We start from the raw sequence: 56,961 nt of genomic DNA, 5'->3' as shown, positions 1-56,961 counted from the left end.
CCATGTCGCGCGCATTCGGGCTGGTGTAGCGCGCCACGTACCAGCTCGACTCCATGAAAGTGTCGAAAGTGTCGGTCTCGCGTTCGGCCGGACCGCCGCAATCGGGGCAGGTGGTCTGGCGCCAGCTCGGATCGGTCTTGATCGGCGAACCGGTGCCGGAGAATTCCACGTTCTCCGGCAGCACCACCGGCAACTGGTCCTCGGGCACCGGCACCGCGCCGCACTTGCCGCAGTAGATCACCGGAATCGGGCAACCCCAGTAACGCTGGCGGCTCACGCCCCAGTCGCGCAGGCGGTAGTTGACCCGGCGCTGGCCCTGGCCCTTGCGCTCGAAGCGCTCGGCCAGCGCTTCGAAGGCGCCCTGGTAGTCCAGCCCGTCGAACTCGGCCGAATGGATCAGTTCCAGTTCGCGGCTCTTGTCGGTGTACCAGTCGCGCCACTGGCTGGCGTCCCAGGTCCGCTCTTCGTCGTTGCGCGGTTCGCGCAGCTTGACCACCTGCACGATCGGCAGGCCGTACTTGTTGGCGAATTCGAAATCGCGCTGGTCATGACCGGGCACCGCCATCACCGCGCCGGTGCCGTAGCCCATCAGCACGAAGTTGGCCACCCACACCGGCACCTGCTCGCCGCTGATCGGGTGCACCGCGGTCAGGCCGGTGGCCATGCCGCGCTTTTCCTGGGTTTCCAGCTCGGCTTCGGACACGCCGCCGTGCTTGAGTTCTTCCAGCAGCCGCGCCAGCTCCGGATTGGACTTGGCCGCGTGCAGCGCCAGCGGATGTTCGGCGGCGATCGACACGAAGGTCACGCCCATCAGCGTATCGGGGCGGGTGGTGAACACGCGCAGCGGGTCCAGCACGGCGCCATCGGTGTCGCGCACGTCGAACTGGATCTCCAGCCCTTCCGAGCGCCCGATCCAGTTGCGCTGCATGGTCTTGACCGAGTCCGGCCAGCCTTCCAGCTGATCCAGGCCGTCCAGCAGCTCCTGGGCGTAATCGGTGATGCGCAGGAACCACTGCGGAATCTCGCGCTTTTCCACCAGCGCGCCGGAGCGCCAGCCGCGGCCATCGATGACCTGCTCGTTGGCCAGCACGGTCTGATCGATCGGGTCCCAGTTCACCACCGCGTTGCGGCGATAGGCCAGGCCCTTGCGCATCAGCCGGGTGAACATGCGCTGCTCGTGCACGTAGTAGTCCGGCGTGCAGGTGGCGAACTCGCGCGACCAGTCGATCGCATAGCCCAGCGACTTCAGCTGCCCGCGCATGTGCGCGATGTTGGCGTAGGTCCACTTGGCTGGCGCGGTCTTGTTCTTGATCGCGGCATTCTCTGCCGGCAGGCCGAACGCATCCCAGCCCATCGGCTGCATCACGTTGTGGCCGGTCATGCGCTTGTAGCGGCTGACCACGTCGGAGATGGTGTAGTTGCGCACATGCCCCATGTGCAGCGCACCGGAGGGGTACGGCAGCATCGACAGGCAATAGAACTTGGGTTTCTCCGAGTTCTCGTCGACCTGGAAGGCGCGGGTGGCATCCCAGAACTGCTGGGCGGAAGATTCGACCTGCTGCGGGTCGTAGGCGTTCGGTTCGACGGTGGACATTGGGAGCGGATGCTCGGGCGGTGCAAAGCGGTACAGGGTACCGCAGTGCAGCAGGTGCACCAAACCGTTACCGCAGCGCCGCCGACTTCAGCGGCCAGATCCAGGCAGCCACCGCCAGCCAGCCGACCCAGGCCAGGAACGCCAGACGCTGGGCGATGGCCTGCCGCAGCAGGCCGGGCGGGCCAAATGCCAGCACCGCCACCAGCAGGCCGGCGGCCAGGCTCAGCCAGGCCAGGCCACGGGTGCCGGGGGCATTGAGCAGGCCCGCGGCGATCAGCAGCATGGCCGGCACGAAGGCCACCGCCCACAGCAGCCAGGCCGTGGCATGCGCCTGGCTGGCGCGGCCATCCAGGTCGGCCGGATCCAGCGGCAGCATGCCCATGCCGACGAAGGCCAGGCCGGCCAGCACGACCAGTTGGCCACCCACGCGCAGGCCCCAACCGGCCTTGAGCGGCATGCGCGCCAGCAGGCTGACCCCGGTGACCATGCCCAGCGCACCGACCAGCACGAAGGCCAGCAGGTTGAAGGCCAGGGCACGCGGCACGCCGGCCGCGCCCAGCAGTGCGACCGGGTGGCTGGCCTGCAGATAGCCCGGCAGCGTGGCGCCGAAACCGGCCAGCGCCAGCACGAACACGCTTGCCGCGATCAGGCCCAGGTAGCGCTGCGCGCCGTCGGTACTTCCCATTGTGGTGCTCCGGTTCGGGGCGCAGCGCGCCACCAGGACGCGGCATTGTCGGGCCGGGCGGCAGCGGCGTGAACCCCTGCCGCCCCCTGCCCCGGCCTTGTGTCGGCCGGGTTTGCCACCATTACGGTCCACTGTTGCCGTCCTTAACTTCCAGGAAACCCATGTCCGACAAAGCGCATGTATTCGATGTCACCACCGACACCTTCGAGACCGAGGTCCTGCAGAAATCGTTGACGACACCGGTGCTGGTGGACTTCTGGGCCACCTGGTGCGGGCCGTGCAAGACGCTGACCCCGATCCTGGAGAAGCTGGCGGCCGACTATCACGGCGCCTTCGAGCTGGCCAAGGTCGACGTGGACAAGGAGCAGCAGATCGCCGCGGCGTTCCAGATCCGCTCGGTACCGACGGTGTTCCTGGTCAAGGGCGGCGAGTTGGTGGACGGCTTCCCCGGCGCGATGCCCGAAGGCCAGATCCGCGAATTTCTGACGCAACATGGCGTGCTGCCGGCCGAGCCGCAGGTGGCCGAAGAACTTCCCGCCGCCCCCCTAGACCCGCAGGCACAGGCCGCGGCGTTGCGCGAGGCGATCGCCGCCGAGCCGGACAAGGACGAACTCAAGCTGGATCTGGCGCTGGCACTGCTCAAGACCGGCGACAGCGCCGAGGCCGAACAGTTGATCGACGCACTGCCCGCCAACCTGGCCACCGACGACCGCGCGGTACGCGCCAAGGCACGGCTGGGCTTTGCCAACGTGCTCAAGGACGCCCCGGACGTGGCGGCGTTGCAGGCCAGCGTGGCCGCCGACGGCGCCGACCTGCGCGCACGCCATCTGCTGGGCGTGCGCCACCTGCTCGACGGTGACGACGAAGCGGCGCTGGAGCAGTTCCTGGAAATGCTGCGGCAGGACCGTGCCTTCGACGACAACCTGCCGCGTCGCAGCCTGATCGACGCGTTCCGCGTCATCGAAAACGAAGACCTGGTCGGGCGCTATCGCCGCAAGATGTCGGCGCTGGTGTTCTGACAGCCGGTGGCGCTGCGGCGCCACATGGAGACACAGGAGCGGACCTAGCCGCGGCGGGGCATTGCCCGCCAGTTGCTGGTGACGCATCCCTGATAACGCGCCGCCGCGGCCGGGGCCGCTCCCACCGAGGTGCGTTGCTGCGCGACTGCGCGACAAGAAATGACGCGCCGCCTGATCCGGCGCGCAGCACGGGCACGAACACTGCGATGCCGGCCCTGTGGCATCGCTGCCATACGCATGCGAATGTTATGCTGCATCTCCACTTCGCCAGGGAATCCGGCCCGCATGCGTGCCCCATTGTTCAAGCTCGGCCTCAACGTGTGGCCACCGTATCTGTTCTCAGGCATCCACATCACCGTGCTGTCGTCGGACTACCGCTATGCCCGGGTGGAATTGCGGCAGCGTCCGTGGAATCGCAACTACGTCGGCACCCATTTCGGCGGCAGCCTGTTCGCAATGACGGACCCGTTCTGGATGTTGCTGATGATGCAGAATCTCGGCCGCGACTATTACGTCTGGGACAAGGCCGGCAGCATCGACTTCGTCAAGCCCGGGCGTGGCACGGTGAGCGCGGATTTCGTGATCGACACTGCGGTGCTGGCCGAAGTGCGCGAGGCTACCGACGGTGGTCAGAAGCATCTGCGCTGGTTCGAGAACGAGGTGCACGACAGCGCTGGCGAAGTGGTCGCGCGCGTGCGCAAGCAGCTCTACGTCAAGCGCAAACCCGGCCGCTGACGGTTGCGGCCTCGGCCGCCATGCGTGCATGGATGCGTCTGCATAAGTGTCCCTGCCATGTGACGCGCACGTCCCTGGCGCGCCAACGCCATGCGGCATAGCCTCACCCTACATTTCGGTGGTGCAGTAAACCCTGTGGTCTCCAATCCCACTACGGACTGCCCCATGAAAACGATCAATGTCATCACCCTGGTGCTTCTCATCGTTGGCGGAGTGAACTGGGGGCTGGTTGGCCTGTTCCAGTTCGATCTGGTCGCCGCCTTGTTCGGTGGTCAGGATGCGTTGCTGGCGCGCGCGGTGTACGTGCTGGTCGGCGTGTCCGCACTGTGGCAACTGGTCCCGTTGTTCCGCAACAGCCATGCGCCGGCGCAGCATCACACCTCGCCGCATGTTCGCAGCCATTGAGCGCATTGCCCGGGTATTGCGCACGATGCAGGCGCGAACGCATCGACACGCTGAGGCAATCGCGGAAGGACAGGCAAGACCACCCGACCGGCGGCAGCTCTCGGCAAAGATGCAATGTCGAGCGTAATGCTCGCACTGCAACCACGTTATCCAAGCGCCAACAGGACGATCCGGACGCCGGCTGCACACTGTCGGCGTCCGGATTTTGCGTTGTGGCGATGAGTCGGCAAGAATCGGCCATCCCTGCCGCCGGCCGTCTTCATGCGTCTACGTTCTCTCGCTCTTGCCTGCCTGTTCGCCCTGCCGCCGTTGACCGCCAGCGCCGCGTATCGGAGTCCGCAACAGATACTCGATGCCTCGCCGGCGTCTGCGTGGCGCGTGCTGGACCCTGCGCGCACCCTGTATCTAGAGCTGGACACCGGTCGAGCGATCATCGAACTGGCGCCGGAGTTCGCTCCCGCACATGTCGCCAATATCCGCGTCCTGGCGCACGAGCGCTTCTGGGACGGGTTGAGCATCTACCGCTCGCAGGACAATTTTGTCGTGCAGTTCGGCGACCCGGAGGGTGAAACTCCTGGCAAGGCCAAGTCCTTGGGATCGGCCAAGACGCATCTGCCTGCCGAATTCGAACGCGCATCGCAAGGCCTGCAGTTCCAGCGTCTGCCCGACAGCGATGGATGGGCACCGCAGGTCGGCTTCGTCGACGGTTTTCCGGTCGGCCGCGACCCGGCCAGCGGCAAGACCTGGCTGGCGCATTGCTACGGCACCCTGGGCGCGGGCCGCAACAACGACGAAGACAGCAGCATCGGCGCCGAGCTGTACGTCGTCACCGGGCAATCGCCGCGTCAGCTGGACCGCAACATCACTGTGGTCGGCCGCGTGGTCAAGGGCATGGAATTGCTCAGCGTGATCCCACGCGGACCTGACCCGATGGGCTTCTACAAGGAAGCAGCGCAACGCTCGCCGATCCGTGCGATCCGCCTGGCCAGCGAAGTGCCGGAACCCGAGCGTACGCCGCTGCAGCTACTGCGCACCGACAGCCAGACCTTCCGCGAGGTGGTCGAGGCCCGTCGCAATCGCAAGGACGATTTCTACAAGCGCCCGGCCGGGCATATCGACCTGTGCAATGTGCCGTTGCCGGTGCGGGCACCGCCGGGTGGCTAGTTCGGGATTCGGGATTCGGGATTCGGGATTTATAAAGCGGGCGCGCTTGCTCAGCGCGCGCGCTGGCTGAAGGCCACGCTACCGAGGATGAGGACGCCGGCCAGCAGCATGGTCCAGGTCAGCGGCTCGCCCAGCAGCGACCAGGCCAGTAACGCACCGAACACAGGCACGAGGTAGGTCACGGTGGATGCACGCGCCGGGCCGATGCGCTGGATCAGGCGGTAATACATCAGGAACGCCAACCCGGTGCAGACCACGCCCAGGGCCGTTGCGCAGGCCCAGGCCGCCGCAGGCACCGGTGTGGTGGGCCATTGCCACCAGGCCAGAGGAGCGAGCAGCACGGCGCTGCAGCCCAGCGTGGACGCTGCCGATGCCGCCGGTGGCAGGTCGCCCATGTGGCGCTTCACCAGGTTGTAGCCGATGCCGTACAGCAGCGAGGCGGTGGCGCCGGCCAATGCGGCCGGGCCCACGCTCAATCCTGCCGACTTGCCGGTCGCCAGCACCAGCACGCCAATGAATCCGACCAGCAAGGCCAGCGCGCGGCGCGTGCCGATCTTCTCGCCGAAGAACAGGAAGGCGACCAGTGCAGTGAACAGCACCGTCATCGCATTGCAGATCGCCCCGACGGCGGCCGGTGCGTGCTGGGCACCCCAGGCGAACAGCAGAAAGGGCAACGCAGAGTTCAGCACGCCGATCGCCGCCAGCATCGGCCAGCGATGCAGCGGAAAACGCGCGCGTGCCAGCCACAGGAACGGCAGCAACACCAACGCACCCAGCGCAAGGCGGATCTCCACCAACGCCGCCGTGCCGAAGACAGGCGCCGCCACGCGCATGAACAGGAACGAGCAGCCCCAGACCACGCCAAGGAAACCCAGCTCGAGCGGGGTGCGCCAGTCGCGCGTGGTCACGGCCTGCTGCAGCGACGGTTGCGCGCTCATGGGCATGCCCCCTCCGCCGGCCTCGATGCACCTGAAACAGAGGAAACGGCGCTGGATGGAAGGCTGGACATGGCACGATCATTGCGATGGGAGACCGCAGCATCCGCCGCCGCTCAAGCCACGACAAGCGCGTAGTATCGCGGTCAGCCACAAATCTGACTCATGCCTCGATGAACTTCCGCCCGACCCTGTTGCCCGCGCTGGGCGTGTTCGTCGCTGCCGCCCGCCACCAGAATTTCGCGCACGCGGCCGAGGAACTGCATCTGACCGCCAGCGCAGTGAGCCACCACGTGCGCAAGCTCGAGGCGCTGCTGGGGACGACCCTGTTCCAGCGGTTGCCGCGCGGGGTCAAGCTCACTGCCGAAGGGCGCCAGCTGGCCGATGCCGCCACCACCGCGCTGGCCGAGATCGCCGCAGTGGCAGGCAACCTGCATCCGCGCGAAGACGCCATTCCGTTGCGCGTGACCACCCTGCGCTCGCTGTCCTACTGCTGGCTGCTGCCGCGCTTGCCGCGCTTCTGCCAGACGTATCCGCATATCCGCCTGGACCTGCAAACCGACTCGGCGTTCTCGCGTTTCGAGGAGGGCGGCCCGGAGCTGGGCATCCGCTACGGACAGGGCGCATGGCCGGGGCTTACCTCGCATCACCTGATGGACGACGAACTGTTCCCGGTGGCATCGCCGTCGTTGCCGGAAGTGGCTGCGCTGCGCACGCCTGCGCAGATTGCGCAACTGCCGCTGCTGGCCGACATGTCCCCGCAGGGCTGGCGAGACTGGTTCCGCGCCGCCCAGGTGCGCGCCACGATGCTGCCACCGATGCACACCTTTAACGACAGCACCGATGCCATGCGCGCCGCTGTCTACGGGCTGGGCGCCGTGCTGGCGCGCAAGCACATCGCCCAGCCCTACCTGCAGCGCTATGAGCTGGTGCGCCTGCCCGGCCCCACTCTCAGGGCCCGCTACGCCTACTACATCGTGCACCCCAGCCATCGCGAGCCCAGTCCCGCCGCCGCCGCCTTCATCGACTGGCTCAAGCGCGAAGCGCTGGACGAGCGCACACCGATGCCGGCGCTGCCGGCCGAGCTGCTGACCCTGCCGGCACATCCAATGCCCGGCACGCTGCAGCCAAAGCGGCCGCCGCGCGAGAAACCGGCGACGCGGTGAAACCCGCGCATGCGACGTCCGCTGCCATCTGCCGTGGCGTCGCCTACGTCCTGCCATGCTCCTGCCGTCCGGGCGACAGGAAGCGCAGCGGGAGCACGACCGGATCCCATCGCGATGGCCGCGCCGCCGGCCCATGCAACGTCGCCACCGGTCGTTCGACTCCAGGGCTACGAAGTGCCGGGCCGCGGATGTGCGCAGCGCCTGCGCGTCCCGGGCGCTGCGCTCCAGCCCGGCAAACGCCCTATCGCTTGACAATGGCGCTCACTTTATCATTAATTAGCTAATTCGTTAATTAGCTAAGCCAAATCATGTCCGCCGACCGCATCTTCGAAGCCCTCGCCTCGCGCCCGCGCCGGGAGATCCTGGCCTATCTGTCGGCGCAGGAGCTGACCGCCGGCCAGATCGGCGAACGTTTCGCGATGAGCGCGCCCGCCATCTCGCGCCACCTGTCGGTGCTGTCGGCCGCCGGCCTGGTCAGCAGCGAGCGGCGCGGGCAGTTCGTGGTCTATCGGCTGACCCCGGACAACTTGGTCAATACGCTGAGCGGGTTCGCCTTCGAGGTTTGCCCGGTCGCCGGCCCACTGCAGCGCGAGTCGCGTCGATTGGCCAAGAAATCCAGCTGACTGTCCGCCTTCCAACGCAAGGAGTTGCCATGGACTACCAACGGATTGTTTCCGACCACAGTTTCCCGCGCGTTGCGCTGCCCTCGTACAGCGGCGGCCGGCCAGTGGAAGTGATGCTGATCGCCCAGCTCGACCCCGGCGCCGGCGACAGCCTGATCGCGCAGACGGTGGAACGGCAGCGCCAGCATCCGGCGCATCACGATGCGCTGGACGAACCGTCCGCGCAGTTGTCGGCACCGGATCTGCGCCATGGCGATCCCACCTCGTTGTTCTCGTTCTCGGTAGGCCCGCAAGGCCACCCATTCCATTGCCACGCCGGCAATCGCGTGTTCACGGCCATCACCGGAAGCGGCGGCGCGCAACTGCGTTTTTCCACCGCCTCGCTGCAGCAGATCGAAGCCGACCCGCAGGCGTTCGTCTGCGCGCTGCACTACGTCAACCTGCCCGGCGACAGCCTGTTCACCGTTCGCTTCGGCGGCGGCACCTGGCACCAGTTCGCACCGGCGCAGGGTGACGCTGCGCATTCGGCCTTCTTTGCATTGTCCTGCCATCCGGACGAAGCCGGCGGCGCGCTGAACGAGGCGCAGCAGGCGCTGGTCCATCAGGGCCAGGCCACCATCGCCAGCCTGACCGAGCTGCTGCCGGCATCGGTCACCGCCTTGCTGCAGGCAATGCCACCGGCCGCCACCGACGTGCCCACCGTCTCGCTGTCGCTGCATGTCAGGCCGGAGAGCTGGAAGCAGCGCGCCTGCAGCCGCGTGCGGCGCTGGAGCGGCCGGCTGCGGCAAGCGCTGCCGCGCGTGCGTCAGCCCGGTTTCGTGGCCACCCGCCTGGGCGTGCCGCAGATCCGTCCGCTGCGCAGCCTGCCGGCCGACGCGTTGCTGCGCGGCCAACTGGGCGAAGCGGTGCATTTCGAAGACAGCCACCAGCTGGAACTGGACACGCGCCAATTGCGCACTGATCGCCTGCAGGGCGTGCTCTGCGATCTGCTGCAGGCCTTCGTGGATCAGCCGCCGGGCGGGGTGAGCGGCTTGATGCGGCTGCGCAATCTGATGGTCAAACCGCTGGGCTTGCGCACCTCGCCCCTGGGCTGCCCGGTCTCGTCCCTGCTCGATCCTTCCGCAACGCAGCTGTATGCCGGGCGTTTCCCGGTGCTGGCGCAACGCAGCGATGCCGATGGGCAGCAGGTCCAGATCGTCCTCGGCGCCGATGACAGACATCTGCGTTTTCGTTCCTCGATCGCACTGCGCCGCATCGGCGACCACCGCATCGTGCTGACCATGGCCACGCAAGTCAGCTGCCGTAACTGGCTGGGCCGCGTGTACATGGCCTGCATCCACCACGTGCATCACCACTACATCGTGCCAAGCATGCTGCGCGCCGCGGTGTCGCGCCTGCTGCATGCCGAGCAGGCAGGAAACACCGCCGGGCTGGCGCATTCGCTGTGAACCGATGCACCGGCGCCATCACCTCGTTTTGTCTTCGCGCTGCCTAGGCTTGGGATCCCCAACCCCAGGACACGTCCATGCCCACTCTTCGCCTGCGTATCACCGGCACCGACGACGACGCCCGCGCCATCGCCAACCTGCTGCAGAGCATCGAAGGTATCGAGCACGTGGAAGAAGTCGACGATCTGATGCCACATCTGGACGATGAGGATTCCAGCTCGGCCGGCCTGTCCGATGACGAGGGCCCGGGCAGCCACGAATTCGAAGTGGATGCCGGCAACGAGGCCACCGCACAGAAGGTACGCGACGCAGTGCAGGAGCTGGCATTGCAGTTGGATGTCTTTGTCGAATACGAATACGACGAAGGCTGAGCATCGGTTCAACACTGTCTGCCGCATGCGCGCGTGGGTGCGGTGCCTCGGGCTGCAACCTCTGATCGCGCTTGCCATGCGCCGCCTGCAAGATGCGGACGGCGCATGACTCCGGAGCATTGTTTCATCGCGACAGGCCTGCACGACACCGCCTGCACGCGCCACCTCCGCAGCTGATTCAGGGCATCCTGCGACGCCGTTGACGCCAGCGCCAGGCCAGCAGCGCCAGCCAGCCGATCGCTGCAGCGACCACGCCAACCGGCAGCAGCGCCGCCACCGCGCGAATCACGAAGGCGACGCTGGCTGCGAACACCTGTCCGAATTCGGCAGCCGCCGCGGCGATGTCGCCCCTGCCCTGTTCGCCGCCGGTACTGCTGAAACGCAGCGTCAACAGCTGGGTGCGCACGCGACGTTGCTGCTGCGCCGCCTCCTGCTGGGTCTGCTGCGCCTCGGCTTCGATTTCGGCCAGCCGCTTGGATACTGCCAACAGGTCGGCGACGGCCAGATCGCGGCGTTGCTGCAGTTCCAGCAGCCGTGCGTGTTCTTTCTGCAATCGCGCCTGCGCCAGCCCGGTATCGGCGATCTGCTGGGCCAGATCTTCGGCACGTGTGCTGCGTGCGGCCACATCGCCGTCCTGGCCGGCCAGTTGCACCATCGGCTCGACGCCCTCGGGCACCAGCCGCACGCTGACGCTGCCGCCCGGATCGCGCCCGCCGTTCTGCTCCACCGTCAGCAATGCGCAGGTGCCGTACTGCGCGCTCTGGCAGGCGCTGCGCACCGCCGCAATGCGCTCGCCGATCTGACCGGCAGGCAGTTCGATGCGGACATCGTGTTCGTAGGCCAGTGCCGCACCGGATGCAACCGGCGCCGGCGGTGCCGCGGAGGCGCCGTCTGCAGCCATCTCGCCCTGCGGCCGCGCGCACCCCGCCAACATCCACCCGATCAGCAAGACCACCGCATGCCGCGACACGCCGGGCTTCACAAGCTGGCCCCGTCGACCTTCTGCACGCTGAACGCGGCCAGGTCCAGATCGGGAATGCAGCGCACGTTGACGGCGACACTGGCTTGGCCGGTCTCGGGATTGGCGCCCTCGCTGAACGGGGCAATGCCGCAGTCCGTGCAGTAATGATGCGCGATATGCTGCCGATTGAAGCGATAGCTTCCCATCACCGGCGTGCCCGCCCGCAGCCGCAGTTGCGATCGGGTACCGAACCAGAGCAGTCCGCCGCGACGTCGGCAGAGCGAGCAGTTGCAGTCGTAGACTTCGGTGATCGGCGTATCGGTCTCGAGCTCGAACGCGATGCGTCCGCAATGACAGCTGCCGGCGTACTGCATGGGTCGTCCTCCTTGGAGACAGTGCGTGCTTGTAGACAGTGCGTGAGGCGTGAACGGAACACCATGGACAACTGCCGGAGCGCCGCCGGCGGTGCATGACGCCGGTTGGGTAAACCCTGGCCCGCCCTGCGCTTACGGTTGCGCTCGCCTGACAGGTCGCCCTGCGGCCCGGCAGCCACTCTAAACCAATGGCGGATGCGGACGGGCGCACGGATGCCTATCCTGGTGGTTTGCCCTCATCAGGATCCATGATGCGTCAACGCCTGCTCGTCCTTGCCCTGCTCGCCGGCCTCGGTGCCTGCCAGCAGCAGCCCGAATCCCCGCGTGCCGATGCCGGTTCCGCTGCCGACGCGCAGAGTGCGCAAACCCCGGATGCGCGGTTTGCCGCGCTGTCCAAGCGCGCGCTCGACACCTGGATGCAGCTGTCGCCGGTCACTGCCACGCAGACTGGCGACCACCGCTTCGATGCGCAGATCGACGACCTCAGCGACGGCGGCCGCCAGCGCAGCCTGGAAGCCAACAAGACCTTGCTGGCCGAACTGGACGCGGTCGATGTGGCCAAGCTCTCTCGCGAGAACCAGGTGGACGCCGCCATCCTGCGCAATCAGCTGCAATCGGAGATCTGGAATACCGAAGTGCTACAGAGCTGGGCCTGGGACCCGCAGGTCTATAACAGCCTGGCCGGCAGCGCCCTGTACGGCCTGATGGCGCGCGAATTCGCACCGCTGCCCGAGCGCCTGAGCGCGGCTACCCAGCGCATGGAAAAGATTCCCGGCATCTTTGCGCAGGCGCGTGCCAACCTGGACCCGGCACGCGTGCCGAAGATCCATGCAGAGACGGTGGCCAAGCAGAACAAGGGCATCCTCAGCATCGTCGACACCTTCATCGCGCCCAACATCAGCCAGCTGGGCCCGATCGAGGCGGCGCGCGCGCAGGCAGCCATCGACAACCTGAAGAAGGCGGTCGCCGAGCAGCAGACCTGGCTGGACACCGTGCTGGTGCCCAATGCCAAGGGCGACTTCCGCGTCGGTGCGGAAAAATACGACCAGAAGCTGAAATTCGCGCTGCTGTCGTCGCTGTCGCGTGCCGACATCAAGCAGCGCGCCGAATCCGAGCTCAAGCGCGTGCGCAGCGAAATGTACGGTATTGCGCGCAGCGTGCTCAAGGACAAGCCCGGAGCCCCGAAGCTGCCGGAGTCTCCGACCGACGACCAGCAACAGGCTGCGATCGAGGCTGCATTGGAACTGGCTTATGCCGACAAGCCTGCACGCGACAAGGTGGTGGAGCAGGCCAAGGCGGCGCTGGCGCAATCCACCGAGTTCGTACGCCAGAAGGATTTGATGACGCTGCCCGATGCGCCGGTGGACATCATCCTGATGCCCGAATTCCAGCGTGGCGTGGCGGTCGCGTACTGCGATTCGCCCGGCCCGCTCGACAAGAATCTCAAGACCTTCTACGCGGTATCGCCGATTCCCGACGACTGGAACGACAAGCAGGTCGACTCGTTCCTGCGCGAATACAACACCCGCATGATCCACCTGCTCAGCATCCACGAAGGCACCCCGGGCCACTACCTGGAAGGCTGGCACTCGGCGAAGTTCCCGTCCACGTTGCGTGCCGTGCTGCGCTCGGGCATGTTCGCCGAAGGCTGGGCGGTGTACACCGAGCGCATGATGCAGGAACAGGGTTATCTGGATAACGACCCGTTGTTCCATCTGGTGCAGCTGAAGTTCTATCTGCGCACGATTGCCAACGCCATCCTCGACCAGGGCGTGCATGTGGACGGCTGGGATCGCGACAAGGCGATGCACCTGATGACCCACGACACCTTCCAGCAGGAGAGCGAAGCGGCGGGCAAGTGGGTGCGTGCGCAGTTGTCGTCAGCGCAGTTGCCGACCTACTTCGTCGGCGTGCAGGAACATCTGGATACGCGCAAGGCGGTGCAGGAGAAGCTCGGCGACACGTTCGAGCTGAAGGCCTACCACGACAAGGTGCTGTCCTACGGCGCCCCGCCGGTGCGCTTCGCGCGCGAGTTGATGCTGGATCAGCCGATCGAGTGATTGATCCGTCTCGCGCACGCGAAAGAGAAGCTCCTGCGAAGCTTCTGCGGATTCGATCCATCCCCTTCTCCCGCATGCGGGAGAAGGTGCCCCGCAGGGGCGGATGAGGGGCGCCGCAGAAGTTTACGCGTCTCTGCAATGACAAACGCGTCGCCACGCGCCTTTGAAGGTGACGCACCCATTGCTCCGCCCCGTACCCTCACCCCAACCCCTCTCCCGCAGGAGAGGGGCGTGTTGCTGCGGTGGTTGCACATGCACGCTACCCCAGGAAAGCTCCCTCACCCATCCACCGCAACGAACCCACCCGTCTGCCGCGCCCATAGCCTGGCATACAGCCCGCCATGCGCGATCAACTCGGCGTGGGTGCCGGTCTCGACGATGCGCCCGCCATCCATCACCACCAGCCGGTCCATGCGCGCAATGGTCGACAGCCGGTGCGCGATCGCGATGACGGTCTTGTTACCCATCAAGGCGTCCAGGCTGTCCTGGATCGCCGCCTCCACCTCCGAATCCAGTGCAGAGGTGGCCTCGTCCAGGATCAGGATCGGTGCGTCCTTGAGCAGCACGCGCGCGATGGCGATGCGCTGGCGCTGACCGCCGGAGAGCTTGACTCCGCGCTCGCCCACATGCGCATCGAAGCCGCGGCGGCCTTCGCCATCCACCAGCGTGTCGATGAAGTCTTCCGCGCGCGCCTTGCGCACCGCCTCCAGCAGCTGCTCCTCGCTGGCCTGCGGGCGACCGTATAACAGGTTGTCGCGGATCGAACGATGCAGCAGCGAGGTGTCCTGGGTCACCAATCCGATCTGTCCGCGCAGGCTTTCCTGCGTGACCTGCGCGATGTCCTGACCATCGATCAGGATGCGCCCCTGTTCCAAGTCGTAGAGCCGCAGCAACACGTTGACCAGGGTGGACTTGCCCGCACCGGACGGCCCGACCAGACCGATCTTCTCGCCGGCGCGCACCTGCAGGTCCAGCCCGGCGATCACGCCGCCACGCTTGCCGTAGTGGAAGTGGATTTGCTCGAACTGTACCTGCCCCTGGGTCACCTGCAGCGGCACCGCATCGGGCGCATCCTGTACCTGCGCCGGTTGCGAGATGGTCTGCATGCCGTCCTGCACGGTGCCGATATCTTCGAAGATGCCGTTGACCGTCCACATGATCCAGCCGGACATGTTGTGGATGCGAATCACCAGGCCGGTGGCCAGGGTGATCGCACCCACGCTGATCTGGCCGCGACTCCACAGCCATAGCGCCAGCGCGCAGGTGCCTACGATCAGGAAGCCGTTGGCCATGGCGATGGCGGTGTCCATCGCGGTGGTCACCCGCGTCTGCCGCCGGTGCTTGACCGCCAGTTCGTCGATGGCATCGCGCACATAGGCCTGCTCGCGGCCGGCATGCGCGAACAGCTTGAGCGTGGAGATGTTGGTGTATCCATCGACGATGCGGCCGGTCGCCTTGGAGCGCGCATCCGAGGCGACCCAGGCGCGCGCCTTCATGCGCGGCACGAAGAACGCCATCAGCGCCACATAGACCACCAGCCAGAGCAACAGCGGCGCCATCAGCCACGGATCGGCCTGGGCGAACAGCCACAATGCACTGCCGGTATAGACCACGATGTACCAGAGGGCATCGACCATCTGCACCGCCGATTCGCGCAACGAGGTGCCGGTCTGCATCACCCGGTTGGCGATGCGGCCGGCGAAATCGTTGTTGAAGAAACCCAGGCTCTGCCGCACCACGTAGTTGTGCATCAGCCAGCGCGACCGATTGCTCAGGCCCGGCACGATGGCCTGATTGACCAGCAGGTTGTGCAGACCGGTGAACAATGGCCGCGCGATCAGGGTGATGCCCGCCATCCACGCCAGCTCGCCGGCATGGCGCCGGAAGAAGTCCGGCCCTGGCCGCTCGGCCAGCATGTCCACGATGCGCCCCAGGAAGTCGAACATCGCCACTTCCACCAGCGCCAGCAGCAATCCCGCCAGCAGCGTAGCGAGCAGGATCGGCCACAGCGGCCGCAGGTAATGCAGATAGAACCGCCACACGCTGCGCGGCGGCATGTCCCGCTCGATGGGCGGGAAAATATCGATCAGGGATTCGAACCAGCGGAACATTGCAGCCACATCGCCGACAGCGGGCGCCCAGGCTAGCCGATCGAAGGTCGGCGTGCAGTGGTGGATCGGTGCGGCCGGCAGTGGGGGCAGCGCCACAGCGTGCGCGACGCCGGCTCGCAGAGACTGCCGTGCCTGCGGAGCCAGCCATGGCGGCGCCACGGCATCAAATCGGTGCCGGGCGACAGCCACGCCCGTCGATAGCTGTTCTGAACGGCTGACGCAGTCGTTCTGTCAGCCGCTCGTAGCCGCCCGTTCCGCGGCTGACGGCGGATCACCGCGATTGCAGGCTCGGCACCGCGTCGGTCACGTTGGCGTGCCGGCGCATGATCCAGTTGAACAACGGCGTGGCCATCAGCGTGGACAGGATCGCCATCAGCACCAATACCGAGAACAGGCCCTGCTCGATCACTCCGGCCTGCAAGCCGATATTGATGATGATCAGCTCCATCAGCCCGCGTGCATTCATCAGCGAGCCGATCGCCATCGCGTCGCGATTGTTCTCGCCGGTGGCGCGCGCCGCGGCCCAGCAGGCCAGGCCCTTGCCGGCGAACGAGGCGGCCAGGATCACGACACCGGCCAGCATGATCTGCGGCTGCAGCAACACGCTGAGCTGGGTCTTCAGACCCGAGTAGGTGAAGAACAAGGGCAGCAGCAAGACCACCACGAACGGCTGCATCATCTCGCGCAGTTTTTCGGTCAAGGGGCCCTTGGGCAGGCAGACGCCGAGCAGGAAGCCGCCGAACACCGCATGGATGCCGATCGCGTCCATCGCCCAGGCGCTGACGCAGAACAGCATCAGCACCACCGCCAGCACGCCGTTTCCAAGCGGTTGACCGGGCACCACATGGTCGGCCAACCGGCGCAGCAGACGACGCCCGACGAAGATCATGAACACCGCATAGCCGATCCCTCCGCCGATGGCCAGGTACGCACTGCCCCAACTGCCGCCGAAGCTCGCCAGTACCACCGCCAGGATGCACCAGGCTGCAGCGTCGTCGAATGCGCCTGCAGTCAGCGCCAGCGTGCCCAGGGGGCTGTTGGTCAGGCCACGCTCGTGGATGATGCGGGCCAGCATCGGGAATGCGGTGATGGCGATGGCCGCGCCCAGGAACAACGACGCTTCCAGCAGCTTGGCCTTCTCCGAAAACAGCCCACCCACCGTCAGCAGCCACGGGCACAACGCGAACGCCAGAGCGAACGGTACCGCAATGCCGGCCAGCGAGACGCTCATCGCGCTGCGGTAGCGCGCACGGAAGTGATCGCCACGGAAGTCGGTGCCCACCAGGAACATGTACAGACCCACGCCGAACTGCGCGAATACGTACAGCACGTCCATGGTCTGCTTGGGAAACAACGCCGCCTGCCACTGCGGCAGCAGCAGGCCGAACAACGACGGCCCCAGCATCACGCCGGCGATCATCTCGCCCACCACCTGTGGCTGCCCCAGCCGTTTGGCCAGCAAGCCCACGAACCGGCAGACCAGCAGGATCGCGGCGGCCTGCAGGAAGAAATACACCGACATCTGCGGAGTGGTCATGCGCCAGGCGACATCCTTGAGAAGTGCGCGGATCATAACCAGCCTTGTCGGCTGGCGGTAGCGCGACGGTCACTGGCGCGCGCCCGGCCTGCGCGTCTTGCTTCGGCATCACGCGACGCCGCGCATCGCTCAGCCGGCGCGTGCGACCACGTGCGTGCCAGCGTGGGCCGGTGGCCGCGGCGGCATGCGCGGCGGCCGCAAGCGCGTCATTGCTGCGACGCGGACTCCGCCGTCACCGGCGTCAGCACCAGGTCCTGGAAATCGAAGCTGAAATCGGTCAGCGGCGACACCGCCTCCATCCGCAGCTCGCGCACCGCGCCGTCTGCGGTCAGCGCAAAATTGACGAAGGCGTCGGCATTCAAGGAGCGATCGTCCCAGCGCACGATGAAACTGTCGTGCTGCCAGTGCTCCAGCGTGCCGAGCAATTGCGCGGTCTTGGCGAACTGCATGCGCAGTCGTTTTCCGTCCTGGCGGATCACCACATCGCCGTACCAGGGGTCGCGATAGGTCGCCGCATAAGCGCTCAGCGGCAGCGATGGTGTCGAGCGTGCGGCGCGTGCCTGCCGATGCCGCGCCCAGCCGGCATCGGCGTCGGCGCCGGTCTTTTCCACCGCCTTGGCATAGGCCGTGGTCCAATCGGTTGGCGGCAAGTGCAGATAGGCGTCAAGCACCTGCAGGGTCAGCGCACCGAAGGCGGCCCCTACCTCCTGATTGGTCAGCACCACCACACCCAGCTTCTGCTCCGGCAACAGCGTCACCCGCGACACCATGCCGGGCCAGCCGCCGGTATGCCACACCATGCGATGGCCACGGTAATCGCTCAGGCTCCAGCCCTCGCCATAGCCGGCGAAGTTCGGCATCGCGCCGGCCAGCTCGGGGACCGGTGCGTCGCCAACGGTGATCGGCGTGATCATCGACCACATCTCGCGCTGACGCTTGGCACTGAACAATGGCGTGCCATCCGGCAACTGGCCACCAGCCAGCTGAACCTTCATCCACAATGCCATGTCATGCGCGCTGGCGTAGATGCCGCCGGCGCCGGAGTTGTTGGACCAGGTCAACGGCGCGACGGTGCGCAAGTCGGTGAAGTCGTATTTGGCGTGCCCGACGGCAGCGTTGTCGCCAGGCTGCAGATGATCGGCATTGAAGCGCGCGCCGCGCATGCCGACCGGAGCGAAGATGCGCTGCTGCAGGAACTGCGCGTAGGATTGCCCGGAAACCTGCTCGATCACCTTCTGCGCGACCGCGTAGAGAATGTTGTCGTAGGCGTAGCGATCGCGGAAGCCGCCTTTCAACGGCACCTTGGACAGCCGCTGCACGACCTCTTCGGTGGTATAGCTGGTGGTGGGCCAGAACAACAGATCGCCCGCACCCAGGCTCAGGCCGCTGCGGTGCGCCAGCAGATCGCGCAGGCGCATCTCGTTGCCGACGTACGGGTCGGACATGCGAAACCACGGCAAATGTTCGATGACCCTGTCGTCGAGCGAGAGCTTGCCCTCGTCGGCCAGGATCGACAGCGATGCGGCGGTGAAGGCCTTGGTGTTGGAAGCGATCGCGAACAGCGTATCGGCCTGCACCGGTTCCGGCTTGCCGGTCTCGCGCACGCCATAGCCGCGTTCCAGCACGATCTCGCCGTCCTTGACGATGGCCACCGCGATTCCGGGCACATCGAACTGCTTGCGCACGCGCTCGACCTGCGCATCGAATTGCTGCATCCCGTCCGGCAACTGCGCCGCCTGCGTCGTGGTCAAGGTCGCCAGCATCAGCACTCCCCCCGTCAACCAGTGATTCAAAGTCATTGCCAGCCCCTCATTGTCGATCAGACCACACCGGCGCCGCCGTCCAGCGGCAGCGGCAACGTCGAAACCAGAACTCCGTCGACATCGGCGTATAGCCAGTGCCCCGGCACGAACGCCACGCCAGCGAAGTTGACCGGTACATCGGTCTCGCCCAGATCGCGCCGTTCGGTGCGGCGCGGGCAGGCGGCCAGCGCCAGCACGCCCAGCGGCAGCGTCGCCAGGCTCGCCACATCGCGCACGCACCCGTGGATCAGTACGCCGGCCCAGCCGTTGGCCACCGCCTGTGCGGCGATCCGGTCGCCGAGCAGCGCGTGCTTCGACGAACCCTGCCCGTCCACCACCAACACACGCCCATGGCCGGGCATGGACGCCAGCTCGCGCACGCGCGAATTGTCCTCGAAGCAGCGCACCGTGGCGATCGAGCCGGCGAACGCCGTGCGGCCGCCGAAGTGCCGGAACAGCGGCTCGGCAACGATCACCTCGGGAAAGCTGTCACACAGATCGGACGTGGTCCAGGTCATCGATGCGGTCTCATGCGGACGAGTGGGCATGGTAGCCGTCCGCGTCGATACCCGGGTGGCTGTGAATGAAAAAGCGCGCGCTGGCGCGCAGGCAGACAGCCTGATGCTGGCGCGCGCAGTCCGCCGCATGGCGCGCTCACGGCCGTACTGCGCCAGCGTGCAGCCGCCGGTCCGGCAGGACAGATACGCGCCATCCGCCCCTGTCACGTGCCATCGCAGCGACAGGTGCCAGACTGAAGCGGCTGACGGAAACGTAGCAAACAGTCGTCGGGCAGGGATGGACGGCGCGCTCGAAACCGGACTGTACGAACGGAATATGGGGAATCGAGCACCGGCCGCGCCCGCCTGCCGGCTGCATGCTAGTTTCGTTGGCTGCGCTGCACGGCGGCCTCCACTTCCCGAGCGGACAGCGCCACCGTCCCTGTCCCTTCAACGAGTTCCTGCCATGACCGATCTGTTCGCGGCTGCGCCGCCCTCGCTGGAAGGCATCCACATCGGCATCGGTGGCTGGGTCTATGCGCCATGGCGTGCCGGCATGTTCTATCCCGAAGGGCTGGTGCAGCGCCGCGAGCTGGAATACGCCAGCCGTCATGTCACTGCCATCGAGATCAACGGCACCTACTACGGCGCGCAGAAGCCGGCGACCTATGCGAAGTGGCGCGATCAAGTGCCGGCAGGGTTCGTCTTCTCGGCCAAGGCGCCGCGCCGGATCACCCAGTCGCGCAGGTTGGCCGGTACCCGTACCCAGATCGAAGACTTCGTCGGCGGCATCGTCGAACTGGGCGATACGCTGGGCCCGTTGGTGTGGCAGTTCGAACAGGGGCATCGGCTGGCACACGATGATCTGGCCGGATTTCTGGCCCTGCTGCCCAGGCAGGTGGGCAAGCGCCGCATGCGGCACGTGCTGGAAATCCGCGACCCGGCGGCCGTGGACGCAGCATTGCTGGCGCTGGTACGCCAGCACGACGTGGCCACGGTGTTCACCGATTCGGACGAGCATCCCTCGTTCGCGGACCTGTCCACCGATTTCGTCTATGCGCGCCTGATGCGCAGCCAGGCCCGCCTGCATGCCGGCTATCCGGCCCCGGCCCTGCAGCGTTGGGCGGCACGCATCCAGGCCTGGCGACACGGCGAGGACCCGGCGGATCTGCCGCATGTGGCAACTGCCTCGCCGGCCACCAACGCGCCACGCGAGGTGTTCGTGTTCTTCATCAGCGCGGCGAAGGAGCGCAACCCGGCAGCAGCGATGGCACTGCTGCAGGAACTCACGGCCCGCTAGCGATGGCGATGGCGTAGCGCGAGCGGCGCGCAGGCCAGGCGCTGCGGCCATGCTCAGGCGTGTGGGGCGAGAGGCACTGCACGGCACCAGGGCAGCGCATTTCGGCGACAATGGCGCATGCCCAAGACCGACCTGCGCAAGGCGCAACTGCAAATTCATTTCTGCGTCCTGCTCTGGGGCATCACCGCAATCCTCGGCAAGCTGATCACCCTGCAGGCGCTGCCGCTGGTGTGGTGGCGCATGCTGATCGTGGTGGCGGCGTTGGCATTGTGGCCGCGTGTGTGGCGCGGACTGCGCGGCCTGTCCAGGCGGGTGGTGCTGGGCTATTGCGGCATCGGTGCGTTGGTCGCCCTGCACTGGTTGACCTTCTACGGTGCGATCAAACTGGCCAACGCCTCGGTGGCGGCTACCTGCATCGCGCTGGCACCGGTGTTCACCGCAGTGATCGAGCCATGGGTGACGCAGCGACCGTTCCGCCCACGCGAATTGCTGTTCGGGCTGGCCGTCCTGCCGGGCGTGGCACTGGTGGTCGGCGGCGTCCCGGACGGCATGCGCGCCGGCGTGGTGGTGGGCGCGATCTCGGCGATCTTCGTCGGGCTGTTCGGCTCGCTCAACAAGCGCATGGTGACGCATGCCGACCCGCTCACCGTCACCGCGCTGGAGCTGGGCGCCGGCACGCTGACCTTGACGCTGCTGGCACCGGCCATGCCGATGCTGCTGCCATTGCTGCATGGCGATCTGCTGGTCGTCCCCGGCCTGCACGACGGCCTGCTGCTGCTGGCCTTGTCGCTGGCCTGCACCTTGCTGCCGTTTGCGCTGGCGCTGGTGGCATTGCGCCATCTCAGCGCCTATTCGGTGCAACTGGTGACCAACCTCGAACCGGTCTACGCCATCGTGCTGGCGATCGCCCTGCTGGGCGAACAACGCGAACTCACACTGCAGTTCTATCTCGGGGTGGCGATCATTCTCGGCGCGGTGTTCCTGCACCCGATCCTGGAACGTCGGCACCGGGTAGTCCATCCAGAAGTGCTGGGCACCGCCGAAGCCAAGAACATCGTGGACTGAGAGTGTTGCGGGCCGGCGAACGCGCCGCTACTCCAGCGCCACCACCCGATCGCGCCCGCCCCGCTTGGCCGCATACAGGGCCTCGTCGGCGCGCTTGATCACCGATTCGGCAGTGTCGTGCGCCGACAGCATGGCCACGCCGATGCTGACCGTCACCGGCAATGCGCTCGTCATCGCGGCCACGCCTTGCCGCAGATACTCGCATTGCAGCCGCGCCTGCTGCAGATCCAGATCCGGCAGCAGCAGCACGAACTCTTCGCCGCCGTAGCGCGCAATGGTGCCGGCGCCCGCGACATGCGCCCGCAACAGCGAGGACAGCTCACGCAACACCCGATCGCCCTCGTCGTGCCCATGCACATCGTTGACCACCTTGAAGTGATCCACGTCCAGCAGCGCCACCGACAGTGGCCGGTTCGCAAGACGCGTCTGTTGCGTCGCCGCGGCAAGCGCAGCGGCGAATGCGCGGCGATTGGGCAGTCCGGTCAGCGGGTCGGTACGGGTCTGCTCCACCAGATCGGCATTGAGCGCCTCAATGGCCGCGTAGTACTGCGCCATCTGCTGCTCGTACCAGTCGCGCTCGCGCAGCTGTTGGCGCAACTGCCTGCCGGCCAGGCGCAGCTCCAGCAGCTGCGCAGCCTGCCGCGACAACGCCTGCAAGGCGGCGCGTTGATCCTCGCGCAGATGCGCAGGCGCCTGGTCGAACACGCACAACGAGCCCAGCGCCATGCCTTCGCTGGTGACCAGCGGCGCGCCGGCGTAGAAGCGCACCGCGCCTTCGCCGGTGACCATCGGGTTATCGAAAAAGCGCGGGTCCAGCAAGGTGTCTTCGACCGTCATCACCTCGTCCGGACGCAGGATGGCATGCGCGCAGAAGGAGATGTCGCGCGAGGCTTCGCTGCGCGGCACGCCGTGTGCGGACTTGAACCATTGACGGTGTTCGTCCACCAGCACCACGGCGGCCATCTGTGTCTCGCACACGGTCGAGGCCACCAGCGTGAGGTCGTCGAAGGCGCGCTCGGGCGGTGAATCCAGCACGTCGTACTGCCGCAGCGCGATCAGCCGCTGCGCTTCGTTCCCGGGCAGTTGCGGTTTGATCACGCGGCCAGCCCCCCTGTTGCGTGGTTATCGCCGGCAGTATGCAGGAGCCCGCCTCGCCGAGCCATCCGCGCGGCCGGCAGGCGGCCACGCAGCTGTCCTGCGGTTCATCCCGCCGGCCGGCTCACCAGTCGGTCCGTTGCGGCAGCAGCCCGCGCAGTTCGGCGTCGCTGAGATTGCGCCATTGCCCTGGCTTGAGCGCGGCCAGCTTGATGTTGTCGATGCGCACCCGGCGCAACTGCGTCACCCGGTACCCGAACGCGGCGGCCATCAAGCGGATCTGTCGGTTCAAGCCCTGCTCCAGCACGATGCGGAAGCCGAATTTGGCGATCCGCGCGGTGCGGCACGGCAGGGTGGTCTGGTCGTGGATGCGCACGCCGCGCGCCATGCCGCGCAGGAAGTCGTCGGTGACTGCCTTGTTGACAGCTACCAGGTATTCCTTCTGGTGGCGGTTTTCGGCGCGCAGGATCTCGTTAACGATGTTGCCGTTGCTGGTCATCAGGATCAGTCCTTCGGAGTCCTTGTCCAGACGTCCGATCGGAAAGATGCGTTGTTCGTGGCCGACGAAGTCGACGATGTTGCCCTTGACCGAACTCTCGGTGGTGCAGGTCACGCCCACCGGCTTGTTGAGCGCGATGTACACGTGCTTGCGGCCGCCGGGCGTTTTCGCCTCGCGTGCGCGCAGCGGTTGGCCGTCCACCAGCACGGTATCGTCCTCGCCCACCACCGCACCGGTGCCGGCCACCACGCCATTGACGGTGACGCGGCGCTCGCCGATCAGGCGATCGGCCTCGCGGCGCGAGCAGAAGCCGGTTTCGGCGATGTGTTTGTTGAGTCGGGTCGTCATCGGCAGATTATCGGCGATTTAGAGCAGCTAACAGAACTACTGCGCAGCCGCCAGGCGGGCGCGGCCGGTGCTCGGAATCGGCATGTACCACTCGTACATTCCGGTTCCTCCGCGCCGTCCACACCCACCTGACGACCGCTCGCTACGTCCTGTGAGCCGCTCTTGACCGAACGTGCGCCGCGACATGTCGGGCGGGCCGCTATCGCTCCGGTCGGCGGCGACGCGCGCGCACGACGCAGTCGCGCGCATCGCTCACGCGCACGCTCAGCCAGATACCGCCAATCGCGGCTGCGGCAGGTACAGCTCTTCCAGCGGACACGGGCGATGCAGGCTGAATCCCTGCACCTGGCCCACACCGGCCTGGCGCAGGCCGGGAATATCGGCTTCCGACTCCACGCCTTCGGCCACCACCTCGATACCCAACGCCAGCCCCACCTGGGCGATCGAATGCACCGCGGCGCGGTCCACCGCATCGTGCGCATAGTTGCGCACGAAGCCGCAGTCGATCTTCAGCACGTCGACGGTGAACTGCTTGAGGTAGGCGAACGAGGCCAGCCCGCTGCCGAAGTCGTCCAGCGCCACATGGCAGCCGCGCGAGCGCACGCTCTGCACGAAACGCTGTGCGTGCTCCAGATCGCCGATGACCGCGGTCTCGGTGATCTCCATGCACAACTTGGACACCAGGGTGGGATAACGCTCGAACAGGGCGCATACGAAGTCGAGGAAATCCGGCTGCGCGATCGACTGCGCCGACAGGTTGACGTGGCACAGGTCCAGGCTCGCCACATGCAGCGGGTTGGCCGACAGTTGCGCGCACAGAGTTTCCAGCACATGCGCATCGACCATGCGCCCCAGCCCGTAGCGCTCCACCGCAGGCAGGAATTCGCCCGGGTTCAGCACGCGCCCGTCGCGCGCGCGCATGCGCACCAGCACCTCGTACTGCAGTCGCGTGGGGTCGCTCAGCACCTGGATCTTCTGTGCATACAGCAGTAGCCGGTCCTCGGCGATGGCCTGCTGCACCGCGCTGATCCAGCCGCCATCGTGGCGGCGCCGCGCCAGCGCCAGATCGCTTTCGCCGAAACAACGGATGCGGTTGCGCCCTTCTTCCTTGGCCGCGAAGCAGGCCAGATCGGCGGCGGTCATCAAGGCGTTGACGTCGCTGGCGCCATCGCGGATCTCCACCACGCCGAAGCTGCAACTCGGCGTCAGCGGGCGCCCGCCCTGGTGGCTCCACGGCTGCCCGAGCACGCCGTGCATGCGCTCCAGCAGCGACTGCGCCTGGGCCAGATCGGTGTTGGCCAGCAGGATCGCAAACTCGTCCCCGCCCAGCCGTCCCAGCCAGTCGCCGGGCCGCAGCTGCATGGTGATGACATCGGCGAAGTGGCACAGGAATTTGTCGCCGACCGCATGGCCGAAGGTGTCGTTCACCAGTTTGAAGTGGTCCAGATCGACGAAGCACAACGCATGGCAGGTCTGCGGCGGATGCGGCCCCTCGATCAGGCGCAGCAGCCGTCGCTCGATCTCGCGCCGGTTGATCAGGCCGGTCAGGGCATCGTGCCGCGCATGGAACGCGACCTCCTCGGCCAGCTCGTGCGCGTGCGAGACGTCCTCGATCACCGCCAGCACCAGCGTCGGTTCCTCCGGACCCGGCTCCACCAGCGAAGCGCTCCAGCGCCCCCACATCACCCCGCCATCGGCGCGCAGAAACCGCAGCTCGGCCGATTGCAGCAGCCGCGGCCAGTCGATCATGCCGCGGCTGTCCAGCACGATATCGTCCGGGTGCATCACCTGGGCCAGCGTGCAGGCCTGCAATTCCTCCGGGCGATAACGCAGGATGTTGGCCATCGATGCATTGGCATCCAGCACATGGCCGCGCAGATCGAATTTCACCATGCCCAGCGCGGCCTGCTGAAATGCAGTGCGAAAACGCCCTTCGTGCGACAGCAGATAATCGCGGATGCGGCGGGTGGCCAGCACGCAGGTGGTCACCACCAGCAGCAGGGTGGCCAGACTGCAGATCGCCATCACATCGCGCAGCAGCCGCACCGAGCGGGTCAGCAGCGTCAGGAACTGGGCCGCATTGTGGCGCATGCGCCCATCGAGCAGGTGCAGCTCCTCGCGCAGGGCCTTCAGGATGTGCGGATCCGGCTGGCCGGTGGCCTGCGCCGAGGCCGCGCGATCGGCCAGCGAACTGAGCTGCAGGATGTCGGCATCGGTCTGCTTCCACAGCGCGATCGCATCGCCCAGATAGGGAAAGCCCTGGCCGTAGCGATACAGCCGCACCATTTGCGGCATGTCCTCTGGGGCATTGCGGCCGGCGCTCAGGCCGGCATTGACCAGCTCCCAATCGATCGTCGGCTGTTCGACCGCGATACGCGCCGTGCGGTCGCCCAGCGGCACCGCCAGCGCGCGACAGGCGGCCTGCAGGTCGGCCGGATCGCCACTGCCCAGATACCGTTCCAGCCAATAGACCGATTCCTGCTGGGCCTTGGACCAATGGCTCTCGCCAACGATCCAGGCGGTCGCACCGGACTGGGTCTCGATCGCCAGCGCCGACACCACGGCCATGACCACGGCAGCGCCGAGCAGCAGCGCCAAAGGCAGCGTCAGCCAGCCGCGCACCAGGTGCATGGTCTGACCATTGCCGTTGCCGCGTGCCGCCTGCGCCATTGTCATCGCCCCTTCGCCGCCTCGGTACGCTTCAGGCAGCCAGTGGGCGCCTGAAGCCAGTAGCGGCCGCAACGGCCCAAGCTGTATGGCCGCGTTCGCTCGCCATGGCGGATGCCGCGGCAGACCGCTCGGACACAACCGGCGCAGTTGCCGGCCGCTGTGGAGTGCCCCGAGGCGTCAGCGGCGTCATGCACCCCCATGCATAGCAATCTCGACTGGCGCGGCGCCGCCGGCGCCCTGCCCCGCCTCCGAACGAGAGACGCCATGGCATAGCCACGCGCAGTGCGCAATCGCTGGACACGCGCGGACGTTCTGCACCCACCGCGCCTACCCGGTGAAGACGCGACCGGCGCGCCCCCGGCAACGGCCCCGCTTGACCGCGCTTACTCGCCGCGCGGCTTGGGCGGCCCCTTGCGATGCGGCGCGCCGAAGCGGTCCGTCGGCCGCGCCGGACCGTTCGGACGGCCCGAGGGCTTGGCCCCGCGCGGGAAGCGCGGCTTGGACGCGGCGGCGGCGGCCTCGCCATCTTCCAGCTTGCGCATGTTGAGCTGCTGGCCGGACACCCACACTTTCTTCAGGTGCTGCAGCAGTTCGCGCGGCATGTCCGCCGGCAGGTCCAGGATCGAGTAGTCGTGCTGGATGTCGATGCGGCCGATGTAGCGGCTCTCCAGACCGGCCTCGTTGGCGATCGCGCCGACGATGTTGGCCGGCTTCACGCCATGGCTGTGGCCCACTTCGATGCGGTAGCTCTCCATGCCGAACTCCGGCTCGCCACGTGGGGCCGGCTCACGACGCGGACGCTCGCCGGCATCCTCGCCACGCGGCGGACGCGGAGCGCGCTCGCTGTCGGCACGCGGGCCGCGCTCGAACTTCGGCTCGAAGCGCGGGCGCTCGCCGCGCTCGCCGCGATCGGCACGCTCGTGGCGCTCGCGCGGCGCGGCATCCTCGCGGGCGCCGCGCACCGGCGGGGTCAGCAGAAACGGCGCATCGCCCTGCAGCAGCCTGGCAAGCGCTGCGGCGATATCGATCGCCGGCACGTTGTTCTCGCTCTCGAAACGCTGCAGCAGGTCCCGATACAACTCGATCTGCCCACCCGCCAGGGTTTCGCTGATGCGGCTCATGAAGCGCGCCACGCGGGTGTCGTTGACCGCATCCACGCTGGGCAATTGCATCTCTTCGATCGGCTGGCGGGTGGCGCGTTCGATCGAACGCAGCATGCCCTTCTCGCGCGGGGTGACGAACAGGATCGCCTCGCCGCTGCGACCGGCACGCCCGGTGCGACCGATGCGGTGCACATAGCTTTCGGTGTCGTAGGGGATGTCGTAATTCAGCACATGGCTGATGCGCTCCACATCCAGGCCGCGCGCGGCCACGTCGGTGGCGACCAGGATGTCCAGCTTGCCGTCCTTGAGCTGGGCGATGGTCTTCTCGCGTGCGGCCTGCTGCATGTCGCCGTTGATGGCGGCCGCGGCCATGCCGCGCGCCTGCAGCTTCTGCGCCAGTTCCTCGGTCGCCGCCTTGGTGCGCGCGAAGATGATCATGCCGTCGAACGGCTCGACCTCGAGAATGCGGGTCAGCGCGTCCAGCTTGTGCAGGCCGCTCACCCACCAGTAACGCTGGCGGATGTTGGCCGAGGTGGTGGTCTTGGCCGCGATGGTGACTTCGGCCGGCTCCTGCAGGTAGGTCTGCGCGATACGGCGGATCGCCGGTGGCATGGTGGCCGAGAACAGCGCCACCTGGCGCTGCTCGGGCAGCTTCTTCAGTACGGCCTCGACATCGTCGATGAAGCCCATGCGCAGCATTTCGTCGGCTTCGTCCAGCACCAGCGTCTTGAGCTGGGACAGGTCCAGGGTGCCGCGATCCAGGTGATCGATCACACGGCCCGGGGTTCCGACCACCACGTGCACGCCGCGCTTGAGCGCGCTGAGTTGCTGGGCATACGGTTGGCCGCCATAGACCGGCAGCACACGGAAGCCAGGAATGGCTTCGGCATACTTCTGGAACGCCTCGGCGACCTGGATGGCCAGCTCGCGCGTGGGCGCCAGCACCAGCGCCTGCGGCTTGACCTGGTGCAGATCGGCGTTGGACAGCACCGGCAGCGCAAACGCGGCGGTCTTGCCGGTACCGGTCTGGGCCTGGCCGAGCACGTCGCGGCCGGCCAGCAGCGCCGGAATGGTGGCGGCCTGGATCGGCGACGGCGACTCGTAGCCGACGGCGGCAACGGCCTTCATCACAGCGTCCGAGAGGCCGAGGTCTGCAAACAGCAGCGGCGCGGAAGATTCTTGGGTCATGGGTAACTCCGGAGGCGCCGCACGGAGCCGGCAGGCGCAAAGCAGCATAGTGTGCGCCCTTACCCCCCTCGCTGTCGAAGGGCCGTGACAGTCCGTTCAGGTTGTGAGGATTCGCCCGGTCCGGCGAATCACCCTCCCAAGCCTGCCTGCCTCCCCTCTCCGCGCCTGCCTCATGCCCTCGGAAACAGACCTCCACGCCCGATTCAACAGCCTGTTGCGACAGCATCACGGCATCGTGCTGAAGGTGGCGGCCAGCGATTGCCGCGACCGCGACGACCGCGACGAGCAGGCCCAGGAAATCGCCGCCCAGCTGTGGCAGGCGTTCCCCCGCTACGAACCGGGCGCGCACGCCATCCCTGGCTGGATCGCCTGGACGAGGCGCATGCAGGGCGCAGCATCACCCGCGCAAGCGGACTGCTGGAGGAGATCGCGCGTTTCCGGCGCGAGTGAGCGCAAGCGGTGGTGTCCAATCCCGCAGCCCTGCACGCGCAACGTCCCATGGCCACTGCGCCTCATCGCGGCGCCCGCTCATGGTGGTATTGCCGGCTGCCGCAGGCGGATAATCGCCCTCCTTTGTCAGCGAGCGCAGCATGCAGATCCTGGAATTCGACATCGACGGCGACTACATCGAGCTCCACCAGCTGCTCAAGCTGGCCGGCCTTGCCGACAGCGGCGGCCAGGGCAAGGCCATCGTCGCCAGCGGAGCGGTCAACGTCGACGGTGCGCAGGAACTGCGCAAGACCGCCAAGATCCGTCCCGGCCAGGTCGTGCAGCTGGAGGATGTGGAGATCCGCGTGATGGCCATGGATCTCGACGCTGCCGCCGCCGACTGAACGCACCAGCGTTGCGCCCGTGCCCGCTGCAACCGCAGGCGCGAATGGATTCGCCTGGCCGGCTCAGGCAGTGCGTTGGATCAGGTGCGCGGCAATCGCCCGCTTGAACGGTGCCTTCACGTGCGCGGCCCGCAGCGTAGGTTCCAGCGCGAACGGCGACCGCCCCTCCATGACCCACGCATCGCGCAATGGCGAGATCGCCTCAGCCGGAAACCGCTGCCAGATGTCCGACTGTTCCAGCAAGGCGCGCGAGGCATGGATCAACGCGATCTCGCGCCCATCGAAGGCAGGCTCGGCCAGCTGCGCCTGCGGCTGTTGACCAACCAGCACCATCGACAGGCCGGTGCCGGCCAATGCGCGCGCAAGACTCAGGCCTACCGGCCCTGCGCCAATGGTGGCGATATCCACCTTCTGCCTGCGGTACATCCGTCGTCAGCGATGCGCGCAGTCTGGAGTCGGCAGAGCGCGCGGCGCTTGATCCAGATCAAGCGCCGCGCATTCCAGTCGCGCTGGCACTGCACCCACGCGCGCCGCCAGGTCTGGCATGCCGGCGCCGTCGTGGTAACCGGCGCCGTATCAAATCCCCAGCAGCGCGCGGATCAGTTTGACGATGCCCCAGAACGACACCACCCAGATCGCACTGCGCAGATAGGGAATCCCGGCCGCATAAACCGGTACATAGGCCACGCGTGCCCAGAGATACAGTTGCACGGCCAGGGCGGTTTCCGCACTGGTACGCCCCGCCACGCTCACTGCCAGCACCGCAGCCGCGAAAATCGGAAAGGTTTCCAGGTAATTGCGGAATGCGCGGTCCAGGCGGGCCGCCACGCCGGTCAGCGGCTTGGCATCGCCATCGCGCGCGCTCGCGTTCCACTTGGTGCCGCGCTGGGCGGTCATGCTCGCCGAGGCGGCCAACAGCTGTACCAGGCCGAGCAGCATGGCCCAGCCCAGCATCTGCAATTCGATCGTCAGTTGCATGCGCGTCTCCGGGCCGATTGCCGCATCACTTCGCCGCCGTGCGCAGGCTGTAGCCGGCAACGCGCCAGGTCTTGTCCTCGTCCAGACGGAACGACACCAGTTCGCGCACCGGCTGCTGCGCATTGGCGAACCGGGTCGGAAAACTCACGTTGACGTACAGCCCTTCGGGCACCTGCGCGCCAGGGCCATACTTCACCCGCGTCACCGAGCTCTGCCCGCGACCGACCAGCGCACCCAGGCGCGCACGCTCACCGGCAAGCTGAGACACGAAGGCGTCGCGCTTGACCGCACTCTTGGCCACGCGGGAGGCACCGTCCCAGACGGTGGCAGCCTTGTTGGTATCGACCATCTGTGCCACGCGCAAGGCGGCCTGGGTCATTTCGATGTCCTGCTTGGCCACCTGTGCCTGCTGCGCGGGGTTCAGCGCCGCGGCCGCCGGCTTTTGCGCAGCGGGTGCCGGTTGCGCCACAGCAGCGGCCGCGCGGTTGGAAGGCTGCGGTTGTTGCGCGAACACCAGCGCCGGGGCGAACAACAGGGCAACAAGCAAACGGGGACGACGCATGGACGGGCACCTTTGTGCTGGATCGGATGGAAGGGTCAAGAGCCGCACACCGTGCGGCCGTCGGCGCAGTCTATGCCGCGACCCGTGCAAAACAAGCCGCCAATGCGATTGGCCAGCAATCGCCGACACACCAGGGAGATCGCCGATCGCGGTCGAATCGATGGCATGTCCGGGAGGCGAGGTATTTGCTGTTGCATGGCGTAGAGCTCGCGCTGGAAAGGTCCAGGTCGACGACATGCCACGCATGGTCGGCAGCGCTGTGGAGAACCCCACCGAACCTGCGTGGGCGTGGGGTAGATGCGGAATGACGCGCAACGGCCGCGCCCACCTGGCGACTGTGCAGCCGTCAGGAAAGACCTCTACACCTCACCACCGGATGCCGGCGGCACCGGCGTCACGCCACGCGGCCGCCATAGCCGCCAGCTCACCCAGAACGCTCGCGCAATGGCCGCAATCAGCGCTGCCAGGCTCAACCACGTCGCCAGCGTGGCCGGCCACTGCTCACGCATCGCCTCGGCCGCCAGGCGCAGCAATTCGGCCACGCCAAAGCCGATCAGCACCAGCAATGCCGACGGCAGGTACGCCAGTAACACGCCTTTGGTCTTGCCTCGCATACTGCCCCCTGACCGGTTGTGGTGCGGCGACCATAGGCAGCGCTCAGTGCGATGTGCGTGAAAGCCGCAACGGCCTCAACCGTCGGCAGGCGCAGGTATCGGGGGATCCGCCTGCGCTGCGTCGCGGGCCGCCTCGGAAGGCGGCTCGGTCGCCGGCATTGGCGGCTGCGCGGCGTCGCTCGGCGCATCGCCCTGCGCATCCGGCGCTGGCGTGGCCGGCAGCGCCGCAGCATCGGTTTCGGCCAGCGGGCTTTCCTCCGGACAGGCCGTATCCGGAAAGCCGAAGCGCTGTTTCAAGGCCAGCCCACAGGTATTGACCGCATCCAGATCCGCGCCCTCGCCCTTGCACTTCTGGTCGAACGCCACCAGAAACGCGTCCTTGCGGCGCACGAACGCCTCGCCACACTTGCGCATCTGGCGGATGCGCTCCAGGTCGTCCTGCACCGCGTTGGTTCCGTCCAGGCCGTATTCGCGCAGCTCTTCCATGGTGAGCAGGCGCAGGCTGCGATTGGGCACCGTCATCATCAGGTCGGCCACCGCCACTGCCACGCCGTTGCGTTCCAGGTATTCCTTGACGTTGCCGTAGACCTCGCGCAGTTCGCGATTGAGCTCGGCCCGCGAGGTCGCCTTCGAGCTGATCCGCATCATCCGGTGAATGCCGACCTTGCCGGCCACTAGCCGGTTGTCTCCGGCCGCCAGCACGAACACGCAGGCGCTGTGGCAGACCGAGCCTTCGCGTACCCAGATGGTCCAGTTGGATTCGCCGATGGTATCGCCGGCCCGGATCGCCGCCTCCACCTGGCCGCCGCTGGAATCCAGATCCAGGATGCGATGCGGCAGCTTCCACTGCTCGGCCACCGAGGCCAGCCGCCATACCAGCGCGGCGAAACCCGCGTTGATCTTGCCTGTATAGCGCACCCGTACCAGGCCGGTCTCGCGGCACGGCGCCAGCGCGGCCTCCACGCTGGCACGGTCCAGTGCCGGCAACAGCGTGCCGTCGCCGGCCTCCTTGCCGTAATCGGTGGCGCAACTGATCCAGGCCTGGCCCGCTTCCAGTTCCGCCTGCGGCCAGCCTGCGGTGCCAGCCTGCGCACGCGGGCGCGGCGGCGGTATCGGGTCGGGCGTATCCACCGACACCATATGGTCGCCATCGCCCACCTGCGCTGCACCAGCCGGCGGCGCCCCGACGGCATCGGCGGAGGTACCGCTGCGATCACAGGCAACCAGCGAGCACACACAGACGAGTGACAGAAATAGCGGTTTGAACATGGGCAAGCATCGGAGCGCGACGAAGATCACCTTCAGTCTATGGCTGAAGCGGTCGAGGATTTGACCGCGCCATGAACACAGCCCGCTCGAGCAACCCTGTCCGAAAACGGCCAGCCGGCACCAGGACGAGGGCATAGACTGGCGCCATGCAGACCCTCATGCCCGATCGGACCCAATGCGACCGCGCCCGCCTGGCGCGCGATGCACGCTTCGACGGGCTGTTCTTCACCGCCGTGCGCAGTACCGGCATCTATTGCCGCCCGGTGTGCCCGGCGCCAGCGCCCAAACCGGCCAACGTGAGTTATTACCCCACCGCCGCGGCAGCCAGCGCGGCCGGCTACCGGCCGTGCCTGCGCTGCAGGCCGGAACTGTCTCCGCAGGCGCAGCAGCATCTTGGCGAAGAGAGCGTGCAGCGTGCGCTGGCGATGATTGCCGAAGGCGTGCTGCAGGAGCAGCCGGTACAGGCCCTGGCCGATGCCGTCGGGGTCAGCGCGCGGCAACTGCAACGGCAGTTCGTGCAGCAGCTCGGCGCCACGCCGATCCAGGTGTACGGCACCCGCCGGCTGCTACTGGCCAAGCAGTTGCTCACCGAAACCGCCCTGCCGGTGACCGAGGTCGCCCTGGCGGCCGGCTTCAACAGCCTGCGCCGGTTCAATGCGGCATTCCTGGAGGGCTGCGGGATGCCGCCATCGGCATTGCGCAAGCAGCGCGCCGAGGTGCCGGGCGGCGAGCTGACGCTGCGTCTGGGCTATCGGCCGCCACTGGATTGGCCAGCCATGCTGGCCTTCCTGCGGCGCCGGGCGATCCCGGGCATCGAGCAGATCGATACCGCCAGCTACCGCCGCGTGATCGGCACGCCAGGCAACGCCACCGTGATCGAGGTCGCGCCGGCACCGCAGCGCGCCGAACTGCTACTGCGCATCGGTGCCACCGATCCGCGCCGGATTCCGCAGATCGTGCGCCGCGTGCGCCGGCTGTTCGACCTGGACGCGGATCTGCAGGCCGTGCACGCCACGCTGGCGCCCGAGCCGCTGCTGGCCGAAGCGATCGAACGGCGACCCGGCCTGCGCGTACCCGGCGGCTGGGATGGCTTCGAGATCGCGGTGCGCGCGGTGCTCGGCCAGCAGATCAGCGTCGCCGGTGCCGCGACGCTGGCGGCGCGGCTGGTCGAACGCCATGGCGGGCGACACGCCGACATGCCGCCGGGGCTGGATCGCAGTTTTCCCACGCCGGAACAACTCGTTCATGCGCCGCTGGAACAGCTCGGGTTACCGGGCGCACGTGCCGCCACGTTGCGTGCGCTGGCCTCGGCCTGCGCGCAAGGCCGGCTGCAGTTCGGCGCCGGACAGCGCCTGTCGGACTTCGTGTCCGCCTGTACCGCCCTGCCGGGCATCGGGCCGTGGACTGCGCACTACATCGCCATGCGTGCGCTCTCGCATCCGGATGCGTTTCCGGCCGGCGACCTGATCCTGCAGCAGGTACTCGGCGCACCGCTGCGGCTGAGCGAACGCGCCACCGAGGCGCGCTCGCAGGCCTGGCGGCCATGGCGCGCCTACGCCGTGCTGCACCTGTGGCATCTCGCCACCGACCTGAAGGAGTCGCGCCCATGAGCACCGTGCATTACGACACCTTCCCATCCCCGATCGGGGCACTCAGCGTTGCCGCCGACCAGACCGGCGTGCGCCATATCCTGTTCGCGCAGAACCGCTACGACGCGGCCGGACGCGCATGCTGGGTGCACGATCCGGACGCGGCGCTGGTGCGCGAGGCACGCGAGCAGTTGCTCGAATATCTGCATGGCGGGCGACGCCAGTTCGACCTGCCGCTGGCGCCTGCCGGCACGCCGTTCCAACTGCAGGTCTGGCACACGCTGGCGCAGATTCCGTTCGGCCGGACCTGGAGCTATGCGCAGCTGGCGCAGGCGGTGGGCCGGCCGGCGGCCAGTCGCGCGGTGGGCGCGGCCAACGGCCGCAATCCGCTGCCGATCGTGCTGCCCTGCCACCGCGTGATCGGCGCCAATGGCGCCTTGACCGGCTTCGGCGGCGGCTTGCCGACCAAGCAGGCCCTGTTGCAGCTGGAAGGCTGGTCGCCACGGCAGCTCGCCCGCGCCGGCGATCTGTTCGCCCAGCCGCCCGCCCCGCCGCGCTGACTTCGCGACGTCATCGCTGCGCCGTACACTCGCCGGCATGATCGAACGACGTCTTGTGTTTGCCGCAGCCGCCACAGCCCTGCTCGCGGCCTGTACCAGCCAGCCCCCGCAGCGCAGCGCAGCAGTGCAGCCAGGCACGGCCCCGGCACCGATGGCACCGCCGCCGGATGGCGCGCCGCACACCTTGCTGCTGATCTCCATCGATGGCCTGCGCGCGGACATGCTCGATCGCGGCATCACACCCACGCTGTCTCTGCTCGCCCACCAAGGCGTGCGTGCGCGCTGGATGACACCGTCGTATCCCTCGTTGACGTTTCCCAACCACTACACCCTGATCACCGGCCTGCGCCCGGACCATCACGGCATCGTGCACAACAGCATGCGCGATCCGGCGCTGGGCACTTTCTGGCTGAGCAAGCCGGAAGCGGTGGGCGATGCGCGCTGGTGGGGCGGCCAGCCACTGTGGGTGGGCGCAGAACGCGCCGGCCTGCATACGGCCACTTGGTCATGGCCGGGCAGCGAAGCCGCGATCCAGGGGGTACGTCCGACGCATTGGCGCCATTACGAAGAAGGCGTGAGCATGCAGGCGCGCGTGGACGCGGTGCGGGCCTGGCTCAAGGCCGCCGGCAGCGCCCGCAACCGGCTGGTCACGCTGTATTTCGAACACGTGGACGAAGCCGGCCACGACCATGGCCCGGAGTCGCGCGAGTATGCCGACAGCGTACGCGCAGTGGATGCCGCCATCGGCACCTTGCTGGACGGCATGCAACGCGACGGCACCCGCGCACGCACCAACATCTTCGTGGTCTCCGACCACGGCATGGCCGAAGTGCCCCCTGGCCACGCGATCGGCGTGGAACGCATGGCGCCGCCCGCCCTGGCAACGGCAGTCACCGACGGCCAGGTCATCGGCTTCGAACCACGGCCCGGACAACAGGCCGCCGCCGAGGCGCGCCTGCTCGGCGCACATGCGCAATACGACTGCTGGCGCAAGGCGGAGCTGCCGGCGCGCTGGCATTACGGCAGCCATCCACGCATCCCTCCGATCGTGTGCCAGATGCACGAAGGCTGGGATGCCCTGTTCCCGGAAAAACTGGCCAAGCGCCCAGCGCAAGGCATGCGCGGTTCGCACGGCTTCGATCCGGCACTGCCGTCGATGCGCGCGGTGTTCCTGGCGCAAGGCCCGGATCTGGCGCAGGGCAAGATCCTGCCGGGCTTCGACAATGTCGACGTCTACCCATTGATGACGCGCCTGCTGGGCATCGACGCCGCGCCCAACGATGGCGATGCGGCGGTGTTGCTGCCCGCCTTGCGTGTGCAACCGGCCACTGACGGAAAGTAGCTGCGTGCAGGCGTGCAGGCGTGCAGGCGTGCCGGTGATGTCGGAACCCGTGGCATCTGGCGCGACCGCGCGATCGCGCCAGATGCCGTGCTGGGTGGCAGATGCGCCTGCAGCAACGCCGAAGGCGCACGGCCTGCCCCGCGCCCTGGCCTTGAAGTGCCGCGTGCAGGCGTGCCGCTCCACCCAGCCTGCGCGGCCGATACCGCCGATCGTCCAGGAATGTGGGTCGCTGCAGACCGGGTGATGGCCAGGCAATGCGACAATGCCGCGATGTCCGGTTCCGATTCCTCGCCGCGTCGCCTGCGGCCGATGTTGTCCAGCGCAGGCTGGCGCCGCCGCGCCGCGCTGTGGGGCGGTGCGATCGCCGTGGCGCTGGTGGCGATCGTGTTCGCCAAGGCCAGCGATGCGGCCTTCCATCTGTTCCAACGCATCGTCGCGCACTCGATCTGGTGGGCCTTGTTGCTGACCCCGGGCATCTTCGCCCTGCTCGCCTGGCTGACCTCCGGCGCATTACGCCCCACCCGCGGCAGTGGCATTCCGCAGGTCATTGCCGCGCTGGAGCACCCGGACCCGGCGTTTCGCGCCACCAATCTGTCGCTGCGCGTGTCGGTCGGCAAGCTCGTACTGACCACCCTGTCGCTGCTGGGCGGCGCATCGGTCGGCCGCGAGGGCCCCACCGTGCATGTCGGCGCCAGCCTGATGCATGTGTTCGGGCGCTGGTTCGGCTTTCACGATCCGCGCGAACTCTCGCACTTCCTGCTGGCCGGCGGTGCGGCCGGCATTGCGGCGGCCTTCAACACGCCGCTGGCCGGGGTGGTATTCGCGATCGAGGAATTGAGCGGCCGCTTCGAACACCGCTTCTCCGGCACCCTGCTCACCGCCGTCATCGTCGGCGGCGTGGTGTCGCTGGGGCTGCTGGGTAGCTATACCTACTTCGGTAAGGTGACGGTGGAGCTGCCGCTCGGCAGTGCCTGGCTGGCGATCGCCCTGTGCGGAAGCGTGGCCGGCCTGCTCGGCGGAATCTTCGCGCGGCTGGTGCTGGCCAGCGTCGGCGGCAGGCCGCGCTGGCTGGGCGCGTTGCGCCAGCGCCATCCGGTGCTGCTGGCCGCCGCGTGCGGGCTGGCGCTGGTCGGATTGGCGCTGGTGTTCGGGCAAGGCGCCTTCGGCACCGGCTACGAACAGGCGCGCAGCCTGGTACAGGGGCATGCGCAGGTCGGCCATGAGTTCGGCCTGATGAAGCTTTTCGCCAACCTGGTGTCGTACCTGGCAGGCATCCCGGGCGGCCTGTTCTCGCCGGCCCTGGCGGTGGGAGCCGGGATCGGCCACAACCTGTCGGCGCTGATGCCGGGCGTGGACCCGCGCACCTTCGTGTTGCTGGGAATGTGCGCCTATCTGACCGGGGTGACCCAGGCGCCGCTGACCTCGGCAGTGATTTCGCTGGAGCTCACCGACACCGGGCAGATGCTGCTGCCGATCCTGGCCACGGTGCTGATCGCCCGCGCGGTGTCCGGTCTGGTCTGCAAGACCCCGATCTACCGCGGGCTGGCCGAACAACTACTGGCGCCATCCGCCGCCCCGCCAGCCCATGACCAGCGATGAACCGAGCCTCACATCGGTCGAACGACTCCCGGCACGCCTTCTGCCGCACCAGCGACGGGCGGGCGCAGGAACGACGGGCATAAAAAAACGCGGCGCAGGCGCCGCGTTCTTCAAGTCGCACAGTGGGCTGGAATCAGCTCGCCTTGGCAACGGTCTTCTTGGCGACAGCCTTCTTGGCCGGCGCCTTGACCACGCCCTTCTTGGCAACCGGGGCGGCGGCACCCACGACGACCTTGCTCACCGCGTGCGAACGCGAATTGCCGTAGCTGGAATTGTAGCGCTTGCCCTTGGCGGTCTTGCGGTCACCCTTACCCATTTCGTCGACTCCTGAATGTGAAAACAAAGTCCCCGTGCTGAAGCACGGGTCTGGCGAGGTTGCGCCAGCGGCGCCCTCGCGCAAGGCCGGCAAGCCTATCACGTCGGCCCGCGGGCGCGCAGCCCGCTCGACAACCCCGACACCCACACCAGCGGCAGGCTGTGGCTCAGTGCGCGCAGCGCGCGTCGTGCACGTGGGAATGGCTGTGGTTCAAGCGCAGGTTGACCAGATGGGCAATACCCACCAGCGCGCCACCCAGGGTCATGACCACCGCATGCGGCACCACCGAATGATGCAGGGGCTCGTACAGCAGGCCCAGCCACAACAGCCCCAGGCCAGGCAGCAGCAGGGCCAGCGCGTGCAGGGCGCGATGGCGACGATAGCCCAACACCAGGCTGAACAACCCGAGCAGGGTCACGAACACTACGATGGTCCGTTCGACCCCGTCTCCCAGCCAGAACGACAAGCCCAGCGAAGGCGCCAGCGCCAGTACCAGCGGCAGCACCGCGCAATGCACCGCGCACAGCAACGAGCCGGTGGCACCGAAGCGATCGAGCAAATGGCGAAGTGTTGGCAAGGACATGACTTCCAGCAGGGGATCGCGGCGACCTGGAATAATATAACATCTTCCTCGTTCCAGACCCGCACCGGTGCATCGCGCCCGTGTGGTGTGTGCCGTCGGCGCCGCAGGCTTGTTGCGCCATCCCATTGATACACAGTAACAATTTATCGAGTCCGGTTCGCCATGTCCCCCAGCCTTGCTTCCCCGCTCCGCCGTTCAACCCTCACGCTGGCCCTGGCCAGCGTGCTGATTCCCGCCCTGGCCATGGCCGAGGACAGCCCGGTGCCTGCCGATCCGCAGACGCCGCCCGGCTCCGACAACCGCCACGACGCCTCGCCTTCCAGCGGGCGCCACATCAAGGATCTGGACAAGGTGGTGGTCACCGCCAGCCCGCTGCGCGACGCGGCCGGCGACTTGAGCCGCCCGGTCGAAGTGCTGGCCGGCGCGCGTCTGGACGAGGTGCGCACCTCCAGCCTGGGCGAAACCGTGTCCAGCCTGCCGGGCGTGCAAAGCTCGAACTTCGGGCCAGGCGTCGGCCGGCCGATCATCCGCGGCCTGGACGGTCCGCGCGTGGCGGTGCTGCGCGACGGCCTGTCCACCCAGGACGTGTCCACCGTGAGCCAGGATCATTCCCCGGCCATCGAACCGTTCCTGGCCAACCAGATCGAAGTGCTGAAGGGCCCATCGACGTTGCTGTACGGCTCCGGCGCGATCGGCGGCGTGGTCAACGTGGTCGACGGTCGCATCGCCGAGACGCCGGTGGACGGCTTCAATGGCCGTGCCGAAGTGCGCTTCGACGGCGGCGACAAGGACGGCAACACCGACATGTTCCGCGTCGATGCCGGCAACGGCAGCGGGCTGTCGATCCATGCTGACGGCGTGTACCGCAACCAGAACGATTACGACACCCCGCGCGGGCGCCAGCTCAACAGCTGGATCGACAGCAAGGTGGGCTCGGTCGGCGCGTCGCTGGCCGGCGACTGGGGCTTCGTCGGTGTGTCGGCATCGCGTTTCCGCGACAACTACGGCAATCCGGGTGAGCCGGGCGACCCGTCGATCGGCGAGCGCGGCGTGTCGCTGAAACTGCAACAGGACCGCTACGACCTCAAGGGCGGGCTGACCGACCCGTGGGGCGACGGCAGCGCGCTGCGCTACAGCTTCGGTCACACCGACTATGCGCATACCGAATTCGAAGGTACCGAAGTCGGCACCGTGTTCTCCAAGCGCGCCAACGAAGGCCGCGTGGAAGCGTCGTTCACCTTCGGCGGCGGCTGGCAAACCGCATTCGGCCTGCAAGGCAGCGATACCACCTTCCAGGCGATCGGCGAGGAATCCTTCGTCCCCAAGACCGATACCCGCTCGCTGGGCGCCTTCGCCGTGGCGCGCAATAGCTGGGAGCGCGTCACCGCGGAGGTGGGCGCACGCGTGGACAAGGTCAAGTACCAGACCGACATCGGCGTGGAACGCGACTTCACCCCCACCAGCTTCTCGGCCAGCGGCGGTTTCCGCTTCAACGAGCAATGGCGCCTGACCGCCAACCTGGACCACGCCGAGCGCGCGCCGGCCGAGGAAGAGCTGTTCGCCAATGGCCCGCATATCGCCACCCTCGCCTTCGAGATCGGCGATGCCAACCTGAAGACCGAAAAGGCCAACCAGGCCGAGCTGGGTTTGAACTTCCAGAACGACTGGGTGGATGCCAAGGTGGCCGCTTACTACAACCGCTACAACGATTTCGTCTACATCGTCGATACCGGCGGGCAGTGGTTCCACGAAGAAGACAACGACTTCCTGCCGATCCGTCAGTGGACCCAGGCCGATGCGATCTTCCACGGGTTCGAAGGCGAAGCCACCTTCCACCTGGCCAACAACGACACCGGCGCCTGGGATCTGCGCATGTTCGGCGACACCGTGCAGGCGCGGCTGAAGGACGGCGGCAACCTGCCGCGCATCGCTCCGGGCCGGTTCGGTGCGCAGTTGCGCTGGGATGCCGAACAGTGGCGGGCCGCGGTCGGCGCTACCCGCACGATGAAGCAGGACAAGGTGGCGGCGAACGAAACGCCGACCGACGGTTACACCTTCGTCGATGCACACCTGGCCTACCACGTGGACCATGGCAGCAATGCCTGGGAAGTGTTCCTGGACGGCAACAACCTCACCAACCAGGACGCCCGCGTGCACACCTCCTTCCTCAAGGACGACGTGATGCTTCCTGGCCGCAGCGCCTCGTTCGGCGTGCGGATGTTCTTCTGACGGCGGACTCTCTCCCCCGCCGACTGGAAGCTGAGGCCGCCTTCGGGCGGCCTTTTGTTTGTGGCCGATGGAGGCGGCGACGCTCGCGCCATGCGGCCGCGACTGACCGCGTATTGGCGCACGTGTCGCGATGTTTCACTGCCCGCATGCCCGTACGGGAAACGGCTTGGACATGCGCTCGCCGCCGGCACAGCTGTTGCGCCGCACAACGTTGCGCTGCGCTTCTGCGGTAAAAGATGGATGCACTGCGCTGACAGGGGGCGCATGCGCGCGCAGTTACTGCGTGCACATGCGCGTGCACTGTCTGCCGCTGCCTGCATCGACCGCACGCGCCACGGCAGTCCTTTCGCGATGAGACAAGGAGCTTGCGCATGCGTTCTTCCGTAACCCGCTACACCCTCTCGCTCGCCGTTGCCGCCGCGCTGCTGGCACCGGATGGCCGCGCCCAGACCGTCACGCCAGCCTCCGGCGATCAGGACGCCACCACGCTGGATGCGGTCATCGTCAGCGGCACGGCGCGTTTCAAGGGCCTGGCCAAGCGCGATGCCAGTTTTTCGATCACCACGGCCAGCCCGGAGCAGATCCAGCAGGCGGTCCCGCAAAGCACTGCCGACCTACTGAAGATCGTGCCTGGGGTGTGGGCCGAGCCGAGCGGAGGCGGCACCGGTGCCAATATCTTCGTGCGCGGCATGCCCTCCGAAGGCGATGCGCCGTTCGTCACCATGCAACTGGACGGTTCACCGCTGTTTCCGCCGCCCACGCTGTCGTTTCTGGAGAACTCCACCCTGTTCCGGGTGGACGACACGGTCGAGCGCATGGAAGTGCTGCGTGGCGGCTCCAGCCCGATCTTCTCCAATGGCCAGCCCGGGCTGACGGTCAACTTCATCCAGAAAAAAGGCCAGGACCAGCCGGAGGGCAGCGTGCGCCTGACTGGCGGCAACAACGCATTGCGTCGTATCGATGTGTTCAACAGCGGCCCGATGGGCAACGGTTGGTATTACAGCGTGGGCGGCTTCTTCCGCGAGACCGACGGCGTACGCGATCCACAGTTCTCGGCCGACAAGGGCGGCCAGTTCAGCGCCACCTTGAGCAAGCGCTGGGACAGCGGCGAGCTGTCGTTCTACGCACGCCATACCGACGACAACAACGCGTTCTACACCGCCATCCCGCTGCTGTCGCGCAACAACGGCAACGATCTGTCCAGTTTCCCCGGGCTCGACGCGCAGACCGGCACCCTGCTCGGCCGCGATTTCCGTCACGTGGATCTGCTGGTCGGTCCGAACGGCCAGACCCTGCAGCGCGATCTGGCAGACGGACGCGGTGTGAACATCGATGTGTTCGGCGGTGAGTTGAATTGGGAAACCGGCGGCTGGACCGTTGCAGACCGCTTCAACGTGATGAGCGGCAGCGCGCCGACCCATGCACTGTTCACCGGCGATGCGCCGCTGCGGTTGAGCGACTTCATCGCCGGCTATGGCAGCGCCGGAACCGCGCGCTACACCAACGGCGGCGGCGTAGTGGATCCCGATCAGCAGGTACTGGAAGCCGGCTGGTGGTCGGTGGACAAGCGCCTGAATTCCTTCACCAACGATCTGCGCCTGAGTCGCGAACTGTTTGCCGGCAACACGCTGACCGTTGGCGCGTACTACGCCAGGTATTCCTCGGCAGATACCTGGTACCTGGGCAATACCATGCTACTCACCGCGCAGAACAACGCCCGCCGCATCGACGTGGACCTGGCCGATGGCCGCCAGGCCACCCGCCAGGGTTTTACCAGCACCGCCTTCTTCAACCTGCGCGCCGACTACGACGGCGAGAACCTGGCGGCCTTCGTTGCCGACGAATGGGAACTCAATGCGCGCCTGCGCCTGGATCTGGGCGCACGCTACGAGCGCCAGAGCGTCACTGGCGATGTGCACGATACCAGCACGGTGGATCTGGACGGCAACCCGGCCACACTCTACGACAACGCCACCTCGCTGGCATTGGCGACTACCCGTCGTATCGATCAGGACGATGAAGCGTTCTCGTGGACGGCAGGTCTGAATTTCAAACTCGACGACAGCAACAGCCTGTTCGCGCGGGTCAACTCCGGGGTGAAGTTTCCCGGCTTCGACAATCTGCGCGACGGACAGAATCGCGTACAGGAAGTGGACCAGTACGAGCTGGGCCTGAAATCCGGTGCCAGCAGCTACGACCTGTATCTCACCGCGTTCTACAACACCTTCAAGAACTCGCCGTTCCAGGCCTTCCTGTCCAATGGCGAAAACTTCACCGCCGTCGGCGACTCGCGCGCCCGCGGCCTGGAAGTGGAAGGCGCCGTTCGCCCGTTCGGTGGCTTCGAACTGGCCGGCACTGGCGTGTGGCTGGATGCGACGTACCGCAACTACCGCGAGTTCACCGGCAACCAGGTGATGCGCCAGCCCAAACGCCAGTTCCGCATCACGCCCAGCTATTACTGGATGCTGCCGTTCGGCGATCTCAAGGTGTTTGCCACCTATTCCTATATCGGCGATCGCTTTGCCGACCTCGCCAACAACCAGCGCCTGCCCTCCTACGACATGCTGGATATCGGCGCCAACCTGCATGTGGGCGAGCATTGGGAGGTGATCGCCAGCGGCAGCAACGTGACCGACACCCTGGGGTTGACCGAGGGCAACGTGCGGGTGCCCGGAGCCGCGACCGGCGGGGTGTTCATGGGCCGGCCGATCGCCGGGCGGCAATACCAGATGTCGGTGGCCTATCGCTGGTAACGGCTGGAAACCAAGGCGTACGCATGGCGGCCAGGCGCCGCTGCGCCACCGCCGCAACATAGCGCCGGCCCCGATCGCGATGACGACGCGTTACCGGCCCGCCTGTGACTGCTCCTACACCACTGCGCCCATGCGGTAATGCAGGCGGCAACGGAACTCGGGCGCCCATATGCGAAGCGTTTCGACGCTTGGCGATCGTTTCTACGAATCGAAGGTGATCGAATCATCGCGTACAGCCGCCTGGATTCCACCGTAAAGCGCAGTTGTCGATGTCATTCGGCATGCCCGGGTACAAAGCGGGTGAGCGGTCACACGCGAGTCACATTTCACCTGCCTTGCATCTACCGCATTGGCCTTTTCTAATCGATTCGCTGTCGGCGCTGCCGCGCTGCCAGCATCGGTCGCGCGCAGGCGCACAGGGGGCCGATCGATAACCCACCGCATCCGCACATCGTCTCGGGCAGATGCGCCTGTTGGCTCTCAGGGAGAAACGGACATGACTCCTGATATTGCTGCTTCGCACCCTTTGCCGCCTGACGCGGCGTTCCACCCTGCACGACATCGGCGACAGCGCGCCTTGCGCTCTCCCAATCCCTGATAACAGGAACTGCGGCGACCCCGCACCCAGTCGATACGCGTGTTGGTCCCGGCACAGGACGATCAGCTAGCGCCTGTCCGATGGACCGAACCACTGACCGATCCGGCGATCGGCCAGACGACTGCGCGTGTCGTTCACCCATGCTCATTTCGATAGGAATCGAACGGATGAATCTCTTTCGCAAGCGACACCTCACGCTGTTGATCGGCATCGCGCTGATCGGCACGCCGGCGGTCCACACGCTGGCCGCGCAACCGGCCATCACCGCAAACGGCGGCGCAAGCGATCCACTGCTGCGCTACCAATGGCATCTCTCCAACCAGGGGCAGGCGGTCATCGGCGACACCAGGCCTGTGCCCGGCATCGACATGGACGTGGACATCCTGCACGGTTTGGGCATCCGCGGCCGCGGCGTGCGCGTCGGCATCGTGGACGATGGCCTGGAGCTGCGCCACGAGGATCTGGCCGCCAACATCCTGCCGAACGGCTCGTACAACTTCGGCGACCGCTCGCACGACACCACGCCCAGTGATCCCGGCAACGGTCACGGCACTGCGGTGGCAGGCATCGTTGGCGCGGTGGGCTGGAACGGACGCGGCGGACGCGGCGTGGCACCCGAGGCCCTGCTGGCAGGCTTCGACTTCCTTGCGCGCAGTTCGTCCAACACTTACGCAGCGATCCGCTACGCGTGGGGTGACGGCCCGGAAGCGCGCAATATCGAGGTCTTCAACAATAGTTGGGGCAGCAGGCCATTTTACTATCCCGACTTCCCGGTGGAGGAGCAGCGCTCCTGGGAAGCGCTGATGCGCTCCACCCGGGGCGGCCTGGGTGGCATCTACGTCAAGGCGGCGGGTAACAGCTTCCAGGACGCCTGGGGGTTCGACGCCAACGGGAACGAGGTCGAAATGTGCAGCGAGGCCGCGCGCTCGGCGAAGGTCGGCTGCGTACTGGCCAACGTCGACCCTCTTGCCAATCTTCCAGGCACGGTGGTCGTCGCCAGCGTCAATGCCAAGGGCGTGCGCGCGTCGTACTCCTCGTCGGGATCCGCCGTGTGGATCTCCGGTCTGGGCGGCGAGTCCGGGTACCAGCGCAGGTTCTTTGCCAATCCGCCGGCATCGCCTCCTTCTCTCTACGATCCTGCCATCGTCACCACGGACCTGAGCGGCTGCAGCGCAGGTTACAACCCCGCATTTGGCATAGTGAACGCACTGGCTGGCAGCGGTTCCCGGATCGACCCGTCGTGCAACTACGACGGCACCATGACCGGTACCTCGGCCTCCGCACCCACCGTCTCGGGGGTGGCCGCCTTGATGCTGAGCGCGAATTCCCGGCTGACCGCGCGCGACGTGAAGTACATCCTGGCCAAGACCGCGCGCCCGGTCGACCCGTGGCAGCCCGCCGCGACCTACCGGGGAAGCGTGATCGACCCGGGCTGGATCACCAACGCGGCCGGCCATCGCTTCAGCAACTGGTATGGCTTCGGCCTGGCCGATGGCGCCGCGGCGGTGTACGAGGCGGCCCACTTCGAGCCGCTTCCGCCGCAGCGCGATACGCAGTGGCTGGCATCCACCGCGGCAGCAAGCCCGATCGGCGGGCCTGCGCGGCCGGCGCGGCAACGGCTTCGGATCACGCAGGCGATGCGGGTCGAAGGCGTACAGCTTTCTCTCGCCACCTCGCACCGCAACCCGACCAGTCTGCGCGTGGTCCTGATCTCGCCGAGCGGCACACGCAGCTACGTGGTCACGCCGTTCTCGGTGCTGGATCCGGAGACTTACGCAAGGACCGGGTTCTACATCGACCTGACCTCCAGCAACGCGTTCCTGGACGAAAGAGCGCAAGGTGTCTGGACCCTGGAGGTCACCGACATGAGCGCGCCGCAGACCACCGCGACGCTGCAGAACTTCAAACTCCGCATCCTGGGGCACTGATATGAAATCCACTTTCATCGCCGTACTGCTCACCGTCTGCACCGTCGCTTCCGGCAGCGCCCAGGCACAGTCCATGGACGCCAACGCGCTGGCCGCGGCCGCCACCGGCGAGCGCTTCCAGTCCGGCAAGGACATGTTCCGCATGCTGCCGGGCACCGTCATCGATCAGCGTCGGCCCGCAACAGCGGCACCGCAAGCGAACCTGGCCAGGACCAATGGCGCGATGGCCTCGCCTGCCGGCAAGGTGGCTGCACGCATCGGCCCTTACGCGATCGTGTTGAGCGACTCGCCTGCGAGCATGCCGGGCCCCAGGGCGTCGGCCAACCGGGCATCGGGCGCAGAACGGACGATCGCGGCGGCGGTCAACGAACGCACCGGGCGCGCCGTCCTGGTTCGACCGCAGGTCAAACTGACCGGCACCACGCCGGCCACCGCGAACGCGTTGGCCAGCAGCACCAACGGCAGTATCACGTACGCCTCCACGATCGACGGAAGCGCGGTGATCAGCTACCCCAGCATCGAGCGAGCGCAGGGCGCGCTGGCGACGCTACAGCGCAGCAGCGGCATCGCCAGGGCGTGGCTGGTGGTGCAGCAATCGGTCATGGAACCGAACTGAGCGTAGCTGTCGGAACGACTGCGCTGCCAGGCAGGCACGGGCGTCGCCCGGGGTTCCCGAACCGAGCGTCCGTGGGCGCCCGGGAATCCTGGGCGCGTTTCCCGCGGCCGCTTTCTTGAGCTGCCTGTCCAGCACGTGCCTGTCGGCCGTCGGCCTACCACGCTTGCGGCCGACCGCGTCGTTCGAGCATGGATCGGAGCGCGTAGCGCTTGGCTGGTCATCATCGCCATCGGGGCATCGACCGTCCCCGGCGGCCTCGACCCGACCATGTGTTGGTCCATCAAAACCTGCATGGGCGCTGGATCAGCGCCCTCCACTCCGCAGTCGCTTGTGCAGACCCCGGCGTTGCGTCTCGCTCAGCAGAGGCCCGTGCGTCTGCAGGATACCCAGGATCTGCCGGTACGCCTGCTCGGTGCGCAGGGCGAGTTCTGCCGCGGCGGCCGCCTCGAGCTTCTTCCACTCGGCTGGGCTGGTCGGCATTGGAAACGTGGACGGCTTTGCGGGCATGGAACGACGCGGGCACGAGACGGGCGATCATGATATCGATTATGCGTGAGTGCCCGATCAGCGCCGGAGACGCCCTGCTGGCGGCCTGCGGCGACATCGCCGATCGGGTCTGGCCTTGGCGGCCGCGTGACCTGCACTCTTGTAGCATCGATGGCAACGCGGCCAGGCCGCCCTGTGCATCGATGAGTTCTACATGTCTTCGCTGACCGAATTGAGCGCCCTGCTGCTGCGCCACGCACCGGCCGATGGCCTGCATGCCACGGGCATTCCCGGGCTGCAGATCATGCGCAGCTCCGTGCGCACGCTATCGATCCCGACCGTGTACACCCCGATGCTGTGCCTGGTGGCACAAGGCCGCAAGCAGGCAATGCTGGGAGCACAGGCCTATCACTACCATCCACAGATGTACCTGGTGGCCTCGGTGGACCTGCCCATCGTCGGGTCGGTGACCGAGGCCAGTGCTGCGCTGCCATACCTGTGCTTTTGCCTGGACCTGGATACTGCCGTCCTCAGCGAGCTGGCGATCAACCATCCCGAACTCGCCGAGCCGGGACGCACCACCGCGACTGCGGGGTTGCTGCTCAACCGCAGCACGCCGCCGTTGCAGGATGCCGCGGTGCGGCTGGCGCGACTGCTCGATCAACCGCAGGAAATCGCCGCGCTGGCACCGCTGGTGACGCGCGAACTGCTGTATCGGTTGATGGCCGATCCCGCCAATGCGGTGGTGCGCCAGATGGCGATCGCCGACAGCCGGCTCAACCAGATCTCCAGGGCCATCGTCTGGTTGCGCGAACACTACACCGAGCGCTTCAGCATCGAGCAGATCGCCGACCTGTCGGCGATGAGCCGTTCCACCTTCCACGCGCACTTCAAGACGGTGACCTCGATGACGCCGCTGGAGTACCGCTCGCACCTGCGCGTGCACGAAGCGCGCCGGCTGATGGTCGCCGACGCGCTGACTGCCGCCGATGCGGGCTTTCGGGTGGGCTACGAAAGCGCCTCGCAGTTCAGCCGCGACTACGCGCGCATCCTGGGCGAGCCACCGGCGCGCGATGCGCAGCGGCTGCGTGCAAGTACACCCGATGCGGCGGTAATGGCCTGAGCGCCGCGCTTGCGCTCCGTGACGCCCGGTAGCGGAACGCAGACGCCAGACAGTCGAGCAGCCGCCCGAACCGGACCGGCTAGGCCTCGGCCACCGCGCACTTGGCGCACAGGCCGTGCACTTCCAGCGTCTGCGCCTGCGGCTGGAACCCCAAAGCCTTGGCGCGGGCCTCCAGCTGCGACACCACGTCGCGGTCTTCCAGTTCCACCGCGCTATGGCAGCGGTCGCAGATCAAAAACGGGACCGAGTGCTGGGCGCTGTTGGGGTGGTGGCAGGCGACGAAGGCGTTGACCGATTCGAGCTTGTGCACGAAGCCGTTGGCCATCAGGAAATCCAGCGCACGGTATACCGTGGGCGGCGCATCGGCACCCACGCCCTTGCCTTCACGCACCCAGTCCAGCAGTTCGTAGGCCTTGACCGGCTTGCCGGCATCGGCGATCAGGCGCAGCACGTTGGCGCGGATCGGCGTCAGCCGCAGGCCGCGCTCGCCACAGGCGCGTTCCACCGCGCGCACGAAGCTGTTGGCGTCGTGGACATGATGGTGAGGCTCGGTACAGGCATGCTTCTGCGAAGGGGTGTGCTTGGTCATACGGGCTCCGGCGTCAGGCCGCTCCGATCTTGATGAGTGCGGCGTCGATGCGTTTCAAGGCGCCCTCGCGCCCGGCCAGGTACACCGTCTGCGAGATATCCGGGCTGACCTGCGTGCCGGTGATGGCCACGCGCAGCGGCTGAGCCACCTTGCCCATCCCCAGTTCCAGCGCGGCAGCGGCATCGTGCAGCGCCGCCGAGACGCTCTCCACGCTCCAGTCGCCCAGCGCCGCCAGCAGCTCGCGCACCTTGCCCAACGGCACTTCGGCACCGAGTTTCAAGTGCTTGATCACCGCCGCTTCGTCGTACACCTCCAACGGCCGGTACCAGACCACGGCCTTGTCGGCCATCTCCTTCAAGGTCTGCACGCGCTCGCGCAGCGCCACCACCACGTCCGCTGCAGCCGGGCCATCGGCTACGTCGATGCCGAGATTGCCCAGCTGGTACTCCAGCTGCGGCGCGATGCTGGCCGGGTCGTCGGTCTTCAGATAGTGCTGGTTGACCCAGCCAAGTTTGGCCATGTCCAGCCGTGCGGCCTTGGAGTTGACGTCGGTGATGTCGAACAGGTCGAGCAATTCCTGGCGGCTGAACAGCTCCTGGTCGCCATGCGACCAGCCCAGACGGGCCAGGTAGTTGATCAACGCATGCGGCAGGTAGCCGGCGTCCTTGTACTGCATCACGTCGGCCGCACCGGTGCGCTTGGACAGTTTGGCGCCCTGCTCGTCCAGGATCATGGGCATGTGCCCGAAGCGCGGCACCGGCGCCCCCAGCGCTGCATAGATATTGATCTGGCGCGGCGTGTTGTTGATGTGGTCGTCGCCGCGGATGACCTCGGTGATGCCCATGTCCCAATCGTCCACCACCACCGCGAAGTTGTAGGTGGGGTAGCCGTCCGGGCGAAAGATCACCATGTCGTCGAGCTCGCTGTTGGCGATCTCGATGCGGCCCTTGATCAGGTCGTCGAACACCACGCTGCCGTCGACGGGATTCTTGAAACGGATGACACGATTGGGGTCGTCGCGGTACGCCAGCTGCTGCTCGCGCGCAGCCCCGTTGTAGCGCGGCTTTTCCTGCCTGGCCATGGCCGCCTCGCGCATGGCGTCCAGCTCCTCGCGGGTTTCGTAGGCGTAATACGCCTTGCCCTGCGCCAGCAGCTGCTCGGCCACCTCCTGGTAGCGGGCGATGCGCTGGGTCTGGTAGATCGGGCCTTCGTCGTAGTCCAGCCCCAGCCAGTCCATCGCTTCCAGGATGGCGTCGATGGCCGCCTGGGTGCTGCGTTCGCGGTCGGTGTCTTCGATACGCAGCACGAACTGCCCGCCGCGACGACGTGCCTCAAGCCAGCAATACAGGGCGGTGCGGGCGCCGCCGATATGCAGGTAACCGGTCGGGCTGGGGGCGAAGCGGGTGCGGCAGGTCATGGAGCGCTCGGCGAAACGGGGGTGGGCCGATTTTACCTTGCGCAGCGGGGCGCTGCCCGGCGACCGCTCAGCGGTTGCACAGCAGGTCGCCGTAGACCACGCAGTCGCCACCGCTGCGCGCCGGGCCAGGCGCGTCGTACAGCACCAGCCAGCTCGGACGCCTGCCGGCCAGCTGCGGCGGCAGGTCGCAGATCGCTTCGGCGCGATCGCTGTCCTTGCCATGCGGCAACACCGCCGATTCCAGCAGCGTGTGCTGGAACCGCACCGGCTCGCGGTTGGCGGCCAGCACCTTGCGCGCATCCGGCCATTTCAACAGGCGGATCTCGCCGTTCAGGACCATGGTCGGCCCGGCCAGCAGGTACAGATCGTCGCCGGAATAGTGCAGGTCGCGCACGCCCAGCCCACCCAGCTGCAGGAAATGCTTGCGCAGCAGCGTGCCGTCCTCGTCCAGTGGGGCCAGCCGCAGATGGTCGCCATGCGCTTCCACTGCGATCTCCAGCAGCGCCGACCAGCCGCGCAGCACCGGCCCGCGCAGGCCCAGCAACAGGCGCTGGCCGTCGACCACGATGCCCTCGATGTCGAAACCGTTGTCCTTGCCGGGAATCTTCAGGAACGGGCCGAAATGCGGGTCCTCGGCCAACAGCTCGGTGAGCTGGTTGTGCTTGGCGTCGCCCTTCAGACGCAGCGCGCGGCGGCCATCGGCGGTCTGCCGCACCAGCCGCGGCGTGCCGTCGTCGTCGCGTTCGACCGGCAGGCAGGCCAGCAGGCGGCGGTTGGCGTCGAGCTTGAGTTTGGTCAGCCGCTTGGCATTGTCGGCATCGGTGCGGCCGGGTTTGGCGTTCTTGCGCTTGGAGCCATGCGAACCCACCACCCACAGATAGCCATCCGACAATCCCATTCCTTCCAGGTCGGCTTCCTCGGCATCCTCACCCGGCAGGTCCAATAGCTCGGCCAGCGGAAAACTCTGGCCTTCGCCGAAGCGCAGGCGTTCGCGCTGGCCGGGCTGCAACCTGCGCAACCGGTCCACCGAGCAGGCTTCGTCGCCGGCCACCCATAGCCAGTCGTCGGTGAATGCAGCACCGGACAGATTGCTGTGCACCAGCGCGCCCGGCGTGAACTCGAGCCGGACGCTATGCGGAATCAGATTCTTTTTGGCCATGGGTGCGTCTGGACAACCGTGCTGGAGAAGGCCGCCAGTACACCACGATCACGGCGCCGGCGGGCGCTGCGCATGGCAGCACGGGCATGCCACGGACGTCCCAGCGGGCTTGCGAACGTGATCTGCCTGCATCCGCACTACGCGCAGTGTGGCGGCCTCATTCCCAGGTCGCCAGCCGGGCACGCGCGAGGCCGGCTCCCAACTGCCCGGACCAATCGCGATCATTGGCCACCTGCGCCTGGGCGCGGCTGGCTTCGAAGGCAGCGAAATCCAGCGCCGCATACGCCCATACCGCCTCGCCGCCGGTCTGCGCGAGCACGCCGTCGGCGGGGAAGCCCACATCCATCGGTGCGAACACCGCCGCCTCACCGGTATTGACGTCCAGTGCCGGGCTCCAGGGCGCATGCCCGGCGGTGACCGACTGCGCGACGAAGATGCGGTTCTCCAGCGCGCGCGCCAGGCAGCCGACGCGCACGCGGGTGGCGCCGGCGTCGGTGTCGGTGCAACTGGGCACGATCAGCAGGCGCGCACCGGCTTCGTACTGCGCATGCACCGGCAGCGGGAATTCGCTGTCGTAGCAGATCGCGATCGCCGCACGCACGCCGTCCAGGTCGAACACCTTCAGCGCATCGCCCGGCTCGATCAGCCCGGTCGCTTTTTCGAAGCCGGTGAGCTGCAGCTTGTCCTGCCACCCGTGGCGGCCATCCGGCGTGAACCAATCGCTGCGATTGCGGTAGCGCCCCTGGCCCAGATCCAGCAGAAAGCTGCCGGATATCAGATGCAGGCGGTGCTGCCGGGCCAGCCCGGCAAACAGCTCCAGCCACGGTGCACGCAAGGCCTGGATGGCCGCCAGCGACTCTGGCAGGCCGGCGGAGATCTGCGTGCCGAAGGTCGCGGCCAGCTCCAGCGACAGGTATTCCGGCAGCACCGCCACGCGCGCGCCGGCCAGCGCCGCCTCGCCGACCAGGGCCGACACGCGTACGGCAAAGGCGTCGAAATCCGCCGGTCGACCGATCGGGTACTTGGCAACGGCGATGGTGAGCGGCGCATTCATGGCGGTTTCCTGTGACGGGAAGCGGGAACAAGTGCAGGCGACCCGCGCGGGTGGCAGGCGGCCATGCAGGAGGTACGGGCGCAGCTAGTCCGCCAATGCGCGCGTCCATACGCTCAAACTGTGGTCGATCTGCCCGCGTTGCAACTCCGCCCACGCCAGCCGCACCTGCATGTCCGGCTGCGGCGCATAACCGCGCTTGCGCCAGAACGCATCGTTGGGCCGATAGTCGGCTGGCTTGCGCGGATCGTCGGGCGTGCGTTCCACCGAGCAGAAGGCGGTGAGCGCGAAGCGGCCCAGCGCGCGCGCATGCGCTTCGCGGCGGTCGAAGAACGCATGGCCGATGCCCCGCCCGCGATACGCGGGCAGCAATACCGATTCGCCGAAATAGAACACGCTGGCCGGATCGATGCCGGCGGCACGGAACGGTGCATGAAACGCCTCGCTGTCGTCGAGCAGCGGCAGGCCGGTGGACGCGCCGATCACCGCATCGCCATCGCGCGCCAGCACGAACACGCTCTGCGGCGAGGCCGCATACGCTGCCAGATAGTCGCGTTCGTAATCGGCATCGCCCTCGTACAGATAGGGCCATGCACGAAACACCGCGATGCGCAGCTGCGCCACCGCATCCAGATACGGCAGCACCGCATTGCCGCTTACTGCTTCGACGATGAGGGAGGTACCGGTCATGCCGGCCATGGTAAGCGAGCCGGACGTATCGCGCTGCCCCGCCACCGCCGCTCAGCGCAGCCAGCTGCCGTGGCGCTGTTGCAGGGCACCGGGCTGTTGCCACATCAACCACACTGCCGACGCTTCCGCCGCCACCAGCACCCCGAGCAACGCATCATTGCTGCGGGTCCAGTAGCTGCCATTGCTCAGGCGCTGCCATGGCCCGTAGCGACGCAGGCCGGCCTCCCCCTGCGTCATCTGCTGCCGTGGCGCCTGCATGAAGTTGCAGCCACCGGTGCGCAAGTCCTCGGCGGTGCGGTCATGCAAGCGCAAGCCGATCACCCCGCCGCGCCCCTGCCCGGCCCACGGCAAGGCCGATAGTGCCGAGCCTTCCCACTGTTGCGGTAGCGCTGCGGGAAGCAGCGCCACCGTGTCGATCCCTGCGGGCAGCAAACGCTGCGCCCGCCGGACCAGTTGTGCCTGCGCTCTCATGCCGCTCTCAGCGCAGACTATTGCCAAGTTCGTACCAATCGAGTTTGCGGGTCACCCACATGATGCTGGCCAGGATGCCGAACAGCAGCAGGGAGCCCATCAGCAATGCGTTGTCTTCGGAGATCAACAGGCTGTACAGCACCCCATACAGGGCCGTGAGCATCACCGAGAATCCTGCGGCGCGGCCCCAGCTGCGCAGCACGCCCGACAGGTAGAAGAACTGCAGCCCGATACACGCTGCGGCCGAGAGCAGGTACGCCTTCCAGAACGCGATCTGCTCGGACAGACTGAGCAGCAGCAGGAAGAAGATGGCCAACGCCAGGCCGACCAGCAGGTATTGCAGCGGATGGATGGGCAGGCGTTTGATCAATTCGAACAGCACGAACGCCACGAAGGTCAGCACCACGAACAGGATGCCGTACTTGCTGGCTCGGTCGGCCTGGGTATACACGTCCACCGGATCGACCAGGCGCACCTCCAGCATGTCCAGCGCATCCTGGCTGGACTGCAGCTGGGTCTGTGCGCCGGTGGCCAGCGACGACAGCGACCAGGTGGCCTCGAAACCCTTGGGCCCGATGCTCGGCGCATTCGGCAGGAAACGGCCGCCGAAGGAGGGGTGCTGCCAGGCCGAGCGCAAGGCGATCTCGTTGTTGTCGGCGATCGGCGCGATGGCCAGCCGGCGGGTGCCGTCCAGCACGAACTGCATGTTCACCACGCTGCCCTCCTGCAGCCGTCCGGCGGCCGTGTCGGTCAGCGGGCTCAGCGCGGCATGCACGCCTGCGGAGCGATCGGCCAATGCACCGGCACCGCTTTCCAGTGCCACTGCACGCCCGTCCACCTGCAACCGCGGGGTGCCGACCAGCCCGCGCACGTCGGAGATGCCCACCGCCAGATGCGGCCGGCCGTAGACGCGGGTCGGCACGGCAGCGTAGTCCAACGGCGCATATTCCGCGTGCAGGGTGGCGTTCCAGGAATACACCTGCACCCGGTACAGGCCCACCTCGCGGACCGACGGCACCATCTCGCCGCCGAGTTTCAGGCGACGCGGCGTCTGCATCAGCACGCCTTCGCGCTTGCGCCAGACCTTGCGCTGGTTGCCCTGCTCGTCCGGCTCGGTCACCTGCACCTCTTCGGTATACGGCAGCACGCGCACCGGCGCGATGAATTGCTGCTCGCCGGCCTTGCTCTGCGCCACCCGCTCCACCGCCTCGTCACGATAGCGGGCACGGTCCTGCACCGCGCCACGGATCAGCAGCAAGGGGATCAGCAACAGCAGGATCAGCCCACCGATGGTGGCGAACCGCAATAACAGTTTCAGGGATTTCATCGACCGTCCTCGTCTTGGAAGCGGCCAGGGTGCGACGTGGCGGTGTCGGGGGTTTGAGGCGAAATTGAAGCGAGTGTGAAGTGCTCTGCGTACGCTGCCGCGTCGGCGCCGCCAGTCGATGGCAACGGACCCGCGCGGGCGCGGGGGGACGTGATCGGGGGCGGCCACGGGCAGGTGTACAGCACGCCACCCCGCTACCGTGCTGCGCTGTGCGGGCGGCCTGGCAGAGCCGCCCGAGGCCGCTGGCCTCGCGCTCAGGCGATGGGCACGCGCAACACGGCCACTGCGCCGCCGCCCTCACGATTGTCCAGCCTGACCTCGCCGCCATGCAGGCGCGCCACCTCGCGTACGAAGGGCAGCCCCAGGCCGGAGCCGCGCTGGCCGGTCTGCGGGCGCGCCAGCGAGTAGAAACGTTCGAAGACGCGCTCGATCGCATACCCCGGCACACCGCTGCCGCGGTCTTCCACCAGCAGCTGCAGCTGCGCACCCTGCAGTTGCATGCGTAGCTGCACACGGCTGCCTGCGGCTGAGAACGCGATGGCATTTTCCAGCAGGTTGATCAGCGCCTGCCGCAGCAGGAACGCATCGCCGTGCACGGCCTGATCGCCGGCCGTCAGGCATGCAGCATCGATCTCGACCTGCACCCCGGCGCTGGCGGCGCGTTGCGCCACGGCTTCCACCGCCGCCTGCAGCAAGCCGGACACGTCGATGCGCTCGCGCCTCTGCAGCCAGCCGTGCTGTTCCACCTCGGCCAGCGCCAGCAGCTTGTCGATGGTCTCGGTCAGGCGCCGCTCCTGCGCCCGGATGCTGGCGACGAAGTGCTGGCGATCGGCGTCCGGCAGCGGCTCGCTCAGCAGTTCGGAGGCGCCGCGAATCGCGGCCAGCGGGCTCTTCATCTCGTGCGTCAGCGACTGCACATACTGCTCGACATAGGCCTTGCCTTCCAGCTGGCGGCGCATGGTTTCCAGTGCCTGGCCCAGATCGCCGATCTCGTCGCTGCGCGGTGCCGGCGGCGGCACCGGCTGGCCGGCACTCACTGCCTGCGCATAGCGATTGAGCCGGCCGATGCCGCGCATCAGCCACCAGGTCATGGCGATGCCGATCAACGCCGAAATGCCGATCAACCAGGCGCCGCGTTGCAGGATGTTGCGCTGGCTGGCCTCGATGAAGGGGTCGATACTGCGGTTCGGCTGGGCCAGGGTCAGCACGCCGATCAGTTTCCCGGAGTCATCCGGCGCGTAGATCGGTGCAGCCACGTGCATCACCGTCGCGGTGGGATCACCATCGTTCTCGGGGCTGGAACGCGCGCCATATTCGCCGCGCAAGGTGCGGTAGACATCGTTCCAGCGCGAATTGTCGCGCCCCACGTCGCGGCCCAGCGAATCGAACACCACCACGCCGCGCGCATCGGTCACGGTGACGCGGTAGTCCACGTTGTTCTTGCGGAAGCGCCACACCCAGGCCTTGGGATCGCGCTGCTGCGCCTGCGCCAGATGGCGGGCGAAGCTGCCGCTGGCAATCGTG

The 56,961-nt window shown here is 67.2% G+C and carries 50 protein-coding genes, 2 other RNA genes and 1 pseudogene (2 of these 53 cut by a window edge); 23 read left to right on the top strand and 30 right to left on the bottom strand.

Going from position 1 to position 56,961, the window contains the following annotated elements; all coding sequences use genetic code 11:
• Both leuS and LL964_RS05970 read right to left on the bottom strand, forming a co-directional pair.
• Positions 1-1,594 carry the 5' portion of a leucine--tRNA ligase gene (gene leuS / locus LL964_RS05975; RefSeq protein ID WP_104587440.1) on the bottom strand. The gene continues 1,049 nt to the left of window position 1, outside the view, so the window shows 1,594 of its 2,643 coding nt (coding positions 1-1,594); it begins with the start codon at positions 1,592-1,594; its stop codon lies beyond the left edge, outside the window.
• Between the two features lie 67 nt (positions 1,595-1,661).
• Positions 1,662-2,279 carry a DUF998 domain-containing protein gene (locus tag LL964_RS05970; protein ID WP_104587372.1) on the bottom strand — a complete coding sequence of 206 codons (618 nt, stop codon included), beginning with the start codon at positions 2,277-2,279 and terminating at the stop codon, positions 1,662-1,664.
• Positions 2,280-2,440: 161 nt separating this feature from the next.
• Here LL964_RS05970 and trxA point away from each other — a divergent pair, with 161 nt between their 5' ends.
• The 4 genes from trxA to LL964_RS05950 all read left to right on the top strand — a co-directional run bounded on the left by trxA (position 2,441) and on the right by LL964_RS05950 (position 5,602).
• Positions 2,441-3,298: a thioredoxin gene (trxA, locus tag LL964_RS05965; RefSeq protein WP_104587371.1), complete on the top strand. Its 858-nt coding sequence runs from the start codon at positions 2,441-2,443 to the stop codon at positions 3,296-3,298.
• Between the two features lie 285 nt (positions 3,299-3,583).
• On the top strand, positions 3,584-4,033 hold the full coding sequence (locus tag LL964_RS05960) for a DUF4442 domain-containing protein (RefSeq protein ID WP_104587370.1): 450 nt from the start codon (positions 3,584-3,586) through the stop codon (positions 4,031-4,033).
• A 165-nt stretch (positions 4,034-4,198) separates the two neighbouring features.
• Positions 4,199-4,438: a DUF378 domain-containing protein gene (locus tag LL964_RS05955; protein WP_104587369.1), complete on the top strand. Its 240-nt coding sequence runs from the start codon at positions 4,199-4,201 to the stop codon at positions 4,436-4,438.
• 261 nt (positions 4,439-4,699) lie between these two features.
• A complete protein-coding gene (locus LL964_RS05950) occupies positions 4,700-5,602 on the top strand; it encodes a peptidylprolyl isomerase (protein WP_104587368.1) in 903 nt (300 codons plus the stop codon).
• Positions 5,603-5,652: 50 nt separating this feature from the next.
• Here the strand turns inward: LL964_RS05950 and LL964_RS05945 are convergent, their stop codons facing one another.
• On the bottom strand, positions 5,653-6,540 hold the full coding sequence (locus LL964_RS05945; protein WP_104587367.1) for a DMT family transporter: 888 nt from the start codon (positions 6,538-6,540) through the stop codon (positions 5,653-5,655).
• A gap of 170 nt (positions 6,541-6,710) precedes the next feature.
• Here LL964_RS05945 and LL964_RS05940 point away from each other — a divergent pair, with 170 nt between their 5' ends.
• The 4 genes from LL964_RS05940 (at position 6,711) to LL964_RS05925 (ending at position 10,145) form a co-directional block, all read left to right on the top strand.
• Positions 6,711-7,703, top strand: coding sequence for a LysR substrate-binding domain-containing protein (locus LL964_RS05940; RefSeq protein ID WP_104587366.1), 993 nt, complete (start codon positions 6,711-6,713; stop codon positions 7,701-7,703).
• A gap of 308 nt (positions 7,704-8,011) precedes the next feature.
• Positions 8,012-8,326: a metalloregulator ArsR/SmtB family transcription factor gene (locus LL964_RS05935; protein WP_104587365.1), complete on the top strand. Its 315-nt coding sequence runs from the start codon at positions 8,012-8,014 to the stop codon at positions 8,324-8,326.
• A gap of 113 nt (positions 8,327-8,439) precedes the next feature.
• Positions 8,440-9,774, top strand: a complete 1,335-nt coding sequence (locus LL964_RS05930) for a DUF2867 domain-containing protein (RefSeq protein WP_104587439.1) — start codon at positions 8,440-8,442, stop codon at positions 9,772-9,774.
• Between the two features lie 77 nt (positions 9,775-9,851).
• A complete protein-coding gene (locus LL964_RS05925) occupies positions 9,852-10,145 on the top strand; it encodes a hypothetical protein (RefSeq protein WP_104587364.1) in 294 nt (97 codons plus the stop codon).
• A 178-nt stretch (positions 10,146-10,323) separates the two neighbouring features.
• Here the strand turns inward: LL964_RS05925 and LL964_RS05920 are convergent, their stop codons facing one another.
• Positions 10,324-11,079 carry a DUF4349 domain-containing protein gene (locus tag LL964_RS05920; protein ID WP_104587438.1) on the bottom strand — a complete coding sequence of 252 codons (756 nt, stop codon included), beginning with the start codon at positions 11,077-11,079 and terminating at the stop codon, positions 10,324-10,326.
• A 44-nt stretch (positions 11,080-11,123) separates the two neighbouring features.
• Positions 11,124-11,480 carry a GFA family protein gene (locus LL964_RS05915; protein ID WP_104587363.1) on the bottom strand — a complete coding sequence of 119 codons (357 nt, stop codon included), beginning with the start codon at positions 11,478-11,480 and terminating at the stop codon, positions 11,124-11,126.
• A gap of 251 nt (positions 11,481-11,731) precedes the next feature.
• On the opposite strand from LL964_RS05915, the gene LL964_RS05910 reads away from it, so the two are divergent.
• Positions 11,732-13,540: a DUF885 domain-containing protein gene (locus LL964_RS05910; protein ID WP_104587437.1), complete on the top strand. Its 1,809-nt coding sequence runs from the start codon at positions 11,732-11,734 to the stop codon at positions 13,538-13,540.
• 278 nt (positions 13,541-13,818) lie between these two features.
• Here the strand turns inward: LL964_RS05910 and LL964_RS05905 are convergent, their stop codons facing one another.
• From LL964_RS05905 to LL964_RS05885, 5 genes are all read right to left on the bottom strand, one after another.
• Positions 13,819-15,651: an ABC transporter ATP-binding protein gene (locus LL964_RS05905; protein ID WP_104587436.1), complete on the bottom strand. Its 1,833-nt coding sequence runs from the start codon at positions 15,649-15,651 to the stop codon at positions 13,819-13,821.
• A gap of 271 nt (positions 15,652-15,922) precedes the next feature.
• Positions 15,923-17,188, bottom strand: a complete 1,266-nt coding sequence (locus tag LL964_RS05900; RefSeq protein WP_104587435.1) for a cation:proton antiporter — start codon at positions 17,186-17,188, stop codon at positions 15,923-15,925.
• Between the two features lie 206 nt (positions 17,189-17,394).
• On the bottom strand, positions 17,395-18,987 hold the full coding sequence (locus tag LL964_RS05895; RefSeq protein WP_104587362.1) for a serine hydrolase: 1,593 nt from the start codon (positions 18,985-18,987) through the stop codon (positions 17,395-17,397).
• 20 nt (positions 18,988-19,007) lie between these two features.
• On the bottom strand, positions 19,008-19,508 hold the full coding sequence (gene rraA / locus LL964_RS05890; protein WP_104587361.1) for a ribonuclease E activity regulator RraA: 501 nt from the start codon (positions 19,506-19,508) through the stop codon (positions 19,008-19,010).
• Positions 19,509-19,748: 240 nt separating this feature from the next.
• Positions 19,749-19,826: non-coding RNA, sX9 sRNA (locus tag LL964_RS05885), on the bottom strand.
• Between the two features lie 127 nt (positions 19,827-19,953).
• On the opposite strand from LL964_RS05885, the gene LL964_RS05880 reads away from it, so the two are divergent.
• The gene (locus LL964_RS05880) at positions 19,954-20,787 is read left to right on the top strand and encodes a DUF72 domain-containing protein (protein WP_104587360.1); all 834 of its coding nucleotides are present in this window, start codon (positions 19,954-19,956) and stop codon (positions 20,785-20,787) included.
• A 117-nt stretch (positions 20,788-20,904) separates the two neighbouring features.
• Complete coding sequence (locus LL964_RS05875; protein ID WP_104587359.1) at positions 20,905-21,852, top strand: DMT family transporter; 948 nt, start codon at positions 20,905-20,907, stop codon at positions 21,850-21,852.
• Positions 21,853-21,879: 27 nt separating this feature from the next.
• Here LL964_RS05875 and LL964_RS05870 read toward each other — a convergent pair whose 3' ends face one another.
• Complete coding sequence (locus tag LL964_RS05870) at positions 21,880-22,950, bottom strand: GGDEF domain-containing protein (RefSeq protein ID WP_104587358.1); 1,071 nt, start codon at positions 22,948-22,950, stop codon at positions 21,880-21,882.
• A gap of 121 nt (positions 22,951-23,071) precedes the next feature.
• Entirely contained in the window at positions 23,072-23,794 is a 723-nt protein-coding gene (locus LL964_RS05865) for a pseudouridine synthase (protein WP_104587357.1), read from the bottom strand.
• Between the two features lie 82 nt (positions 23,795-23,876).
• Between LL964_RS05865 and LL964_RS05860 the strand changes: the two genes are divergently transcribed.
• A non-coding RNA gene (locus LL964_RS05860) (sX9 sRNA) lies at positions 23,877-23,952 on the top strand.
• Between the two features lie 106 nt (positions 23,953-24,058).
• On the opposite strand, the gene LL964_RS05855 is transcribed toward LL964_RS05860, so the two are convergent.
• Together LL964_RS05855 and LL964_RS05850 are read right to left on the bottom strand one after the other, a co-directional pair.
• Complete coding sequence (locus LL964_RS05855; RefSeq protein ID WP_146092368.1) at positions 24,059-26,464, bottom strand: putative bifunctional diguanylate cyclase/phosphodiesterase; 2,406 nt, start codon at positions 26,462-26,464, stop codon at positions 24,059-24,061.
• A gap of 383 nt (positions 26,465-26,847) precedes the next feature.
• Positions 26,848-28,755: a DEAD/DEAH box helicase gene (locus LL964_RS05850; protein ID WP_104587356.1), complete on the bottom strand. Its 1,908-nt coding sequence runs from the start codon at positions 28,753-28,755 to the stop codon at positions 26,848-26,850.
• Positions 28,756-28,927: 172 nt separating this feature from the next.
• On the opposite strand from LL964_RS05850, the pseudogene LL964_RS05845 reads away from it, so the two are divergent.
• Both LL964_RS05845 and LL964_RS05840 read left to right on the top strand, forming a co-directional pair.
• A pseudogene (locus LL964_RS05845) lies at positions 28,928-29,098 on the top strand (RNA polymerase subunit sigma-70); the annotation flags it as partial.
• A 247-nt stretch (positions 29,099-29,345) separates the two neighbouring features.
• A complete protein-coding gene (locus LL964_RS05840) occupies positions 29,346-29,588 on the top strand; it encodes an RNA-binding S4 domain-containing protein (RefSeq protein ID WP_104587355.1) in 243 nt (80 codons plus the stop codon).
• 63 nt (positions 29,589-29,651) lie between these two features.
• Here LL964_RS05840 and LL964_RS05835 read toward each other — a convergent pair whose 3' ends face one another.
• From LL964_RS05835 to LL964_RS05815, 5 genes are all read right to left on the bottom strand, one after another.
• The gene (locus LL964_RS05835; RefSeq protein ID WP_323132940.1) at positions 29,652-30,014 is read right to left on the bottom strand and encodes an FAD-dependent monooxygenase; all 363 of its coding nucleotides are present in this window, start codon (positions 30,012-30,014) and stop codon (positions 29,652-29,654) included.
• A gap of 150 nt (positions 30,015-30,164) precedes the next feature.
• Positions 30,165-30,566, bottom strand: a complete 402-nt coding sequence (locus LL964_RS05830) for an MAPEG family protein (protein ID WP_104587354.1) — start codon at positions 30,564-30,566, stop codon at positions 30,165-30,167.
• Positions 30,567-30,591: 25 nt separating this feature from the next.
• Positions 30,592-31,128, bottom strand: coding sequence for a DUF4019 domain-containing protein (locus tag LL964_RS05825; RefSeq protein WP_104587353.1), 537 nt, complete (start codon positions 31,126-31,128; stop codon positions 30,592-30,594).
• 359 nt (positions 31,129-31,487) lie between these two features.
• Positions 31,488-31,742 carry a hypothetical protein gene (locus tag LL964_RS05820; protein WP_104587352.1) on the bottom strand — a complete coding sequence of 85 codons (255 nt, stop codon included), beginning with the start codon at positions 31,740-31,742 and terminating at the stop codon, positions 31,488-31,490.
• Between the two features lie 75 nt (positions 31,743-31,817).
• Entirely contained in the window at positions 31,818-33,011 is a 1,194-nt protein-coding gene (locus tag LL964_RS05815; RefSeq protein ID WP_104587351.1) for a COG3904 family protein, read from the bottom strand.
• A gap of 146 nt (positions 33,012-33,157) precedes the next feature.
• Here LL964_RS05815 and LL964_RS05810 point away from each other — a divergent pair, with 146 nt between their 5' ends.
• The 4 genes from LL964_RS05810 (at position 33,158) to LL964_RS05795 (ending at position 38,101) form a co-directional block, all read left to right on the top strand.
• The gene (locus tag LL964_RS05810) at positions 33,158-34,621 is read left to right on the top strand and encodes a DNA-3-methyladenine glycosylase 2 (RefSeq protein WP_104587350.1); all 1,464 of its coding nucleotides are present in this window, start codon (positions 33,158-33,160) and stop codon (positions 34,619-34,621) included.
• The gene (locus LL964_RS05805) at positions 34,618-35,160 is read left to right on the top strand and encodes a methylated-DNA--[protein]-cysteine S-methyltransferase (protein ID WP_104587349.1); all 543 of its coding nucleotides are present in this window, start codon (positions 34,618-34,620) and stop codon (positions 35,158-35,160) included. Before LL964_RS05810 ends, LL964_RS05805 begins: the two co-directional genes overlap by 4 nt.
• 37 nt (positions 35,161-35,197) lie before the next feature.
• Complete coding sequence (locus tag LL964_RS05800) at positions 35,198-36,502, top strand: alkaline phosphatase family protein (RefSeq protein WP_104587348.1); 1,305 nt, start codon at positions 35,198-35,200, stop codon at positions 36,500-36,502.
• A 219-nt stretch (positions 36,503-36,721) separates the two neighbouring features.
• A complete protein-coding gene (locus LL964_RS05795; protein WP_146092365.1) occupies positions 36,722-38,101 on the top strand; it encodes a chloride channel protein in 1,380 nt (459 codons plus the stop codon).
• Between the two features lie 133 nt (positions 38,102-38,234).
• Here LL964_RS05795 and LL964_RS05790 read toward each other — a convergent pair whose 3' ends face one another.
• Both LL964_RS05790 and LL964_RS05785 read right to left on the bottom strand, forming a co-directional pair.
• A complete protein-coding gene (locus tag LL964_RS05790; RefSeq protein ID WP_104587346.1) occupies positions 38,235-38,417 on the bottom strand; it encodes a 30S ribosomal protein THX in 183 nt (60 codons plus the stop codon).
• A gap of 166 nt (positions 38,418-38,583) precedes the next feature.
• Entirely contained in the window at positions 38,584-39,000 is a 417-nt protein-coding gene (locus tag LL964_RS05785; RefSeq protein WP_104587345.1) for a MerC domain-containing protein, read from the bottom strand.
• 162 nt (positions 39,001-39,162) lie between these two features.
• Between LL964_RS05785 and LL964_RS05780 the strand changes: the two genes are divergently transcribed.
• The 4 genes from LL964_RS05780 (at position 39,163) to LL964_RS05765 (ending at position 47,124) form a co-directional block, all read left to right on the top strand.
• On the top strand, positions 39,163-41,229 hold the full coding sequence (locus LL964_RS05780) for a TonB-dependent receptor (protein ID WP_104587344.1): 2,067 nt from the start codon (positions 39,163-39,165) through the stop codon (positions 41,227-41,229).
• Positions 41,230-41,600: 371 nt separating this feature from the next.
• Positions 41,601-43,982: a TonB-dependent receptor gene (locus tag LL964_RS05775; protein WP_104587343.1), complete on the top strand. Its 2,382-nt coding sequence runs from the start codon at positions 41,601-41,603 to the stop codon at positions 43,980-43,982.
• Positions 43,983-44,747: 765 nt separating this feature from the next.
• On the top strand, positions 44,748-46,508 hold the full coding sequence (locus LL964_RS05770; protein ID WP_104587342.1) for a S8 family peptidase: 1,761 nt from the start codon (positions 44,748-44,750) through the stop codon (positions 46,506-46,508).
• Between the two features lies 1 nt (position 46,509).
• Entirely contained in the window at positions 46,510-47,124 is a 615-nt protein-coding gene (locus LL964_RS05765) for a hypothetical protein (RefSeq protein WP_104587341.1), read from the top strand.
• A gap of 303 nt (positions 47,125-47,427) precedes the next feature.
• Here LL964_RS05765 and LL964_RS05760 read toward each other — a convergent pair whose 3' ends face one another.
• Positions 47,428-47,631, bottom strand: coding sequence for a hypothetical protein (locus LL964_RS05760; RefSeq protein ID WP_104587340.1), 204 nt, complete (start codon positions 47,629-47,631; stop codon positions 47,428-47,430).
• Between the two features lie 193 nt (positions 47,632-47,824).
• Between LL964_RS05760 and LL964_RS05755 the strand changes: the two genes are divergently transcribed.
• On the top strand, positions 47,825-48,733 hold the full coding sequence (locus LL964_RS05755) for an AraC family transcriptional regulator (RefSeq protein ID WP_104587339.1): 909 nt from the start codon (positions 47,825-47,827) through the stop codon (positions 48,731-48,733).
• A 79-nt stretch (positions 48,734-48,812) separates the two neighbouring features.
• On the opposite strand, the gene LL964_RS05750 is transcribed toward LL964_RS05755, so the two are convergent.
• From LL964_RS05750 to creC, 8 genes are all read right to left on the bottom strand, one after another.
• A complete protein-coding gene (locus LL964_RS05750; protein ID WP_104587338.1) occupies positions 48,813-49,322 on the bottom strand; it encodes a transcriptional repressor in 510 nt (169 codons plus the stop codon).
• Positions 49,323-49,335: 13 nt separating this feature from the next.
• On the bottom strand, positions 49,336-50,739 hold the full coding sequence (gene gltX / locus LL964_RS05745) for a glutamate--tRNA ligase (protein ID WP_104587337.1): 1,404 nt from the start codon (positions 50,737-50,739) through the stop codon (positions 49,336-49,338).
• A 67-nt stretch (positions 50,740-50,806) separates the two neighbouring features.
• A complete protein-coding gene (locus LL964_RS05740) occupies positions 50,807-51,898 on the bottom strand; it encodes a DUF3616 domain-containing protein (protein ID WP_104587336.1) in 1,092 nt (363 codons plus the stop codon).
• Positions 51,899-52,055: 157 nt separating this feature from the next.
• Entirely contained in the window at positions 52,056-52,952 is an 897-nt protein-coding gene (locus tag LL964_RS05735) for a carbon-nitrogen hydrolase family protein (protein ID WP_104587335.1), read from the bottom strand.
• Between the two features lie 84 nt (positions 52,953-53,036).
• Entirely contained in the window at positions 53,037-53,648 is a 612-nt protein-coding gene (locus LL964_RS05730) for a GNAT family N-acetyltransferase (protein ID WP_104587334.1), read from the bottom strand.
• Positions 53,649-53,690: 42 nt separating this feature from the next.
• On the bottom strand, positions 53,691-54,110 hold the full coding sequence (locus tag LL964_RS05725; protein WP_104587333.1) for a hypothetical protein: 420 nt from the start codon (positions 54,108-54,110) through the stop codon (positions 53,691-53,693).
• A 7-nt stretch (positions 54,111-54,117) separates the two neighbouring features.
• On the bottom strand, positions 54,118-55,437 hold the full coding sequence (gene creD, locus LL964_RS05720; RefSeq protein ID WP_104587332.1) for a cell envelope integrity protein CreD: 1,320 nt from the start codon (positions 55,435-55,437) through the stop codon (positions 54,118-54,120).
• A gap of 254 nt (positions 55,438-55,691) precedes the next feature.
• Positions 55,692-56,961, bottom strand: the 3' portion of a protein-coding gene (gene creC / locus LL964_RS05715; protein WP_104587331.1) for a two-component system sensor histidine kinase CreC. 179 nt of this gene lie beyond the right edge of the window; only the last 1,270 of its 1,449 coding nucleotides appear in the window; the start codon falls outside the window, past its right edge; the stop codon is at positions 55,692-55,694.

Source organism: Xanthomonas melonis (assembly GCF_020783655.1).
Lineage (GTDB): Bacteria > Pseudomonadota > Gammaproteobacteria > Xanthomonadales > Xanthomonadaceae > Xanthomonas > Xanthomonas melonis.
The sequence above is the reverse complement of the archived record's forward strand: the minus strand, read 5'-3'. Positions and strand labels throughout refer to the sequence as shown.

Excerpts from the sequence above, each read along its gene's own strand:
- LL964_RS05935 (WP_104587365.1), top strand. The coding sequence starts at position 8,012 with ATGTCCGCCGACCGCATCTTCGAAGCCCTCGCCTCGCGCCCGCGCCGG.
- LL964_RS05865 (WP_104587357.1), bottom strand. The coding sequence starts at position 23,794 with ATGACGACCCGACTCAACAAACACATCGCCGAAACCGGCTTCTGCTCG.
- LL964_RS05895 (WP_104587362.1), bottom strand. The coding sequence starts at position 18,987 with ATGACTTTGAATCACTGGTTGACGGGGGGAGTGCTGATGCTGGCGACC.
- LL964_RS05840 (WP_104587355.1), top strand. The coding sequence starts at position 29,346 with ATGCAGATCCTGGAATTCGACATCGACGGCGACTACATCGAGCTCCAC.
- LL964_RS05930 (WP_104587439.1), top strand. The coding sequence starts at position 8,440 with ATGCTGATCGCCCAGCTCGACCCCGGCGCCGGCGACAGCCTGATCGCG.
- LL964_RS05960 (WP_104587370.1), top strand. The coding sequence starts at position 3,584 with ATGCGTGCCCCATTGTTCAAGCTCGGCCTCAACGTGTGGCCACCGTAT.
- LL964_RS05760 (WP_104587340.1), bottom strand. The coding sequence starts at position 47,631 with ATGCCCGCAAAGCCGTCCACGTTTCCAATGCCGACCAGCCCAGCCGAG.
- LL964_RS05790 (WP_104587346.1), bottom strand. The coding sequence starts at position 38,417 with ATGGGTAAGGGTGACCGCAAGACCGCCAAGGGCAAGCGCTACAATTCC.
- LL964_RS05830 (WP_104587354.1), bottom strand. The coding sequence starts at position 30,566 with ATGCAACTGACGATCGAATTGCAGATGCTGGGCTGGGCCATGCTGCTC.
- LL964_RS05900 (WP_104587435.1), bottom strand. The coding sequence starts at position 17,188 with ATGACCACTCCGCAGATGTCGGTGTATTTCTTCCTGCAGGCCGCCGCG.
- LL964_RS05805 (WP_104587349.1), top strand. The coding sequence starts at position 34,618 with ATGAGCACCGTGCATTACGACACCTTCCCATCCCCGATCGGGGCACTC.
- LL964_RS05835 (WP_323132940.1), bottom strand. The coding sequence starts at position 30,014 with ATGTACCGCAGGCAGAAGGTGGATATCGCCACCATTGGCGCAGGGCCG.
- LL964_RS05730 (WP_104587334.1), bottom strand. The coding sequence starts at position 53,648 with ATGGCCGGCATGACCGGTACCTCCCTCATCGTCGAAGCAGTAAGCGGC.
- trxA (WP_104587371.1), top strand. The coding sequence starts at position 2,441 with ATGTCCGACAAAGCGCATGTATTCGATGTCACCACCGACACCTTCGAG.
- LL964_RS05750 (WP_104587338.1), bottom strand. The coding sequence starts at position 49,322 with ATGACCAAGCACACCCCTTCGCAGAAGCATGCCTGTACCGAGCCTCAC.
- LL964_RS05815 (WP_104587351.1), bottom strand. The coding sequence starts at position 33,011 with ATGTTCAAACCGCTATTTCTGTCACTCGTCTGTGTGTGCTCGCTGGTT.
- LL964_RS05820 (WP_104587352.1), bottom strand. The coding sequence starts at position 31,742 with ATGCGAGGCAAGACCAAAGGCGTGTTACTGGCGTACCTGCCGTCGGCA.
- gltX (WP_104587337.1), bottom strand. The coding sequence starts at position 50,739 with ATGACCTGCCGCACCCGCTTCGCCCCCAGCCCGACCGGTTACCTGCAT.
- LL964_RS05905 (WP_104587436.1), bottom strand. The coding sequence starts at position 15,651 with ATGTTCCGCTGGTTCGAATCCCTGATCGATATTTTCCCGCCCATCGAG.
- LL964_RS05925 (WP_104587364.1), top strand. The coding sequence starts at position 9,852 with ATGCCCACTCTTCGCCTGCGTATCACCGGCACCGACGACGACGCCCGC.
- LL964_RS05880 (WP_104587360.1), top strand. The coding sequence starts at position 19,954 with ATGACCGATCTGTTCGCGGCTGCGCCGCCCTCGCTGGAAGGCATCCAC.
- LL964_RS05945 (WP_104587367.1), bottom strand. The coding sequence starts at position 6,540 with ATGAGCGCGCAACCGTCGCTGCAGCAGGCCGTGACCACGCGCGACTGG.
- LL964_RS05785 (WP_104587345.1), bottom strand. The coding sequence starts at position 39,000 with ATGTCCTTGCCAACACTTCGCCATTTGCTCGATCGCTTCGGTGCCACC.
- LL964_RS05955 (WP_104587369.1), top strand. The coding sequence starts at position 4,199 with ATGAAAACGATCAATGTCATCACCCTGGTGCTTCTCATCGTTGGCGGA.
- LL964_RS05735 (WP_104587335.1), bottom strand. The coding sequence starts at position 52,952 with ATGAATGCGCCGCTCACCATCGCCGTTGCCAAGTACCCGATCGGTCGA.
- creD (WP_104587332.1), bottom strand. The coding sequence starts at position 55,437 with ATGAAATCCCTGAAACTGTTATTGCGGTTCGCCACCATCGGTGGGCTG.
- LL964_RS05825 (WP_104587353.1), bottom strand. The coding sequence starts at position 31,128 with ATGCGTCGTCCCCGTTTGCTTGTTGCCCTGTTGTTCGCCCCGGCGCTG.
- LL964_RS05800 (WP_104587348.1), top strand. The coding sequence starts at position 35,198 with ATGATCGAACGACGTCTTGTGTTTGCCGCAGCCGCCACAGCCCTGCTC.
- LL964_RS05875 (WP_104587359.1), top strand. The coding sequence starts at position 20,905 with ATGCCCAAGACCGACCTGCGCAAGGCGCAACTGCAAATTCATTTCTGC.
- LL964_RS05950 (WP_104587368.1), top strand. The coding sequence starts at position 4,700 with ATGCGTCTACGTTCTCTCGCTCTTGCCTGCCTGTTCGCCCTGCCGCCG.
- LL964_RS05810 (WP_104587350.1), top strand. The coding sequence starts at position 33,158 with ATGCAGACCCTCATGCCCGATCGGACCCAATGCGACCGCGCCCGCCTG.
- LL964_RS05855 (WP_146092368.1), bottom strand. The coding sequence starts at position 26,464 with ATGGCGCAGGCGGCACGCGGCAACGGCAATGGTCAGACCATGCACCTG.
- LL964_RS05770 (WP_104587342.1), top strand. The coding sequence starts at position 44,748 with ATGAATCTCTTTCGCAAGCGACACCTCACGCTGTTGATCGGCATCGCG.
- LL964_RS05740 (WP_104587336.1), bottom strand. The coding sequence starts at position 51,898 with ATGGCCAAAAAGAATCTGATTCCGCATAGCGTCCGGCTCGAGTTCACG.
- LL964_RS05910 (WP_104587437.1), top strand. The coding sequence starts at position 11,732 with ATGCGTCAACGCCTGCTCGTCCTTGCCCTGCTCGCCGGCCTCGGTGCC.
- LL964_RS05850 (WP_104587356.1), bottom strand. The coding sequence starts at position 28,755 with ATGACCCAAGAATCTTCCGCGCCGCTGCTGTTTGCAGACCTCGGCCTC.
- LL964_RS05725 (WP_104587333.1), bottom strand. The coding sequence starts at position 54,110 with ATGAGAGCGCAGGCACAACTGGTCCGGCGGGCGCAGCGTTTGCTGCCC.
- rraA (WP_104587361.1), bottom strand. The coding sequence starts at position 19,508 with ATGACCTGGACCACGTCCGATCTGTGTGACAGCTTTCCCGAGGTGATC.
- LL964_RS05915 (WP_104587363.1), bottom strand. The coding sequence starts at position 11,480 with ATGCAGTACGCCGGCAGCTGTCATTGCGGACGCATCGCGTTCGAGCTC.
- LL964_RS05920 (WP_104587438.1), bottom strand. The coding sequence starts at position 11,079 with ATGTTGGCGGGGTGCGCGCGGCCGCAGGGCGAGATGGCTGCAGACGGC.
- LL964_RS05765 (WP_104587341.1), top strand. The coding sequence starts at position 46,510 with ATGAAATCCACTTTCATCGCCGTACTGCTCACCGTCTGCACCGTCGCT.
- LL964_RS05780 (WP_104587344.1), top strand. The coding sequence starts at position 39,163 with ATGTCCCCCAGCCTTGCTTCCCCGCTCCGCCGTTCAACCCTCACGCTG.
- LL964_RS05755 (WP_104587339.1), top strand. The coding sequence starts at position 47,825 with ATGTCTTCGCTGACCGAATTGAGCGCCCTGCTGCTGCGCCACGCACCG.
- LL964_RS05940 (WP_104587366.1), top strand. The coding sequence starts at position 6,711 with ATGAACTTCCGCCCGACCCTGTTGCCCGCGCTGGGCGTGTTCGTCGCT.
- LL964_RS05775 (WP_104587343.1), top strand. The coding sequence starts at position 41,601 with ATGCGTTCTTCCGTAACCCGCTACACCCTCTCGCTCGCCGTTGCCGCC.
- LL964_RS05795 (WP_146092365.1), top strand. The coding sequence starts at position 36,722 with ATGTGGGTCGCTGCAGACCGGGTGATGGCCAGGCAATGCGACAATGCC.
- LL964_RS05970 (WP_104587372.1), bottom strand. The coding sequence starts at position 2,279 with ATGGGAAGTACCGACGGCGCGCAGCGCTACCTGGGCCTGATCGCGGCA.